Here is a 46,630-nt window from a genome sequence, read left to right on the forward strand (position 1 = left end):
CGGTCACCGAGATGGGCGCGGTCTCGGTGAACCACGCCGTGCTGGCGCGTGGCGGCCTGCGGATCACCGGCACCACCATCTCCCCGGACGGTCGGCTCGGCGCCGGCAAGGGGGTCCGCGCCACCCCGCTCACCGGGACCGACTGGGCCACCGGGCCGGTGGCGGAGCTGTTCGGTCGTCCGCTCGCCGAGGTGGTCGGCGACCAGCTCGCCGCCGACGACCCGCAGGACCCGGACCGGGCGGGAACCGCGCTGGTCGGCGGTGACCTGGTGGTGGTGGGTGCGGTCGGGGACCAGGTGCTGGCCCGTGAGCTGGCCCCCGGCACGGACGCCGGGCCGGACCGCGCGCCGGTGCCGGGCGGGCCGGTGATCCGGCTGGTGCCGGACAACTCCCACCCGATGCTGTCCCATGTGGCCAACCTGCGGCGGCTCGCCTCCTGGCCGGGTCTGCGGATCCGGGTGGTCGGCCGGCTGGACCCGCACCGCGCCGGCACGGTGCGCGCGCTGGCGGTCGGTCCGGTGCCCGGTGCGCGGACGACGCTGCGGTTGCCCGCCGACTGGCAGGGCCGGGCCGACCTCGGCTACGACGAGATCCAGGGCGGCCACCTCCCGCCGCGTGACCCGGCCGCGATGACCATCCCGGTCCTCGCCGTCGAGGCCGACGCGGTCGCGGAGTCCCCGTTGTGGCGGGTCCGCCGGTTGGTGGAGCTGGCCGTCTCCGGCGGTCGCCGGGCCGTCGCCGAGGCGGCGAGGGGCGGGGAGGCCGGGCCGGCGGGTCCGTTGCGGCGCGCCGGTTTCACCACCGCCGCCGCGGTGGCCGCCGCGCTCGCCGACGAGTCCGACCGCCGTGGGCGCGACGTGTTCGGCCGGCGCACCGACGCCGACCCGGACCGGTACGCCTGGGCGTGGCTGGCCGTGGCCGCTCATCTCGTCGCCGCCGAACGGGAGCTGATCCGGTCCTCCTGGACCGCCGTACCCGTCGGCTGACCGGCCCACCGGCCGGGGCGACCAGGCCCCGGCCCGGTGGCCGGCCCCGCACGGGGGGAAGGTAAGGCTTACCTGACCGAATCGTGGATTATTGCGGCTATTGGGGAAGATTCCCCGGGCGCGGTGGGGGTACTCGGAAGCTCACACGGATCGCCAGGGAGGTATGCGACATGACGGACATGTTGGAGATGCCGCGGGTGCACGAGTGCACGGTGACCGACTGCGGGTACAACCACGACGGGTGTCACGCGTTCGCCATCACGATCGACGACCAGAACGCGAACTGCGCCACCTTCATCGACACGTCGGTCAAGGGCGGGTTGGACAAGGTGATCGCCCAGGTGGGGGCGTGTCAGCGGGCCGACTGCCGGCACAACGCCGAGCTGGAGTGCCACGCGCCGTCGATCCGGGTCGGCCCCGGCCGCGACTCCGCCGACTGCCAGACGTACGAGCCGAGCTGAGCGTCGACGGTCCCGGGGCGGTCGTCCGCCCCGGGACCCGGTGGCGCCGGGTCAGCCGACCCGGCGCATGACGTACAGGTGGGTGGCCTGGCCGGGGGTGAACTGCCGGTCACCCAGGTTGCGGATCAGCAGGGTCTCCAGCCCCGCGCCCCGGGCCAGCTCCTCCAGCGTGAACGGGTCCACCGTGTAGTGCACGTGGTGCTGGTGCCAGAGCGGCTCGTCCGACCGGTACAGGGTGAGGAAGGTCCGGCTGCGGGAGAACGGCTCCTCGAACGCGTGCCGCCGCCGGTGCAGGCGCAGGCCGTCGCCGAGGTCCGTCTCGCTCGCGCCGACGTCGGCGTCGGTCCGCAGGAACCGGCGCGAGCAGTAGTCGAACAGCAGGTGACCGCCGGGGCGCAGCGCGTCGGCGACCCGGGCCAGGCAGTCCGCCAACCGGTCCGGCGGCAGGTAGTTGAGGCTGTCGAAGCCGGAGACGACCGCGTCGAAGGGCTCGTCGACGGTGAAGTCCGCCATGTCGGCGACGATCCGCCGCTCGGCCGGGACGCCACCCCGGGCCAGCATCTCCGCCGACCGGTCCAGCGAGGTCACCTCCGCCCCGGGCACCAGCTCGGTGAGCACGCCCGTGCCGATGCCGGTGCCCGCGCCCAGGTCCAGCACGCGCGGGCTGCTGGGGGCCAGCGTGGCCAGCTCCGCGCCGACACCGAGCCGCCAGACGGCGCGGGCGGCGGCGCCGGCGTACCGCTCGTAGACCTCGGCGAGGTCGTCGTAACCCGCCCCGCGCCGGGTGCGGACGGTCTGCGGCGCGCTCACCGGGCCTGCTCCGTCAGCGGGACGAACGACGAGATCAGCACGTACGTGGGCTCCTCCTGGAGCTCGTCGTAGCCGGCGTGCTCGATCAGCGCGAACTGGAACCCGGCGGGCGGGGCGTCGCCGCGCTGCCGCTCGCGCACCACCGCCCCGGTGAAGTCCCGCAGGACGGTGTACGCCGGGTGCGCCTCCACCACCTCGGCGGTGACGGTACCCCGCTCGGCGAGCTTGCGGCCGACTACGAGCAGCTCCGCGGCCACGTCGAACAGGGCCTTGGACCGACGTCGGGTGGGGAACCAGACCGTGTGCGCCCAGGTCCGGTGGACCGGCTCCATCACGAACCGCCACGGCGACACCGTGCCGTCGTGCTCCTCCACCCGGTAGATCAGCCCGTAGTCGAAACAGGCCGGGTGGGGGGCGAAGAAGCGCCAGTTGGGCAGGAAGATGCCGTTGCGGTCGAGCCGGCGGACCCGGTTGAACATCTCCGACGGGTGGGCCGCCGCGACGCTGGCCCAGAACCAACCGGCGAAGGCGCCGGCCGCCAGGACGGTCACCAGGCCCCGCCGGGCCGGTGCGGTGTGCTCTCCGGTCATCTGTCTCATCTCTTTCTGCGCCTCAGGCGGTGCGGATCGGCGGGCGGGGCGCGGTGACGAGCCGGGGGCCGCTGTCCGTCGGCTCCCCGGCCGCCACCGGCTCCCCGTCCGGCGTGGCCCGGCCCGGCCGGGCCGCCACCGCCGCGTCGACGAAGGCGGCGACGAGGTCCACCGCGCGGGCGGCGCCCTCCGCCGTCACGACGACGGAGTCGTGGCTGGTGTCGGCCACCACGTGCCGGTGCGACCAGGTCGCCGCCTGCGCCATCTCGTCGTGCAGACGGACCTGCACCGGGTCGAGCGTGGCGGTGCGCTCGGCGGTCAGCACCACCGCCGGTACGTCGATCGGGCGCAGGCGTGCGTCCGGGTGGCCGAAGAACGTCCGGACCGCCCGCCACTCCCGCCGGGCGGCGGCCCACATGCCCGGGTCGGCGTACTGGGCGTGGACCAGGTCCCGGACGTCGGCGGGCAGGTCGTCGACGAACTCCGGGCGCTCGGTCAGCACGCCGAGGCCGAGGCGCAGCGAGACCGCCACCTCGTCGAAGTGCCGGTCGTGGAAGAGCGCCCCGGAGTACTGCGCCGCCGACTGGAGCAGCTCGTCCGGGTGCGTGGCGTCGAGCAGCGCGACGCCACGCACCCGGTCCCCGAGGCGGTCGGTCAGGCGGGGCACCGCCCGCCAGGCCAGGTACCCGCCGAGCGAGTGCCCGAGCACCACCACCGGGCGGTCGCCGGCCTGGTCGGCGACCAGGTCGGTCAGGTCGCGCAGGGCCACGTCCAGGTGGTACTCGCCGGGCCAGCGGTACCGGCTGCTGCCGTAACCGGCCCGCTGGTAGGACAGCACCGCGAACCGTTCGCCGAGCCCCCGCTCCAGCCACACGTTCTGCTCGATCGTCGCGGCGAGACCGCCCTCGACGACGACCAGCGGGGCGCCCGGCGTGGTCCGGCCCGACCGGTGGAAGGTCAGCTCGTTGCCGGTGCTGGTGGTCAGCCGCTGCTCGCCCGGCCGGCCGGCGGTCACCAGCGCCCGCCGCCGCCGGTGCGCCCGGTACGCGCCGGCCGCCGCCGCCACCCCACCGGCGGCGAGCACCAGCGGGAAGAGGTCGTCGCGGCGTTCCGGCCCGCTGGCGGTGACCGCCCGCCGGGGGCCGGCCGTGTACAGCACCGACGGGTGCAGCGCCAGGAAGGCCGGCACGAACCGGTGCAGCCCCATCAGCCGCGCGTTGACCACGTGGAAGGCGGCGGCGGACCCGACGAACAGCGGCGCGGCCCGGCCCCGGCCCAGGTACGCCAGCGGGAACAGGCACTCCAGGGCGAGGACCGCCGCGCCGAGCACCCGCGCGGTGCGGGGGTACCGCCGCACCAGCCGGTACGCCTGCCGGTCGCCGTAGGTGTACGTGCGCAGCACCCCGGGCAGCGCCTCGCCGTTGCGCCACTGCGGGCCCAGCAGCTTGGCCCAGCCGGAGACCGCGTACGACAGGGTGCCCTGGGCGGCCACGTACCACAGCGCCGTGTCGACCAGCGCCGGTCGGTCCGGCACCGCGCGGGCCAGCGCGGCGGCGCTCTGCGCGACGAAGGTCGCCTGGTCGCTGCCGTCGCTGCCGTACGACTCGTGCGGGTAGAGCAGGGCGCTGGTGACGGCCAGCGTGGAGCCGGCGGCGAACCGGGTCCGGCGGCCGGTCGGGGCCAGCAGCAGCAGCGCGGCGCCGACCCGGAGCACGTGCAGGCCGGTGACGACCCGCCGGTCGGCGACCGCGCCGACGATCCGCCGGGCCACGCCCGAGCGGAAGGTGAACCGGGTGGCCTGGAGGGTGGCCCACTCGTTGGCCCGGCCGGGCAGTTCGCTGCGCGGCTCCATCAGGTACTCGACGCTGGAGAGAAGCTGTCCCACCGCGGCGATCCGCTCGGTGGTGAGCAGGGTCTGCTCACGGGTCGGACGGATCGTGGGCAGGCGGCGCAGCGCCCGCGCGACAAGTCCCATGCGACGGCTCCCAGGTGCGGCGGCCGGTGTCCGGCCGGGGGGCGGAGAGGGCCCGGGCCCGCCCGGTCGATGGGCGGGCCCGGGTGTGCGGCGACCGGGTGGTCACCGCACCGGCCGGTCAGGCCAGGTTGCTGGGGTCGGTGGCGTTCGGGTCGGGCTGCCGTACGCCGGTGACCTGCGCGACGACCTGGGTGGCCACGTTGACCGTCCCGGTGACGATCGCGGGCGTGACGATGGTCGGCAGCAGCATGACGGGGGACCCGTCCTTGCGGCCCAGCCACGTCGACCGCTCCGCCCGCACGGGCACGGTCTTCAGGTACCTGCTGGAGTTGACGCTGGCCAGAGGATCGGACATGGAGCCTCCTCGCTGTCGGTGCCGCCGGCGCCCGGGTGGCCCGGTCAGCCGGTGCCGAGTATCTCGGCGGGGGATAACGCCAGCGGTGACGGTCGTTAACGGCTCCACCGGCTCTGGCTGCTCCCCGGCTCGGCACGGGCCGGTCCGGTGTGCTGCGGCCCGGGTGGGCCCTCGGCGTCGGCGGCGACGTCGCGGACCAGCCGCAGCGGCTCGGCCGGGGCCAGCGGCGGGACCGGGATGACGATGGCGTTGTGCAGGCCGGCCCCCCAGTCCGGCCGGCGGCGCGACAGCGGCTCGCGGGCGGTCACCACGGTCAGCAGCGGTAGCGCGGCGGGCGTCGCCGTGACGGCGGTGACCGCGTCGAGCACCTCGTTCGGCGCGTCGTGCAGGTCGTCGAGGACGATCACCACCGTGGCCCCGCCGAGCAGGTCCCGGACCACCTGCCGCCAGCCGGCCGCCGGCGCCGCGCCGTGCGGTGTGACGGTCCGCAGGGCCGCCACGACGTGCCGCAGGCCCTGCCGTACCGCCGGGCCGCCCCGTCGTCCGGGCGGTGCCGGTGCGGCGTCGGGGCCGGGCGGCCCCGGCAGCCGTTCCAGCCGTACCGGGGGGTCGCCGCCGTCGGCCACCCGGGCGACGTACCCGGTGAGGGCGGGCAGCCGCGCCAGGGCGGCGGCGACCGTCGCCAGGGCGAGCCGGGTCTTGCCGGTCCCGGCCGGGCCGACCAGGGTGACCAGGTGCGGCCGGCGGGACGTGGGCACGCGGTCCAGGATCGCCGCGAGCAGGGCGAGTTCGGCCTGCCGGCCGACGAGGGGGCGGGCCCGGCGCCGGTGCGGGTCGTGGGGCAGCAGCCGCGCCGCCCGGGCGGTCCAGGCCCGGTCCGCCGCCGTCTGGTCGGGACCGTCCACCCCGGCGGTGTCCGGCAGGTACCGGATCAGCCGTCGGCTCGCCCGTCGGGTGGTGTCGTCCACCCGGACCATGCCGTCGGGCGTGGCCGCGAGCAGGTCCATGCCGGCATCGATGACCTGGCCGACCAGCCGGGGACGGGTCGGCTCGGGCGCGGGTGCCTCCCGGACCAGGACCGGGCCGGTGACCACCGCGGCGGCGAAACCGGGGCGGCCGGCCACCGCGGCGCGCACCGCCAGCGCGGCGTACACCGCGAATCCGGCGGTGTCGCCGCGACCGGAGACCAGGCCGAAGGAGGCCACCACCGTCGACCCCAGCACGTACTCGATCCGCCCGCCCAGGTTGCGCAGGTTCGCGTGCACGACCGGCAGCGTGTGCGCCGGCCGGGCCTCGTCGCCGGTCGGCATCCGCAGGCACAGCAGGGTCACCCGGCGCAGCCGACCGGACGGCCCGGCCGGCCGGACGGGGGACACCGTGACGGGGCCGCCGACCGGGCCGGCTGCGCCGGGCGGCGGCCCGTCGTCGACGCGCGGCGGCAGGTCCGCGCGCTGCTCCAGGATCGACCGGTACAGCTCGTCGAGCTCCAGGGTGGACTCCCGGCCGGTGTGCCGGACCAGCGCGGTGCGGGCGTCGTGGTACGCGGTGATCGCGTGCGCCTGCTGGTTGGCCCGGTACAGCGCCGTCATGTGCTGGCGGTACAGCCGTTCCCGCCCGGGGTGGGCGCGGACCAGCCCCGCCAGTTCGGCGACGAGCGCGCGGTGCCGGCCGAGGGCGAGGTCCGCGTCGATACGCTCCTCGATGGTGCGCAGCCGCAGCTCCTCCAGCTCGGCGACCTCCGGCCAGTCGGCGTAGCTGTCGAGCAGGTCCGCCAGGGCCGGGCCCCGCCACAGCCGGGAGGCCGCGGCCAGCAGCGTCGCCGCCTCCGGCGCCTCACCCGCGCCGAGCTTGAGTTGGGCCCGGGGCAGCAGCCGGCGCAGCGCCGCCACGTCCACCGTGTCCCGGTCGGCCTGGAGGCGGTAGCCCTGGTCGACCGTGGCCAGCCGGACCGGACCACCGGCGGGCAGGAGCTTGCGGAGCGCGGAGACGCAGTTGCGCAGCGCCGCCAGGGCGGTGGGCGGGTGCTCCGGGCCCCAGATCCGCTCCAGCAGGACGCCGAGGGCCAGCGGCCGGCCGGCGTGCAGCGCGAGGAGCGCGAGCAGGGCGCGCCGCCGACGACCGGGCAACTCCACCGGTGTGCCGTGGACGCGGACCTCGACCGGGCCGAGCAGCCGCAGTTCCACGGTGGGAGGTCGTGCCGGCATGGCCATCCTTCTGTCCCCCTCCAGTCATCCGCGACGCCGCCCGCTGTTCGACCCGGTGTGGCGGGCCGGTGAGCGGGTCGGGCGGGTCGGTACGGACGGCGGGTGGGAGGTGGGTGTGACGGGCGACGTCGACCGTCCGACGCGGGCCCGTCGGTGGGGAGGGTGCGGCAGGTCCGTCGTCCGCTCCCGGGCGGTGGGCCGGGCCGGGCGGAGACCGGTGCCGCAGCGGGCCGCCGACGGCCGGGCGCGGTCGGGAACGGTGCGTGGCCGACACCCCTCGTCGCGTTGCCCACGAGCCCCCCGGACAGCCGTCAGCGCCCCCGTGATACCCCTTGGCGCATCCTTGCCCGGGTAGCTAACACCGGCTCACTTAACGGCTAACGTCGGCTCTGCCGCCCGGCCGTCGGGCCGGCCCCGCCGACCATCGCGGGCGCGCGACCCTTCCACAGTGCGACCGGGGCGTGACAGGCTGTCCACCGGGATGCGTCGATCGGGCGTCGGAACCGGGGCGGTACGGGACGTACCGCCGGGCCGGTCCGCAGCCGCGAGGGGGAGTCCGAGGTGGACGTCGTACGACCGCCGGTCGGGGCCGGGGAGCCCGCCGTCTTCGTCGCCGTGCTCCGGCCGCTGGAGGTGCTGGTGGGCGGTCGGCCGGTCAAGGTTCCCGGCCGGACACGGCGGGCGCTGCTCACCGCGCTCGCCCTGCACCCGAACCGGCCGGTCGCCACCGCCGACCTGGTCGACCGGATCTGGACCGGCCGGCCGCCGCGCCGGGCCGGGCTGACCCTGCGCAACCTGGCCTCCGGGCTGCGGGCCCGCCTGCCGGACGGCCCCGGCTGGCGCCTGGTGGTGACCGACGCGTACGCCGAACTGGCGGTCGCGCCGGACGCGGTCGACCTGCTCGTGGCCCGGCGGCTCGCCGCGCACGGCCGGGCGGCGGCGCGGGCCGGGCGGCCGGCCGAGGCGGCGGTGCTGATGCGTCGGGCCCTGGGGCTGTGGCAGGGCCGGCCGGCGGCCGACCCGGCCTGGCCGGAGTTCGCGGCCCTGGTCGAGGAGCGGCTGACGCTGCTGGAGGACCGGCTGGACGCCGACCGGGCGGCGGGCCGTCTCGACGAGGTGATCGACGAGGCGATGGGGCTCGTCGTCGCCGAACCGCTCCGGGAACGCCTGCACCTCATCCTCATGCAGGCGCTGCGGGACGCCGGCCGGCCCGGTGAGGCGCGGGCCGTCTACGACCAGTTGCGCGGCACCCTGGCCGACAGTTGGGGTATCGACCCGGGGCCCGAGTTGCAGGCGCTGTGGCGCTCGCTGGCGGACCCGGTGGTGGGCCGGCCGGCCGACCCCGGCCCGCAGGACGCGAGCGTGCTCATGTTCCGGCTGCGGGGCTTCGCCGAGGTCGCCGCCGGCCCGGAGGAGGAGGCCGCACTGCGTGACGGCTGGGTCGGCGGGATCAGCCGGCACGTCGAGCACGCCGCGGGGCGGCTGGCGCTCGTCCTGGGTGGCACCGTGGTGGCGCTCTTCCCCGACGATCCCGGGGGCCGGCGGGCCCAGCACGCCGCGACCGCGGTCCGCCAGGCGGCGGGTGCGGCCGGCCCGGACCCGGCGTTCCGCGCCGCCGGCCGGGTGACCTGCTGCGCTGCGGTGGTCTCCGGTCCGGCCCCGACCAGCGAACTGCTCGGTGGGGACGCCCCGACCCTGGTCGGAGTCGCCCTCGACCGCTGCGCGGCCGTGCTCGCGGCGGCCCGGCCGGGCGAGATCGTCGTGGTCGGCACCCGCTGACCCGCCCGCTGCCCGCCGCCACCGGCGGGCGTCGTGCCGGCGGGTCGCCGGGCAGGAGGACGCCCGGCCGGAGGAGCGGGCGTCGACAGGACTTGCCGAAAACGTTTTCGGACGTCATTGTCGGAGGCCAGGACCAGCGACCCCGTCGAGGTCCGGACCCGGACCACCGGCTCCACGGTGCACGGTCACCGTCGTCGCGGAGCCCTCCTGGCGCGAGGAGGCCACAGGGTGTGAGCGAGCAGGACGGCCGGGCGTCGACCGGTGCACCAGCAGGGGACCAGGCCGCCCCGGCCCGCGCCGACCCGCCGACCGGCCGTCCCGGCCGGTCGGTCATGCGTGACGTCGCCGAACTCGCCGGGGTGTCGGCGCAGACCGTGTCCCGGGTGATCAACGACCACCCGCACGTCGCGGACGACACCCGGGCGCGGGTGCTGGCCGCGATGCGGCAGCTGGACTACCACCGCAACCCCGCGGCGCGCGCCCTGGTCACCCGCCGGTCCGGCACCCTCGGCATCGTCGGCTACGAGAGCCCGCTGTACGGGCCCACCTCCATGCTGTACGCCATCGAGGGCGCGGCCCGGGCCGCCGGCTACTTCGTCAGCGTCGCCAGCGTCCGTCACCTGGACCGCCGGTCCGTGCTCGAGGCGGTCGACTGGCTGAGCCGGCAGTCGGTCGAGGGGATCATCGCCATCGCCCCCAAACCCGCGATGGCCGACGCGCTGGCCGACCTGCCGGCCGGACCCGCCTGTGTGACCGTGGGCGGCGGACGCCACGCGGTCCCGAGCGCACGGATCGACAACGTCACCGGCGCCCTGCTCGCCACCCGGCACCTGCTCCGGCAGGGGCACCCCACCGTCCACCACGTGGCCGGGCCGACGCAGTGGCCGGAGGCGGGCGAGCGGCTGCGCGGCTGGCGGGAGGCGCTGCTGGCAGCCGGCGCGCCGGTGCCGGCGGTGGTGCCCGGCGACTGGGACGCCCGGACCGGGTACGAGCGGGGCCGGTGGCTGGCCCGTGACCCGGCGGTCACGGCCGTCTTCTGCGCCAGCGACCAGCTCGCCCTCGGTCTCCTGCGCGCGATGCACGAGGCCGGCCGGCGGGTCCCGGACGACGTCAGCGTGGTGGGGTTCGACGGTACCCCCGACGCCGCGCACTTCCTGCCCCCCTTGACGTCGGTGCGGCAGGACTTCGCCGAGCTCGGCCGGCGCAGTCTGCGGCTGTTGCTGGAGCGGATCGACCCTTGCGCGGAGACCGCGACCCCCCGGCACGACCTGCTGGTGCCCGATCTCGTGGTCCGGCACAGCACGGCGGCGCCCTCACGCGGCGGTGACCGCCCGGGACGGGACCTGGCGTGGTCGGCCCGCACGTCGAGTGTGCCGCAGGTCATCGGCGGGCCGGGCCGGGCTCGACGCTCCCCGGCCTGAGCCGTCCACGTCGCCCCCGACCCGGCTGTCCGTGTGGTCCCGGCCCGGCCGTCCGCGTCGGAGCCGGCCGGGCGCGGTGCCTCACGAGTCCCGGGGCGGGCTGCCGGCGAGGGTGGAGACCCGGGTCTCCGCCCGGCCCTCCGCCCGGGCCTGGGCGAGCAGCCGCGCGAGTCGCCGCCGGCGTCGCCGGACGACGCTGCGGTAGGCGAGGACGAGCCCGGCCAGGCCGACCGCGAGGGCCAGTTGGGGCCAGGGCAGCGCCCAGACCGTGACGGTGGCCGTCGTCGGCCGCAGGTCGGCGCCGGCCGGAGCGTCGCCGTCGACGGCCGGGGAGACGTCGACGGCCGTCCGCAGTGGACCCACCGCCCAGACTCCGGGGACCCGGACGTCGACGGCCCGGCTGCCGCGCGGCAGCGTCTGGTCGACGTCGGCGACGCCGTCCCGCCGGGCCAGCCCGAACGGACCCGAGACGGTCACCCGCCCGCGCCCGGTCGCGGCCACCGTGCCGTCGTTCGTGGCCGTGTACCGCACGCGCATCGTCCCGGCCGCGAACGGGTTCCACGAGGGCCGGTACGTGGCGTCCGGGTCGCCGACCGCCAGGCTCGCGGTGATCGCGCCGCTGGCGCGCAGCATGACCCGGAAGCCGACCCGGCTCTCGACGGCGACCGTACCGCCGCTGCTGGTGACCGTCGCCGCGATGCCCGCCGGGTGGTCCCCGGGGGTGGCGTCCGGGGGCACGGTGATGGTGAACGGCACCACCAGCGTCTGCCGGGCCCCGACGGTGACCGTCTCCCGTACCTTGATCCAGGTGCCGCCGGCCACCGACGGCTGGTGGGACGGAAGCATGGTGAAGCGTCCCTTGTCGGTGAGGTAGCCGTCGGCCGCCTTCAGGGCGAAGACCACGGCGGCGTCGCTGAAGTTGCGTACGGCCAGGTGCTCGGTCACGACCTGCCCCGGGTCGAGGGTGCGCTCGATCCACCGGCGGCCGTCCGGGCCGTCGCGGTCGGCCGGTTGGACCGCCCAGGTGAGCGTCGGTTCCGCCAGGGCGGCGGTGGGCGCGCTCGGCACGGTGGCGAGCAGCACGGCCAGCACGGCGAGCAGCCGCGGCAGGGTTCGGATCATGGCGATGTCCTTTTGCGGGGTGGGAGCGGGGTGGGGGCCGCCGGGGCCGACCCCCACGGCGTGCGTCACTCGAACAGGGACAGGGTCAGGGTCGAGGTGTACGAGCCGGCGGCGACGTCCGCCGGGGTCCGCAGGTACAGGCCGGCGTCGACGGAGTACGAGTCGGTGGCGACCGCCGTGGAGTCGAACGTCGAGACCAGCAGCTCCTGGTCGACCAGGCCCACGTTGTTGCCGGGCTGGGTGGGCTCGTCGAGGACGGTCACCACCTCCTCGCCCTCGGTGACCAGGCCGGTGCTGCCGCCGTCGACCAGCCGGGGCCGCCAGCCGAGGTGGCCGGCGGTGATCGGTGCCTGGCCGGCGGCGCCGACGAAGCTGGTCGCGCTGCCGAGCACGGCCCAGGCCGCCCCCTCGGGCACCTCGTCGGCGGCGCGGGTGTCGGTGATGGTGACCGTCGGCAGGGTGCCGACGAACTGGCGGACCAGCAGGGTCGAGCCGTCCTCGGCGAGCGCGACGGAGTCGCCGGCGATGGACAGGGCGAGCACGCCCGGCTCCCTGATCTCCTCGATGTCGACCGTCACCCGCACGTTGGTGCCGCCGCCGGGGTCGGCCACGGCGGGCGACGGCAGGGCCAGCGCCGAGGCGAGCAGGGCGCCGACGGCCAGCAGGCGGGAGGTGGTGCGGATGGTCATGTGCGGCTCCGGTGGGTGTCGTCGGGTCAGCCGGCGCAGGTGAGGCCGGGATGGTGCGCGGGGTGGGCGGTGGTCACGTCCCGGCCGGCCACGGTGGCGGCGGGGTCAGCCGCAGTCGAGCGCGCCGAACGGTGCCGCGACCCGCGCGGTCACCGGCTCGCCGTCGACGTCTCCGGTGACCGTCACCGTCGCGGTCCCCGCCGGCACCGCCGTGGCGCGGGTGGTGAACGCCTGGTACGCGGCCTGGCCCGGGGCGACGCCGGTCACCGTGCGGGAGCCGTACGGCGTGCTCAGCCCGACGGTCAGCGGCCCGTCGTCGGCGTTGCGGGCGGTGACCGCGACGTACGCGGTCGGGCCGACGCACCGGGGGTGGGCCTGGACCTCGACGTCGAAGGTCGGGGTCTGCGGGACGTCGCCCACGGTGAGGGTCAGCGTGGTCCGGGTGGCGCCGGCCTCGCTGACGTAGTCGGGCAGGACCAGATCACCGATGACGGTGTGCCGGCCCGGGGTTCGGACGAGGTCCTCGTCGAAGTCCCAGTCGACCCCGATGGCCTGGTTGTCCCGGGACCCGTCGTTGTAGGAGACCGCCACCTTGTCGGGCAGGTACGGCAGCTCACCCACCTCGACACGCTGCTCGAACGTCTCGGCGCCCTGGATCGAGATGCCACCGGTCGACACCTCGGGCCGCACGTAGATCCGGGCCTCGGCGATCAGGCCGTACGCGTCGTTCGTGCCGTGGACCACGAACGGGTCGACGTTCGGCTCCGCGACCATGTCCGGCGTGATCTGCTGCCAGGTGAACGCGACGGTGCCCCGCGCGCCGCTGGCGTAGACCGCGTCGAGCGCGCGCGGCAGGGTGGGCACCTGACCCACGGCGGTGCGGATGAGCACCGGCGAGCGCACCGAGTCGACGGTCTCGCCGTTGGCCCGCCAGCGCAGCACGCCGGTACCCGCACCGGTGCCCTGCACGCCCCAGATGCGCACGCGCAGGTGGCTGGTGGTGACCGGCTCGAACCCGAAGCGGTTGTAGGCGTTGGTGGCCAGCCCGTCGGCGTACGTCGAGCCGTCGGTCAGCGTGACCGGCCGCCAGGTGGTGCCGTCCGCCGAGGTCTCGATGACGTACGTGGTGGCGGTGGGCCGGCGGGTGCCGCCGTTGTCGTCGTACCAGTAGATGTCGGTCGACGACAGCCGCACCGGCGCGGTCCACCGGTACTGGAGCCACGCCTCGCGCTCGGTGCTGGTGCCGTTCTGCGGCAGGTTCCAGGTGCCCCAGCCGTTCCCGGAGCCCGGGTTCGAGGTGCTCGGGGTGCTGGGGTCGGTGACCCGCTGGTGGTTCTCCCACGACGTGGTGCCGCTGGTGGTGACCGTCGCGGAGGAGCCGAACTCGGCCACGACGTCCCGCGCGGTGAGGGTCACCGCCACGGTCGCCGTGGCACGCTTCTCGCCGTCGTCGGCGACGAACCGGAACACGTAGTCGCCGGCGACCGTGCCGGTCACCCGGGTCGTCAGGGCCGTCGGGTCGGCGACGATGACGCCCGCGCCCGGTGGCGTCGAGACGGTCTCCCAGCCGACGGTCAGCTCGTTGTCGTAGGGGATGCCGTCGTCGGTGGCGGTGGCGACCAGCCGGGTGGACAGGTTGCCGTCCGCCGAGCCGTCGCGCGCGGCGGTGACGACGGGCGCCTCGTTGGCCACGGGCGGGGCGTCCCGCCCGGAGGCGAACACCTGGATCTCGCTGATCGCGGTGAACAGGGTCGGGCTGTTGGTGAACGCGATCCGCAGCTTGTCCGACGTCACGGGCTCGAAGAGCGCCTCGTTGAACTTCGCCGCCGGGACGGTCGGGTCCTTGGACTGGCCCGGTACCGCCTTCCAGCCGCCGTCGCCGTCGGGCACCTGGACCCACCAGCGCGCGGGCTCGCGGTAGCCGCCGGCCTGGCGGTCGCTGACGAAGTACACCTTGACGTTGTCGAAGGACCGGGCCGAGCCCAGGTCCAGCTCGACGTGACCGGCGCGGTCGGTCGTGCCGTGGTTGCCCCAGTACGGCTCGTTGGCGGTGCCGCCGTCGGTCACGGCCGCCAGCGACACCGGCCGTTCGGTCTGGCTGATCGCCCCGGGGGTGTGGTTCATCGAGGTGCTGCTCCAGCCGGGCGTGTGGAACTGCCGCCACGGCGTGGGCCGGGCGGCCTGCTGGGTGTACGACGAGCTGAGCTGCGCGCCGGTCGCCAGGTTCGGCGCGTCCTCGGTGAGGTCGATCCCGGCCGTCCTGAGGTACTCGACGACGCGGTCGTCGGAGATCGGGGTCTGCACCGCGCTCGGGAAGTCCGCCCCGGTGGTCGCGGTGAAGGTGACGGTCAGGCCCTCGGCGGCCCGTACCTGGTTGGTGTTCGGGTCGTAGGTGAGCGGGCCGAGCTTGTCGGTGCTGACCTTCTTCTCCCCGTTGAGGAACAGGCTGTAGCCCGCGCCCAGGCCGTACCGGCTGCCGTCGGGGTCCCAGACGATGGTGACGTCCTGCCCGTGGTACCGCAGGTTGTTGACCATGAAGTGGTCGTAGCCGAACGCGATCGGCCACAGCTCGATCGTGTCGTCGGAACGCGGCTGGAGACCCGCCATGTCCTCGACGAAGATGTAGTTCATGTTGCCGAGCATGATGTGGTTCGGGTTGTTGCGGTTGTAGGTCCTCGTGGTCGGGTTCCAGTTGGAGTAGTACTCCGCCTGGTTCGGGGCCCGCAGGTCACCGCCCGGGTAGATGCTCCAGGCCATCCAGTCCAGCAGCCGCTTGGCGTACGCCGGGTCGAGGTACTTCTGTTCCGGGTCGTAGTGGCGCAGCGCCGAGCGGACGCCCCGGTACTGCACGGTGAAGTTGATGTTGGAGAAGTTGTTGGAGCCGCCGATCCCGTAGGCCGCCCGGTCGTACTGGTTGGCCGTGTAGAACGGGAAGATCGGGAAGTTGTCGCCGTAGGTCAGGAAGCGGAACCCGTCGACGTACTCCTGCCACTGGTCGGTGGGGATGAGGTTCTGGGCGTAGATGTCGTACAGGTTCGACTCCTTGGCCGGGATCAGGTGCCGGGCCGAGGCGGGCAGCGGGTTGGCCCGCCCGTTCGAGCTGGCCGCGCTGGTGGCCCCGTGCGACGTGCCGGCCAGGAACATCCGCAGGTCGGGGCTCCACAGCCGGCCGAGGATCGCGGCCCGGATCTCGTCGGCGGTGGCCGCCATCTCGTCGACCTTGGCCTGGTCTGCGCCGGAGACCTGGTAGAGCTGCCGGGCGGCGTCGAAGGCGCCCCACACGTACGCCGACTCGGGCCGTTCGATGGTCCGCGCGCCGGGCGCCCCGGCGTTGGCCTTCGGGAAGCCGAAGGTGATGGCGTCGGAGTCGTTGCCCGGCATGTAGTTGGTGTCGTAGGCGATCAGCTTGTCGTCGTTGCCGTCGTAGTGTTCGAGCTGGCCGATCCCGTCGCCCTCGAAGTACGTGGCGAACCGGCGGGCGATCTCCCGGCCGCCGCCGTGCACCTGGTACGCCTCCAGCCCGGCGGTGCCGAGGTACTGCGAGTAGTGGTTGTTCCAGCTCGTGTGCCCCGGGCTGTTCAGGAAGGCCGACGAGCCGGACAGCTCGCCGATGTTGAGAATCTGCCCGTACGGCAGGTAGGGGGTGCGCAGCCACTTGGTGTCCTGCAGGTGCATCGGCTGGGTCAGCGCGACGGCGTTCTGGTAGAGGTGGATCCCCTCGATCGTCGTCGGGTACTGGTAGACGTGGCCGGGCGCGTTGGCGTCGAGCGTGTTGTACCGCTCGCCCCACCAGCGGTACACGATGGCCTTCTCCAGCGCCGGGTCGGGGACGTCGATGTAGGGGACGTCCTGGGCCCAGCGGCGGTTGAACTCGGTGATGCCGGTCCGCACCGCCTCGGCCGGCGACCTCCCGGCGTACTCCCGGAAGCTCTCCACGGTCTGCGGCAGGGTGGCCGAGGAGACGGCGCCGACGACCGACAGCGCCACCGAGCCGCCGCCGGGCACGGTGATCTCCCGGTCGAGGGTGGTGCCGGTGCGGGTGAAGCCGGCGCCGGTGAGGTCGACCGTGACGGTGTCCCACGGCGTGTCGACGGTGCCGTTGTTGGCGCCGCTGGTGACGGTGCGGGTGCCGGTCAGCGCGGCCGTCCCCGGCCCGGCCCGGGTGGCCAGCGGCGACGCGGCGCGGACGGTGAGGGTCGTCGCCGACCCGCCGGGGTTGGTGAAGGTGACGGCGGTGACCGCGACGTTGTCGTGGGTGATGAACTTGGTCAGGTCGGCGGTGACCCCGGTGGCGCCGATCGTGTACCGGCTCCGGGCGTGGCTCGGCGCGTTGAACCGGTGCGCGGGGACCTCGGTGACGGTCTGCCCGGGGACCGTGACGGTGTACAGGTTGCCCAGGTTGTTGGGGCCGCCGACGTGCGCGTTGCCGGCGAAGCCCATGGTGGTGAAGGTGGCGTTGCTCGCGCCCCGCATGTACAGCGAGCGACCCCGGGTCATCAGCACCGCCGACCCGAGGGTGCCGGGCACGCCCAGCACCCGGTCGAGGTAGTAGTCCGTGCCGCCGGCGGCCAGGTCGGCGTCGAAGATGGACTGGTGCATGTTGCCCGCGGTGAACGGCACGCCGGGTTCGAGCTGCGCGACGACGTCGCCGACGGTGCTGTAGACCGGGTCCCCGATGTCCATGGCGTGGCTCTGGCCGTTGGTGTGGACCCCGACGTCACCCTCGTTGCCCGGCAGGACCGGGCTGGCGGCGTGGGCCGGTGACGGTACGCCGACCGCTCCGCCCGCCACCAGCGCGGCCAGGGCGACCCACAGGGGTGCCCTCCTCACGCGTCTACGGCTCATGGTCCCTCCTTGTGGTGGTGGTGCCGGGGTGGGTGTGGGGTCACCGGCCGGGCACCTCGGGGGTGGTGACTCGCGCGGCCCGGGCCGGGCCGAGCTGCCCGTTCCCATCTGTGAGCGTTAACATGTGGCGGTGCCGTCCGCCCCTCCGGCCGGCGGCGGTCAGTCGGTCGTCGGCAGCCAGACCCGCATCGTCGAGGGCCCCCGGTTGGCCCACGCGTGGTACGCCACCAGCGCCACCTCGTCGAGGTCGGCGTCCACCGGGTCCGGCGGGGCCGGGGTGCCCCGGTAGGGCCACTCGTCCTCGCGGGGCCGGATCCGCCGGCAGCGCACGGTCACCCGGCCGTCGACCACGCGGGGCGGCTGGCGGGTGTCGACGCGGAGGTCGTCGACGCTCCCGCCGCCCGCGACGTCCACCGACTCCAGGGCGAGCACGACCGGGCCGCGCTCGACCGCGACGCAGCCCCGGACCGCGTCGATGCGCGGATCCGGGTACGTGAACCGGGGCGTCATCGGCAGGCGCAGGACGACCTCGTCCCCCCGTCGCCAGACCCGTCGCTCGGTGACCGTCCCGGGCCCGACCGGCCGGGTACCGGCGTCGACGGTCACCGTCGCGCCCCGGGTGGCCCACCCCGGAACCCGTACCGACAGCGACCAGGGCCGGTCGTCGTCGCTGTCGACCCGCACCCGGACCACCCCGTCGTGCGGGTACCCGGTCAGCACCGTCACCCGCAGGTCGGGCCCGTCGGCGAGCCGGTGCGCGATGGTGCCGGGCAGGTACTGGTGCACCTGGAGACCCTCGTCGTCGGCCGTGGCCACGTACGCCGCCAGGCTGGCCAGGGTCCGGGCGACGTTGGTCGGGCAGCAGGACACCTCGAACCAGGGCGCCCGCAGCGACGCCGCCGCCCGCAGACTGGGCCGGTCGGCGTCGGGCACGCTGCCGATCTCCCGCCGGTGCAGGGTGTTGGTGTAGAAGAAGGCCCGTCCGTCCGTCGACGACGAGGTCGCCACCACGTTGAACAGGGTGCGCTCGATGAGGTCCGCGTAGCGGACGTCCCCGTCGGCGAGCAGCAGCCGCCACGCGAGCATCACCGAGCCGATCCCGGCACAGGTCTCGGAGTAGGCCCGGTCGGCCGGCAGCACCCAGTCGTCGCCGAACGCCTCGTCCTGGTGGCGGGAGCCCTGCCCACCGGTGACGTACGTGCGGCGGGCCACCGTGGCGCGCCACTGGGTGCGCACCGCCTCCAGCAGCGCGGCGTCCTTCAGTTCGACGGCGACGTCGACGGCCCCGGCGGCGAGGTAGTTCGCCCGCACGGCGTGGCCCCGCAGCACGGTGGCCGCCCGGACGGGACGCTCGTCCTGGAAGTACTGCCGGCCGAACTCCACGTCGCCGAGCAGGCCGTGGCCCCGACGGTCGACGAAGAGCGCGGCCTGCGCCAGGTACCGGTCGTCCCCGGTCACCCGGGCGAACTCCACCAGCGCGGTCTCGATCTCCGGGTGCCCGCACAGCCCGGTCACGCCGTCGGGCCCGAACGTCTCGCACACGTTGTCGGCGGCCCGGCGGGCCACCTCGACCAGCCCGTCGTCCGCGCCCGGCCGGGTCCGGGCCCGGGCCACCGCGGCCTGGAGCAGGTGGCCGACGCAGTACAGCTCGTGGCCCCATTCCAGGTCGGACCAGCGGGGCGCCTGCCCCCGGCCACCGAACCGGGTGTTGAGGTACCCGTCGGGCTCCTGCGCCGCGGCCACCCGGCGCACGACGGACCGGAACCGGGACTCCAGCCCCGGATCACCGCCCCGGCCGATCTCCCACGCCACCGCCTCCAGGAACTTGTACACCTCGGAGTCGGCGAACTCCCGTCCCCGGCGCTCGCCGGCGAGGTCGCCCCGCGCGGCCAGGTCGAAGTTGCGGATCCAGCCCTCCCGCTCGAGCCAGTGCTCGATGTGCGGGAGGCTCGCCACGGCGTTGACCGACTGGCGCTCGGCCCAGAAGCCGCCGGTGATCCGGACGTCGCCCAGCCCGACCGGCCGCAGCCGCCCCCGGATCGGCAGGACCGGCGTGGCCGTGGGTGCGATGCCGCTCATGGTCATCCTTTCAGCGCGCCGGACATGAATCCGCGCATGTAGTGGCGTTGCAGGAGCAGGAACAGCACGATGCACGGCAGGGCGAGCACGACGACGCCGGCCTCGGTCGCCCCGTAGTCGACGACCCCCTGCACCTGGCCGCGCAGGTTGGACACGGCGAGCGGCAGCGTCATCCGCTCGGTGTCGTTGATGAGGATCAGCGGCGCCATGAAGTCGTTCCACGCGGCGAGGAAGGCGAACAGCCCGACGGTGATCAGGCCCGGCTTCACCGCCGGCAGCAGCACCCGCCACAGCGCGGTGAACGACGAACACCCGTCGACCATCGCGGCCTCGTCGAGTTCCCTCGGCACCGCCTCGAAGGAGATCCGCATCAGGAAGGTGGCGAAGGGAAGCTGGAACATCGTCAGCACGAGGGCCACCCCGACCAGGGAGTTCTGCAACCCGACCTCGGTGAGCAGCACGTAGAGCGGGATCAGCAGCGTCGCGTACGGGACCATGAGGATGGCGAGCGTGAGCATGAACAGGACGTTGCGGCCCGGGAAGCGGAACCGCGCGAACGCGTAGCCCCCGAGGAACGAGATCAGCAGGGTCAGCGTCACCGTCAGCAGCGACACGAACGCCGAGTTCGCGAGGTAGCGCCACACGCCGGCCTGGTAGCTGGCCAGGGTCGCGTAGTTGCCGAACCCCCAGCCGTCCACCTGGTTCGTGCCGGCCTGCGGGGAGACCGAGGCGACCGCCGTCCACAGCAGCGGGGCCAGGAAGATCAACCCCACCGACCCGGTCAGCACCCAGTACGGCGTCCGCAGCGCGATGCCGGCGACGGTGACCCCGCGTGACCGGCGCGGGCGGGACGGGGCGGCGTCGGACGGCGGAGGGGCCGCGCTGCCCGGGGTGGCGGTGGAACGGGACACGACGGACATCGCCTCAGCTCTCCTCGGACCGGAAGGCGCGCAGTTGCAGTGCGTTGACGAGGACCAGGGCGACCAGCACGATCACCGACAGGGCCGCCGCCACGCCGAGGTCGTTCTGGCCCTGGAACGCCACCAGGTAGATGAGCTGGACGACGGTGACCGTGCTGTTGTCCGGGCCGCCCTTGGTGAGGATGTAGAACTGCTCGAAGGCGAGCAGGGAGCCGGTCACGCAGAGCACGGTGGTCAGGGCCAGCGTCGGGCGCAGCAGCGGCAGGGTGACCTTCCGGAAGGTCTGCCACCGGGTGGCGCCGTCGGTGCGGGCGGCCTCGTAGACGTCGGCCGGGATCCCCTGCAGGCCGACGAGCATGAGCACCATGTAGAAGCCGGCGTAGCGCCACACGATGAGGAAGGTCGTCGAGACCAGCGCCGCGGTGGGGGAGTCGAGGAAGGTGAGACCCAGGCGCTCCATCACCGGCGCCAGCGGGCTCGCGTACGGGGAGTAGAGGACGTAGAACAGCAGGGAGGCCGACGCCAGGCCGAGCGCGCTGGGGATCAGGAAGGACGCCCGGAGCAGGGTGTTCCACCGGCTCGACTCCTGCACGAGCAGCGCCAGCCCCAACCCGAGCGCCAGCAGCAGGACCGTGGCGAGCACCGTGTACTTGACGGTGAACACCACCGAGTCGGTGAAGAAGCGGTGGTCGACCGCCTTCACGAAGTTGTCGGGGGCGTTGACGCCCTGGTCGCCGGCGAGCAGCGGCCACCGGGACACCGCCATCTTGAGCACGAGCAGCAGCGGGAGCGCGAACAGCGCCACCACGAACACCGCCGTGGGTGTCGCGTAGAGCCAGCCCAGCAGGGCGCGACGGCCACGGGGTCGGGCCCGGCCCCGCATCGCCGCCCGCAAGGGGTGAGACGGCGCTCTGACGTCCATGGGAACCTCTCGTCGGGTCGGCGGGTGGCGGGTGGCGTACCGGTTCCGGTGGCGGGCGTGTGTCGGCTCGGCGGACCCGGGGGTCGGCACCCGCCCGCGACGCGGCGGCTACTGCCGGAGGACGCCGGTGATCTCGGCGTTGTCCTTGCCGAGGTCGCCGTTGCCGGTCAGCACCTGGTTGCGTACGAGAGTCAGCCACGGGCTGCCCGGCGCGTTGAACGCCTGTTGGAAGTTCACCGCGACGGGGGTGTCGCCCTGGCCGGCCACCTCGTTGATGGTCACCAGGCGCGGGTCCTGGGCCGCGTACCTGTTGTTCGCCAGGTCGGAGCGCGACACCACGTCCTTGTTCTTCGCCAGCACCTCCACCTGGGCCTGCTCGGACATCATCCAGCTCAGGAAGTTCCAGGCCTGCGCGGACTTCTTCGAGTCCTTCGACACCCCGATGCCGTCGCCACCGACGAAGGTGGAGGCACCGCCGTCGGGGCCGGGGATGCCGGCGACCCCGACGTCGAACGGCGTGGAGGAGAGCAGCGTCGCCGGGTAGAACATCAGGCCGACCTTGCCCTCGGTGAAGGCGGCGGTCCAGGTCGGACCCGTCTCGCCCGCCGAGGCGGGCAGGACGGCGCCGGACTGCCACAGGTCCCGCCAGGTGCGGTAGACCCGCTGCGCGGTCTCGTCGGCGAGCTTGGCCTCGGTGCCGTCCTCGCTGAGCACCGCGCCGCCGCCGGCCCAGATGGTGGGGAACCAGGTGAAGACGAGGCAGCCGCCGCAGTTCAGGCCGGCCGCCGTGCCGTAGACACCGGCCTTCTTCGTGGCCTGGATCGCCTTGGCGGCGGCGGCGTACTCGCCGAGCGTCGCCGGCGCCCGCTCCGGGTCCAGGCCGGCGTCCCGGAAGAGCTGCTTGTTCCAGAACAGCATGGACAGGTCCAGCACGAAGGGCAGCACGTGCGGCTTGCCGTCCATCGTGCCGGCCGACAGGTGTCCCTTGTTGATGGAGTCCTTGAAGCTGAGGCCGTCGACGTTCGTACTGAGATCCTGGAACAGCCCCTGCCGTACCCAGTTCGGCACGTAGACGATGTCGGCGGCGAAGAGGTCCGGCAGGCCGCCCGACCCGGCCGCCGCACCGACCTTCGCGACGTAGTCGTCGTTGGGCACGACGGTGAGCTTGACCGTGTTCTGGTGGCTGGCGTTGTAGGCGTCGACGAGGAGCTTGGCCTGCTTCTCCAGCGGCGCGCGGGTCCACATGGTGAGTTCGCTGCCGTCGTCGACCCCCTCGGGCCCCGCCTCGGCCACCCCCGGGCCGCCCGGGTCGTCGCCGGTGCACGCCGTCACGCCCAGGGTCAGGACCGCCGCCAGGGCTCCGGCCAGCGAACGCAGGGCGGTACGTCTACCCAGGGTTCTCCTCATGCTGCTCTCCTAGGGGTTCGTCGGGGGGACGGAGCCGCGGCGCGGTCCCGGTTGACCGAGGGCGTGTCCGGCGGTGGGGCGTGGTGCCGAGCGGGGCGATCGCGTCGGCGCTGGTGCGTGCCGGTGGTCGTACCAGCGGGCCGAGCGGAGGTCGGCTGACCGAGCGGATGGCGGCTGATCGGTGGCGGCGCTGAGCGTGGTCGAGTCGACGTCCACCGTGGTGGCGGTCGGCCGGGGCGAAGCGGCCAGCCGGGCGGACGGTGTGCGGTGTGGATCCGGCGGCGCCTCGCCGGTGGGTGGCCGACGCGGTGCGGTGCGCGGGTAGCGGCGGGGAAAGGGGAGATAGCGCGGCTGTGAACGAGGTCACGATCGATGTTAGCGCTAACGAGAGCGACGTCAAGAGCGCAAAAAGACAATGTTTCTGGTAGGTTGCGGGCGGCGTTCCCGCCGGTGCCTCACCGCCGCCGGGCCGCCGTGCTGGCGCGGACCACCAACTCCGGGGGGATGACGGCCGACGCGCCGCGCGCCGCACCGCCCTCGACCTCGCCCAGCAGGATCTCGATGCTCTGCCGCCCGACCTCGCGGAACGGCTGGCTCACGGTGGTCAGCGGCGGGGTCACGTACGCCGCCTCGGGGAAGTCGTCGAAACCCACCACGCTGACGTCCTCCGGCACCCGCACCCCCGCCTCCAGCAGGGCCCGCAGCACGCCCAGGGCCATCGAGTCGTTCGCCGCGAAGACGGCGGTGACCCGGGGGTCGCGGGCGAGCTTGCGGCCGGCGGCGTAGCCGGACGCGGCGCTCCAGTCGCCGGCGAGTTCCCGGGGCACCGGCCGGCCGTTCGCCTCCAGGGCGGTCATCCAGCCCTCGACCCGCCCGTTCGCCTCGCTCCAGTCGGCGGGCCCCCGGACGTGGTGGACCGTCTCGTGGCCCAGGGACAGCAGGTGCTCGGTGGCCAGCCGGGCGCCCAGCACCTGGTCGACCGAGACGCTCGTGACGGTCGGCAGCGCGTTCTCCACCGCGACGACCGCGAGGGTGGTGGGCAGCGCCCGGACGAACGCCATCGCCTCCACGGCCTGCGGTGCGATCAGGACCAGCCCCTCCACCGACTGGTGGACCAGGCGCTGGACGGCCTGCGTCGCGGCGTCGGCCGTCAGGCGGCGCAGGCTCGCCACGCTAACGGCGTATCCCGCCTCCTCGGTGGCGTGCACGATGCCGTTGAGCATCGACGCCGGCCCGTGGTGCGTGGTGTCGAAGCAGACCACGCCGAGCGTCTGGGACCGCCGGGTGACCAGGCTCCGGGCGGCGCTGTTGCGGCGGTAGCCGAGCTGCTCGATGGCCAGCAGGACCCGCTCCCGGGTCTCCGGGCGCACCGAGTCGGGCTCGTTGAGGACGCGGGACACGGTCATGTGCGACACGCCGGCCAGGCGGGCGACGTCCCCCATGACCGGCAGCCGCCAGTTCTTCGCCACGCTCACGTCGCCCATGCTTCCCCTCGTCCCGCGCGGACCGAGGCCCGCGTCCCTCCCGCGTCGCCGCCGTGGCCGGCGTTGGGGCTGCCTCTGATAGCGCTAACATACCATCCCGGCGTTGCCATTTTCCGGCCGTGTTCGATAAGCGTCATTCAGTTAGTCGGACGGTCAGGTGGGTGTCGGATTCCGGCAATATTCGCGACGATCCCGGCCGGTCGGCATTGACGACTGTCCGGGCCTGCGGGGCTCGGCGGCGTGGTCGTCGCGCCGGGGTCCCCGGCCCCGGTCCGCGCCGTCGGCGGAGGTCTCGTCCCGCCCGTGTCCGGGCGGTCCCACGTGGGTCCCGACCTGGTCGGACGGGCCCGGGGCATCGAGGTTCGTCAGGTTGTCCCTTGACCGTCCGAAGGGGCGCCAAATACGGTGTGATAGTGCAATGGCATACCGAAAGAGGTTGCTGTGTGTGATGACTCCGCGCTCGGACGGACGTTCCACAACGGCCGGTTCGGCACCCGACCCCTGCTCGCCGCCCTCGGCGTCGGCGCCCTGGTCGTCTCCGGCGGTCTGCTTCCCGCCCCGGCGGCACGTGCCGCCGGGGCGGTCGGTGCCACCGTGACGATGCCGGGCGACGTCAATGTCGCCAGCCCCGGATTCCTCCCCGTCGCCGTCCTGACCGACGACCGGGTCGACGCCGCCCGGATCGACCCGGCCTCCGTCGTGCTCGGCGACGGCGCGGGACCGGGCGTCGGCGTCGCCCGGGACGGCGCGCGTCCACTGGCGGTCACCACCGACGTCGACCGGGACGGCCGGGACGATCTCGTCCTGCACTTCGACAAGGACGGGCTGAAACGGGCCGGCGCGCTGACCCCGGCGACGACCACCCTCACCCTCTCCGGGGAACTGCCCGACGGAGGCAGCATCCGGGGGATGAGCACGATCTCACCCGAGCTCCGGATCGAGGTGAAGTTCCGGGAATCCTGGAAGGTACGCGGGGCCAACGACGCCCTGCGGTCCCACGGTCGCCCGGACACCCTGCACCGGGTCCGCGCGGTGCTGGAGACGTACCGGTCGACCGACGTCACGCCGCTGGTGACGAGCCTGTCCGCCGACGAGCTGACGGGGCTGTCCGCCGAGGCGGCGGCGCGTTCCGGCGCGCCCGCCCCCGACCTGGCCTCGTGGTACCAGCTCACCCTGCCGGCCGACCTGGACCCGGACGCGGTGGTCCGGGAGCTGCTGGCGCTGCCCGAGGTCGAGTACGCCTACGTCGCCGCGGATCCGGCCCCGCCACCGTCGACGACGCCCGACTTCACCCCCATGCAGGGCTACCTCCGTCCCGCCGCGCAGGGCATCGACGCGGACTTCGCGCACGCGGACCCGCGTACCCGGGGACAGGGCATCCGGATCGTCGACCTGGAGTACGACTGGAACCCGTTCCACGAGGACCTCCACCTCGACTGGTCGCCGACCTCGGCGGCGACGCGTTCCCCCGGGTCACCACGTTCGCCGACGAACACGGCACCGCCGTCTTCGGTCAACTGGTCGCCCGGGACAACGGCTACGGGGTGACCGGCGGGGTGCCGGACGCCACGATGTACGGCATCTCGCCGGTGCGGCGGGTCAGCCCCACCCGCACCACGTGGTCCCCGGCGGAGGCGATGGTCTACGCGTCGCGGTTCCTCGACCCCGGCGACGCGCTGCTCATCGAGCAGCAGACCGTCGGCCCGAACGGGGGCACCCGGTACGTGCCGATCGAGTGGATGCAGTCGGCGTTCGAGGCGACCGTGCTGTTGACGCAGCTCGGGGTGACCGTGGTGGCCACGGGTGGCAACGGGGGCGAGAACCTGGACGGCCCGGAGTTCCTGGGCCGCTTCGACCGTACCGTCCGCGACTCGGGCGCCATCATCGTCGGCGCGGGCAGCAGCACCACCCGGGAACGGCTGGGCTTCTCCGTGCACGGATCGCGGGTCGACCTGCAGGGGTGGGGCCAGAACATCACCACCACCGGCAGCAACGGCAACCTCCAGGGCGGCACCGACCCGGCCAACCTCGACGTCCGGTACACCCGGTCGTTCGGTGGCACCTCCGGCGCCGGGCCGATCGTCACCAGCGCGGTCGTCGCCGTCCAGTCCTACCTCAAGGCCACCGGCCAGGGGGTCTGGAGCGCGGCGCGGATCGCCGACCTGCTCAAGGGGACCGGGACGCCGCAGGGCGGCGACGCCAGTCAGCACATCGGCCCGCTGCCCGACCTCCGGGCCGCCCTGCGGCGGATCGAGGTCGACGCCCCGTCGTCGGCCGTCGCGCTGACCCAGGTCCCGCCGAGGACGGGCGACCGGTACGTCAACCCGACCGTCACCCTCTCCGCCGACGACGGGTGGGGATCGGGCGTCGACCGGATCGAGTACCGGCACAACGGTGGCCCGTGGCGGACCTACGACGGGCCGTTCCGGGTGCTGCGTCCGGGGCAGCACCAGATCAGCCACCGCGCGGTCGACCGGAACGGGACGGTGGAGCCGGCGAAGACGGTCACCTTCCGCAACCTCGGCCCGCCCCGGTCGTCGTCGGGGGACTGACCGGCGGCTCCGGTCGCGCGGCGCGTCGGGACCCCGCGCCGCGCGACCGTTGCCTGTCGGCGGTGCCGGCCGGAGTCGCTCGTGGCGGGGGCGCGCTGACCGTGGCGGCCGGCGGTGACCTGCGGTGACCGTCCTGGTCGGGGGGTCACGATTGAAAAACGAGGTTGCAATTGCACATTGCACCAGCCGTTCTTGCTGGTTAGTGTGCCTGGCAAAGCTCTCCGCAGAGGTCGACGCACCTCGGCGGGGAGCGACGACCGACCCGTTCGCCACGCCTGTCGTCCGCCCGGATCCCGACGGCCCGCCGGCCACCCCGGCGCGGACGCGCGTGACTCCACAGCGGACGGCCGGGCGGGCGCAGCGGTTCGCGTGACGGACAGCCAGGGAGGACGACATGCGTGTGTACGGCAGGTTCGGGCGGATAATCGCCCTGTCGGCCACTGCGGGGCTGCTCGCCGCGGCCGCCGGCTGCAGTGGCAGCGACTCGACCGAGGACGGTGACCGCAAGACCTTCGTCTTCGGCGCCTCAGACGACCCCAAGACACTGGACCCGGCGTACGTCTCCGACGGGGAGTCGTTCCGCGTCATCTTCCAGGTCTACGAGACCCTCGTGGCGCTGAAGCCGGGAACGACCGAGGTCGTCCCGTCGCTGGCCACCGACTGGACGGTCAGCGACGACGGACTGACCTACACGTTCAACCTGGCCAAGGGCGTCACGTTCCACGACGGAGAGGCCTTCAACGCCACCGCGGTCTGTTACAACTTCGACCGCTGGTACAACTTCAAGGGCGCGCAGCAGAACGGCGACATCTCGTACTACTGGCAGACCATCTTCGGCGGCTTCGCCACGCGCGACAGCGACTCCGCGCCGGAGAGCAGCCGCTACGCCTCCTGCGAGGCCACCGAGGACTCGGTGGCCACGCTGCGCCTGACGCAGCCGTCGTCCGCGCTGCTGTCCGGCCTGGTGCTGCCCGCCTTCTCCATCGCCAGCCCCAAGGCGATCGAGGAGGGCGGGACCGACATCACCGTCACCGGCGATTCGATCGCCTACAGCGGTGGCTTCGGCACCAAGGTCGTGGCCGGTACCGGCCCGTTCAAGTTCGTGAGCTGGGACCGGGGCGAGCGACTGATCCTGGACGCCAACGAGAACTACCGCGAGGGCCGGCCCCAGCTCGACCAGGTCATCTTCCGACCGATCGCCGACGCGACGGCGCGCATGCAGGCGTTGCAGGCCGGTGAGATCGACGCCTACGAGGGTGTCGCGGCGGCCGACATCGAGGCCGTGAAGAACGTCGGCCAGGTGGTCGAGCGACCGGCCTTCAACGTCGGGTACGTCGGCATGAACCAGAAGGTGCCGCTGCTGCAGAACCGCAAGATCCGCGAGGCGATCGCGTACGCCCTCAACCGCGAGGGCCTGCTCAAGGCGGCGTACCCGGAGGGCGCCGAGGTGGCCAACCAGTTCCTGCCGCCGTCGCAGTGGGGCTACAACTCCGCCATCACGGGCTACTCCTACGACCCGGAGCGGGCCAGGCAGCTCGTCGCCGAGTCGGGGGAGACGAACCTGACGGTGGAGTTCTGGTACCCCGCCAACGTGTCGCGGCCGTACATGCCCAACCCGCAGGCGGTGTACGAGTCGTTCGCGGCGGACCTGGAGAAGGTCGGGTTCACCGTCGTCCCGAAGACCGTTCCGTGGACGCCGGACTACCTGCAGAGCATCCAGGCCGACGGCAAGGGCCAGCTCTTCCTGCTGGGCTGGAGCGGTGACTACGCCGACCCGGACAACTTCGTCGGCACCTTCTTCCGGGAGACCACCGCCCAGTTCAACCTGACCGACCCCGGCATCCAGGGGCTGCTCAACCGGGCCCTGGCCGAGACCGACCAGGCCACCCGGCAGAAGCAGTACGAGGAGGTCAACCAACTGATCTTCGACTACATCCCCGGCGTGCCGTTCGTCCACAACCGGCCGCTACTGGCCCTGGGCAAGAACGTGGTCGGCTACCAGCCGTCCCCGGTCAGCCTCGAATACTTCAAGATCGTCAACATCGAAGGCTGACGTCTCGTGCTTCGCTTTGTCTTTCGGCGGCTGCTCCAGTTGATCCCGATCCTGCTGGGCCTGTCGATCCTCCTGTTCGCCTGGGTCCGGGCGCTGCCCGGCGGCCCCGCCCAGGCCCTGCTCGGGGAACGGGCGACACCGGAGGCCGTCGAACAGATCGAGGCGCAGCTCGGCCTGGACCGCCCGCTCTGGGAACAGTACGTCCAGTTCCTCGGGCGGGCGGTCCGGTTGGACTTCGGCGCGTCCCTGCAGACCGGCCAGCCGGTCATCGAGGAGATGGCCCGCCGGTTCCCCGCCACCATCGAGCTGGCCATCGCCGCCCTGCTCATCGCCGTCACGGTGGGCATCCCGCTGGGCTACCTGGCCGCCCGCCGGTACGGCACCTGGCTGGACAGCGTCCTGGTGTCGGCCTCCCTGCTCGGGGTGACCGTGCCGATCTTCTTCCTGGCCTACCTGCTCAAGCTCGTCTTCGCCGTCCAGCTCGGCTGGCTGCCGACGGCGGGCCGGTCGGACCCCCGGGCCCGCGCCGAACACCCGACCGGCTTCTACGTCCTGGACGGCATCGTCACCGGCGACCCGGCCGCCAGTTGGGACGCGCTGACCCACCTGATCCTGCCCGCGGTCGCGCTGGCCTCCATCCCGCTCGCCGTGATCGTCCGGATGACCCGCGCCTCGGTGCTCACCGTCCTGCACGAGGACCACGTGCGCACCGCCGAGGCGAAGGGCCTGCTGGCCGGCACGATCGTCCGCCACCACGTGCTGCGCAACGCGATGCTGCCGGTGACCACCGTCATCGGCCTGCAGATGGGCGTACTGCTCGCCGGGGCCGTGCTCACCGAGACGGTGTTCGCCTTCTCCGGCGTGGGGAAGTTCATGGCCGACGGCATCGTCCAGCGCGACTTCCCGACCATTCAAGGGTTCATCCTGGTGATCGCCGTGAGTTACGTCCTCGTCAACATGATCGTCGACATCGTCTACGGGCTGCTCGACCCCCGGGTGAGGGTGTCATGAGCCGGCGGCACCGCTGCCCGGACCCGGGGCCGTGGCCCGGCGGAGGGACGGCATGAGCACCCCCGAACAGGTCGCCGCCACCCGTCCCACCGGCGGCGACGAGGCGATCGGCAGCCCCCGGCCGACCCGGGGCCTGCGCAGCGACGCCCTGCGCCGGCTGCGGCGCAACCCGATGGCCGTCGTCGGGTTCACGCTGATCCTGATCTTCGTCGGGGTCGCCGTCTTCGCGCCGTGGATCGCGCCGTACTCGCCGAAGGACAACTCCTGGCTGTCCGAGGTCCGGCCCGGCGCCTACCCCGGCCCCTCCGCCGAGCACTGGCTGGGCATCGACCCGCTGGGCCGGGACGTCTTCTCCCGCCTCGTGTACGGCGCCCGGCAGTCGCTGCTGATCGGCGTGGTGTCGCTGGCCGTCGGCGCCACCGTCGGGGTGGGGATCGGGCTGCTCGCGGGCGCCTTCGGCGGCTGGGTCGACACCGTCGTCATGCGCCTGGTCGACATCATGCTCTCCGTGCCGGGCCTGCTCTTCGCCATCGCGATCGCCGCGATGCTGGGGCAGAGCCTCACCTCGGTGATGATCGCCATCGCGGTGGTCAACATCCCGATCTTCGCCCGCCTGCTCCGGGGGGAGATGCTCGGGCAACGCGCCGCCGACTACGTGCTGGCGGCCCGCTCGCTCGGCATCTCCCGGGCCGGGATCGTCTTCCGCCACGTGCTGCCGAACTCGTTCACCCCGGTGATCGTCCAGGGCACCCTGACCCTTGCGCTGGCCATCGTCGAGGCCGCCGGCCTGGCCTTCCTCGGCCTGAGCGGCAGCGACCCGTCGGCGCCGGAATGGGGACGCATGCTGACCGACGCCCAGGTCGCGTTGACCTCCGCCCCGCAACTGGCGCTCTACCCGGGGCTGGCGATCGTCCTCGCCGCGCTCGGCTTCACCCTCCTCGGTGAGTCGCTGCGCGAAGCACTCGACCCCAAGCTACGGCGGTGAACGGATGAGCTTCCTGCGCGTACGGGACCTCACGGTCACCTTCACCCGGCCCGGACAGGCCCCGGTACGGGCCGTCGACGGCGTGACCTTCGACGTCGGGTCGGGGCAGTCGGTGGGGATCGTCGGCGAGTCCGGCTCCGGCAAGTCGGTCACCTCGCTGGCCGTCATGCGGCTGCTGCCCGCCCGCAACGTCCAGGTCACCGGCAGCATCGAACTCGGCGACCAGGACCTGCTGGCGCTCTCCGCCCGGCAGATGCGCGACGTCCGGGGCCGGGACGTCGCCATGATTTTCCAGGACCCGATGACCTCCCTCAACCCGGTGCTCACCGTGGGCCGGCAACTCGTCGAGGTGATCGTCCGCCACGACGGCAGGTCCGTCGCCGAGGCCCGCAGGGACGCCCAGGCCCTGCTGGAGCGGGTCGGCATCCCCGACCCGGCGCGGCGGCTGCGCGAGTACCCCCACCAGCTCTCCGGCGGGATGCGCCAGCGGGTGATGATCGCCATCGCGGTCGCCTGCCGGCCCCGGCTGCTCATCGCCGACGAACCCACCACGGCCCTCGACGTCACCATCCAGGCGCAGATCCTCGACCTGCTGCGCGACCTCGTCGAGGAGAGCGGCTCCGCGCTGGTGATGATCACCCACGACCTGGGGGTCGTGGCGGGGCTGTGCGAGCGGGTGCACGTCATGTACTCCGGGCGGATCGTGGAGTCCGCCCCGGCGACCGGTCTGTTCGCGCGCCCCGCGCACCCGTACACCGACGGTCTGCTGCGCTCGATCCCGCGCATCGACGACGAGGAGCGCGGCATGCTGCACACCATCCGTGGCTCGGTGCGCGACGTGGTGGCCTGGGAGCACGGCTGCGCCTTCCAGCCCCGCTGCGACCACGCGGTCGAGTCCTGTCTGGGCGGACCGCCGCCGGTACACGACCTCACCGGCGCGCCCGGCCACCGGGTCCGCTGTCCGCGTCCGGTGCACCCGGCGACACCCGCCACCGGCACCGGCCGCAGCGAGGGGAGCGCGTGATGAGTCTGCTGCAGGTACGCGATCTCAAGGTCCACTTTCCGATCCGCAGCGGCACGCTCTTCACCCGCCAGCACGGCTCGGTGAAGGCGGTCGACGGGGTGGACCTGGACGTGCCGGCGGGGACCACCTTCGGCCTGGTCGGCGAGTCCGGCTGCGGCAAGTCCACGCTGGCGCGCGCCATCATGCGGCTGGTCGAGCCGACCGCCGGCAGCATCACCCTCGACGGCCGGGACCTGCTCGGGCTCAGCGAACGCCGGCTGCGCCCGGTGCGCCGGGACTTCCAGATGGTCTTCCAGGATCCGATGGCGAGCCTGGACCCCCGGCAGAACGTGGAGTCCCTGCTCACCGAGCCCCTGCGCGCCCACCGGATCCCCGGCGGGTCGGTGGAGCACGCCCGGCGGATCCGCACGCTGCTGGAGGTGGTGGGCCTGCCGGCGACGGCCCTGGAACGCTATCCCCACGAGTTCTCCGGTGGGCAGCGCCAGCGCATCGGCATCGCGCGGGCGCTGGTGCTGAACCCCAAGCTGGTCGTCGCCGACGAGCCGGTGTCCGCGCTGGACGTCTCGGTCCAGGCGCAGGTGATCAACCTGCTCAAGGAACTCCAGGAGACGTTCTCCCTGACGTACCTGGTCATCGCGCACGACCTCGCGGTGGTCCGGCACATCAGCGACACCGTGGCGGTCATGTACCTGGGACAGATCATCGAGCAGGCGCCCGCCACCGCGCTCTACCGGGCGCCGACCCACCCGTACACGAAGGCGCTCATGGGGGCCGTGCCGGTGCCGGACCCGGCCGTCGAGGCGTCCCGTACCCGGATCCTGCTCCGGGGCGACCTGCCCTCACCGGCCAACCCACCGAGCGGCTGCCGCTTCCACACCCGCTGCCCGTGGCGGCAGGCCACCCGCTGCGCCGACGAGCGGCCGGCGCTGCGCACGCTCGCCCCCGGGCACCAGGTCGCCTGCCACTTCGCGGAGGAGATCGCGGCCGGCCGGATCCCGCCGTCCACCACCGCCGTGTCGTCCGCCGCCGCCGCGCCGGCCGCCGCGTCGTCCGCCGCCGAACCGCCGTCCTGACCGGTCGGGCGACGCCGCCGGACCGGTTGACCGGCCCGGCGGCGTCGCCGCGGTGACCGGGGCGGCCCATCGGGGCCGCGCCGGCCCGGGTCCTAGGCCGGTTCGCCGTCCGGGTGCCCGTCGTCGGGCGGCGTCGCCAGGTCGCCGAGGGAGGTGGGCGCGGCGATCGGCCGTTCCGCGAAGGCCCGCAGGTCCGGCTCGGTGACGGCCCGGCCGGCGTGCCGGGCGGTCAGGCAGGCGGTGGCGAAGCCGCACACCCGGCCCTGGCACCAGCCCATGCCGGGTCGGGCGAGCAGCTTGACCACCCGGGCCTCGGTCGCCCCGAGTTCGGTGACGGCGTGCCGGATCCGGCCCGCGCTCACCTCCTCGCACCGGCAGACCAGGGTGTCGTCCGCGCACCCGGCCAGCAGGGCCGACGGGACCGGGTAGACCTGGTGCATGGCGGTGGCGAAGCCGCGCAACGCGGTGCGCCGGCGACGGGTCGACCGGTCGTCCGGCACGTCCTCGGCGCCCAGCGACCGGGCCGCCGCGCGACCGGCGATCCGGCCCTCGACCGTGGCGAGGTCGGCACCCCCGACGCCGGTGGCCTCGCCGGCCGCCCAGACCCCGGCGACGCTGGTGGCCTGGTCGTCGTCGACGGCCAGCACCAGGCTCTGGTCGACGTCGACCCGGGTCGCGCAGCCGAGCTGCAACGCCAGTTCCAGTTGCGGGGTGAACCCCCAGCCGACGGCGAGCACGTCGCAGGCGATCCGCCGCTCGGAGCCGGCCCGGACCCGGCCCGCCCGGTCCAGCCGGCCGACGACCACGCCGGTGAGCTGGTCGGTGCCGAGGGCCCGCAGCACGGCGTGCCGGTGCCGGACGGGGACCCGGTGCCGCAGCAACCGTCCGGCGTACCCGCCCGCCTCGCCGAGCTTGCCGACCGCGCCGAGCAGCGCGCCCGGATGCCGGGCGAAGCCGACCGGGCTGTTCGCCTCGACGACCGCCGCCACCCGGGCGCCGTACCGGGCCAGGCCGTCGGCCACCGGCAGCAGGAATGGTCCGGTACCGGCGACGACCACGGTCCGGCCGGCCACCACGAGGTTCCCCTTGAGCAGTGCCTGCGCCCCGCCGGCGGTGATCACCCCGGGCAGGTCCCAGCCGGGGAACGGGAGCTGCCGGTCGTACGCGCCGGTGGCGAGGACGAGCCGCCGGGCGTGCACGGTGACCGGGTCGGGGGTGCCCCGCTGCCGGGGTTCGGCGCCCCGCAGGCAGTGCACCGACCAGTGGTCGCCGGCTGCGACGACGGACCAGACGTGGTGCCCGGCCAGCCGGCGTACCCGGCCGGTGCCGGCCAGGTCGGTGAGCCGGGCGTCGGTGGTGGCGAAGCGGCGCCACCCGTGGTGCAGGGTGGTCGGCCGGAACGGGCCGGCACCGGGGTCGGGGGAACGCCAGTACTGCCCGCCGGGGCGGACCCCGGCGTCGACGATCGCCACGCTCACCCCCGCCTCGGCGGCGGCCAGGGCGGCGGCCAGCCCGGCCGGTCCGGCGCCGACGACCGCGAGGTCCACCCGCTGCCCGGTCACCGTCCCGTCCCCTGCTGGCTGCGGATCTCGTCGCCGGGCGCGGCGGGCACGAGACAGGCCCGCACCGAGGGTTGGCCGTTCACCGTGACCAGGCAGTCGAAGCAGATCCCGATGCCGCAGAACAGGCCACGGGGCCGTCCGTCGTGGCGGGTGTCGCGCCAGGACCGGATCCCGGCGGCGGTGAGCGCCGCGCCGACGGTCCAGCCGTCCCGGCAGGGTAGCGGCGTGCCGTCGAAGAGGATCTCGAACTCGCAGGGGTGGGTCACCGGGGCACCTCCGGGCCGAAGCGGTCGGGGCGGAACGGGTCGAGGTCGAGTGCAGGGGGCTGGCCGGTCAGGCCCTGGGTGACCAGCAGCGCGGTGCCCAGGGACAGGCCGATGCCGGCGCCCTCGTGGCCGCAGGCATGGTGCAGGCCCGGCGCGCGGGGGTCCGGGCCGATCACCGGCAGGTGGTCGGGGCAGTACGGCCGGAACCCCCGGTACGCGCGGATCACCGCGACGTCGCGCAGGACCGGGAAGAGCCGGACCGCGCCGGCGGCGAGGCGGCGCAGCGCGGGGGTCGAGACCGTCCGGTCGAACCCGACACGTTCCCGGCTGGCGCCGATGAGGATCGTGCCGGCGCGGGTCCCCTCGACCACCGTCGAGGTCTGCAGGGCGGCCGAGTCGCTGGCCACGTCGGCGACGTAGTCGGCGAGGTAGACCTTGTGCCGGACGAGCGGCGGGAGCGGCTCGGTGACGAGGATGTAGCCGCGCCGGGGGGCCACCGGGACCGTGACGCCGGCCAGGGCGGCGACCTGTCCGGCCCAGGTGCCGGCGGCGTTGAGCACGGCGCCGGCGGGCAGGTCGCGCCGGGGTGTGCGGACGCCGGTGACCCGTTCGCCGGCGCGCAGGAACCCGGTGACCGGCTCGTGGGTGAGCACGGTGGCGCCGGCCCGGCGGGCCAGCCGGAGCAGGTGCGCGGCGGCGAGCATGGGCTGGACCTGCATGTCCTGGGGGTACCGGTAACCGCCGGCGAGGTCGTGGGTGAGGTGCGGCTCGACGTCCCGCAGCCCGTCGGTGGGCACGGCGACCGCCTCGATCCCGGGTGCGCGCTGGGTGGCCACGAGCCGGGCGAGACCGTCCAGGGTGGCCTGGTCGGTGGCGACCACCAGGCCGCCCTTGGTCTCCAGCTCCACCGCCCGGCCGAACGTCGTGTCGTCCAGCGGCAGGTCGGCCAGGTCCCGCCACTGCCGGTTGGACAGCACCGCGAGATCGAGCTCTGGACCGGGCTCCTTGTCGGAGACGAGAATGTTGCCCTCACCCGCCCCGGTCGTTCCGCCGGCGATCGGTCCGCTGTCGACGACGGTCACCGACAGGCCGGCCCGGGTGGCGTGGTAGGCGCAGGCGGCCCCGACGATCCCGGCGCCGACGACGACGAGGTCGGGGGTGGGGGAGGTGCGGGGGGACAGGGGCAGGTCAGGCATGGCGCGACCCGGGTCGGTATGTCGCGGGGGCGTCTGGGTCTGCCGCGAAGGGGGTGTCGGGCATGAGCACCTCGGGGCGTTGCGGGCTGGAAGCCGTTGCTTGCGCTGTTGTAGTGTGACATTGTACGCCCTCGCGGCCCGACGACCACCGTGGCGACCACGACCCGCGTCCACGGTGGGTGGCTTCGACCGGACCCATTGCGACCGTAGGATAAGGAGCGATCGATGCGCGCGCGATTGAGGCCATGGCACGGCGTGCTGGTGGCGACGACGGTGCCACTGGACGACCGCCTGGCGGTCGACCTCGACCGGTACGCCGAGCACGTCCGGTGGCTGGCCGCCGAGGGGTGCGACGGGGTGGTCCCGAACGGCTCCCTCGGGGAGTACCAGACCCTCACCGAGACCGAACGCAGCGCGGTGGTCCGCGCCGCGGTCGACGCCGCCCCGGACGGCTTCACCGTGATGCCCGGCATCGCCGCGTACGGCGCGCGGGAGGCGCGGCGCTGGGCCGAGGACGCCGCCGAGGCCGGCTGCGCGGCGGTGATGCTGCTGCCGCCGAACGCGTACCGTGCCGACGAGCGGGCCGTGCTGGAGCACTACCGGGAGGTCGCGAAGGTCGGGGTGCCGGTGGTGGCGTACAACAACCCGATCGACACCAAGGTCGACCTGACCCCGGCCCTGCTCGCCCGCCTGCACGGCGAGGGGCTCATCGTCGGCGTCAAGGAGTTCACCGGCGACGTCCGGCGCAGCTACGAGATCGCCGAGGCGGCACCCGGCCTCGACGTGCTCGCCGGCTCCGACGACGTCACGCTGGAGCTGGCCATCGCCGGGGCGCCGGGCTGGATCGCGGGGTACGTCAACGCGCTGCCGCGCTCCTGCGTGCGGTTGTTCCACGCCTCGGCCGACGGCGACCTGGCCACCGCGCTGCCGCTGTACCGGGAGCTGCACCCGTTGCTGCGGTGGGACTCCAAGACCGAGTTCGTCCAGGCCATCAAGCTCTCCATGGATATCGTCGGCCGGTACGGCGGGCCGTGCCGGCCGCCCCGGGTGCCGCTCACCGAGGCGCAGGCACAGGTGGTCCGGGAAGCGACGGAGAAGGCGGTCGCGGCCGGCGGCCGGTGACGGAAAGGGCGGTGGTTCGTGCGCAGCAACCGGGTCTTCCACGCGGTCGACTCACACACCGAGGGCATGCCGACCCGGGTGGTCACCGGCGGCGTGGGTGTCGTCCCCGGCGATTCGATGGCCGCACGCCGTCGGTACTTCATGGAGCACCTCGACCACATCCGCCACCTGCTGATGCGTGAGCCGCGCGGGCACGCCGCGATGAGCGGCGCGATCCTGCAACCGCCGACCCGGGCGGACGCCGACTGGGGCGTGCTCTTCATCGAGGTGAGCGGGGTCCTGCCGATGTGTGGACACGGCACCATCGGGGTCGCCACGGTCCTCGTGGAGACCGGCATGGTCACCGTCACCGAGCCGGTGACGGTGATCCGGCTCGACACCCCCGCCGGCCTGGTGGTGGTGGAGGTGGCGGTGCGTGACGGGCACGCCGAGTCGGTGACGCTGCGCAACGTGCCGGCCTTCGTGCAGGAGCTGGACGCGACGGTGGAGGTGCCCGGCCTGGGCCCGGTCACCCTCGACCTCGCCTTCGGCGGCAACTTCTACGCCATCCTCGGCCTCGACCAGCTCGGCATCGCCTTCACCCCCGGCGACGCCCGCGTGCGGCAGCGGATGCTCGACGCCGGGCTGGCCATCATGGACGCGGTGACCGCGCAGCTACGCCCGACGCATCCCGAGGACCCCGGGATCTCCGGCTGCCACCACGTCTACCTCGCGGCGCCGGGCTCGGACGCCCGGCACTCCCGGCACGCCATGGCCATCCACCCGGGCTGGTTCGACCGGTCGCCCTGTGGCACCGGGACCTCCGCCCGAATGGCCCAGCTGCACGCCCGGGGCGAGTTGGCGTTGCACGCCGACTTCGTCAACGAGTCGATCATCGGCAGCCGGTTCGTCGGCCGGCTGCTCGACCGCACCACCGTCGGCGACCGGCCGGCCGTGGTCCCGGCGGTCACGGGCCGGGCCTGGATCACCGGCACCGCGCAGTACCTCCTCGACCCGACCGATCCGTTCCCCACCGGTTTCCTGCTCTGACCAGCGCTGGAGTCTCGCATGTCCGTCGTGTTGTCCGTTTCCCCCCAGAGCCCGGACGAGGTCGTCGTGTCGGTCCCGGCCGCCAGCGCCGCCGACGTCGGGAAGGCCGCCGAGGCCGCCCGGGCGGCGCAACCCGGCTGGGCCGCGGCCCCGCCCGCGCACCGGTCGGCGGCGTTGCACGCGGCGGCCGACGCGGTGGCGGCCGACGCGGCCGACCTGGTCGCGTTGACCGTGCGGGAGGTGGGCAAACCGGTCACCGAGGCGCGCGGCGAGGTGGCCCGGGCGGTGGCCCTGCTGCGGTACTACGCCCAGCAGGTCTACGACCCCACCGGCGCGGTGCACGAGCCGAGCGGCGGCCCGGGGCTGGCGTACACCCGGCGTCGCCCGCGCGGGGTCGCCGGACTGGTCACCCCGTGGAACTTCCCGCTGGCCATCCCCCTGTGGAAGGCCGCGCCCGCGCTGGCCTTCGGCAACGCCGTGCTGCTCAAGCCGGCGCCGCAGGCGACGGCGTGCGCGCTGCGGCTGGCCGAGCTGGTCACGCCGCACCTGCCCGAGGGGCTCCTGACGGTGCTGCCCGGCGACGCCGAGGCGGGCCAGGCGGTCGTCGCGGCGAGCGACGCGGTCTCGTTCACCGGCTCCGCCGCGGTGGGCGCGGTCGTCGGGTCGCGCGCGGTGGCCCGGGGCGTGCCGGTGCAGTGCGAGATGGGCGGCCAGAACCCGACGGTGGTCCTGCCGGACGCCGACGTCGAGTCCGCCGCCCGGCAGATCGCCTACGCGGCGTTCGGGTACGCGGGGCAGAAGTGCACCGCCACCAAGCGGATCATCCTGGTCGGCGACCCGACCGGCTTCACCGACGCCCTCGTCGCCGCCGTCACGGCGCTGGCCTGCGGCGACCCCGCCGCCCCGGACACCACCGTCGGCCCGGTCATCGACGAGGCCGCGCGGGCGCGGGTCCTGGCGGCGGCGGACAGCGGGGTGGCCGCCGGCGGCCGGCTGCTCACCGGCGGCCGGGCCGCCGACGGGCCGGGCTGGTTCGTCGCCCCCACCGTGCTGACCGACCTGCCGGCGGACCACCTGCTCCAGCAGGAGGAGGTCTTCGGGCCGATCTGCGCGCTGAGCCGGGTCGACACCCTCGACGCGGCGCTGGACGCCGCGAACGCGGTGCGGTACGGGCTCTCCGCCGCCGTCTTCACCGCCGACCTGGACGCCGCGCTGCGCTTCGCCGACGGCTCGGCGGCCGGTCAGGTCAAGGTGAACGCCCCGACCGCGGGCGTGGACTTCTACCTGCCGTTCGGCGGCGAGCGCGACTCCAGCTTCGGCGGGCGCGAGCAGGGCAAGGCGGCGCAGGACTTCTACACCTCCCTGCGGACCGTGACCGTCGCGCCCGCCGGCCGGTGACCCCGGATCACGCCGGTGGCCGGCCGGGTGCCGCCCGCCGGGAACGACCGCCCCGCGTAGTATGCCCGGCTAGGGAGGGTGGGGCGTGATGACTGACTCGTTGGAACTGCCGGCGCTGGGGGCGCGACGGAGCGTACGCGGGGAGGTCGCGAACGCGCTCCGGGCGGCGCTCGTGGCCGGCCAGATGCGCCCCGGCGAGGTCTACTCCGCACCGACCCTCGCCGCCCGGTTCGGCGTCTCCGCCACGCCGGTCCGCGAGGCGATGCTCGACCTGGTGAAGGAGGGCCTCGTCGAGACGGTACGCAACAAGGGCTTCCGGGTCACCGAGCTGTCCGAGCAGGAGCTCGACAACCTCACCGAGATCCGGCGGCTCCTGGAGGTGCCCACCACCGTCCAGGTGATCGACGTCATCACCGCCGAGGACCTGGCCCGGCTGCGGCCGATGGCCCAGCGGATCGTCGACGTCGCCGAGGCCAGGGACCTGATCGCCTACATCGAGCACGACCGGCAGTTCCACCTGGAGCTGCTCGCCCTGATCGGCAACAGCCACCTGGTCTCGCTGGTCGGCGAGCTGCGGGCGCGCTCCCGACTGTTCGGGCTCACCCGCCTCGCCGAGGCCGGGGAGCTGATGCCCTCCGCGCGGGAGCACATCGAGATGCTCGACCTCATCGAGGCGGGGGACCGGTCCGGCCTGGAACGGCTGATGCGGGCGCACATCGGGCACGTGCGGGGCCGGTGGGCGGGCCGGGCGGAACACCCCGAGCCGTGAGCGCCGCGCTGACCGGGCCACCGGAGCTCACCATCGTCAACGCGGTGATCTTCGACGGGGTCTCCGCCACGCTGACCGAGGGTCGGATCGACGTCGTCGACGGGATCGTCACGGAGATCGGCGGCGCCGGCCGGCCGGCCGGGCAGGTGCTCGACGCCCGGGGCGGCACCGTCGTCCCCGGTCTCATCGACGCGCACTTCCACGCGTACGGGACGGAACTCGACCTGCTCGCGCTGGAGGCCACCCCGCTGAGCTACCTCGCCCTGGCCGGCGCGGGACGGCTGGCGGCGGCCCTGCGGCGGGGGTTCACCACGGTACGGGACGTCGCCGGTGGTGACCCGGGGCTGGCGAAGGCGATCGCCCGTGGGCTGATCCCGGCCCCGCGCTACCTCTACACCGGAGCCGCCCTGTCCCAGACCGGCGGGCACGGCGATCCCCGGCCCGGGGACGTCGACCTGTGTGCCTGCGGCGCGTACACGGGCGAGGTGGTGGACGGGGTCGACGCGCTGCGTCGCGCGGTCCGGGAGCGGTTCCGCCGGGGCGCCCACGCCATCAAGATCATGGCCTCCGGCGGGGTCATCTCCCACTCCGACCCGATCCGGATCCCGCAGTACTCGCCGGAGGAGATCCGGGCGGTCAGCGACGAGGCCACCCGGCGGGGCAGCTACGTCGCCGCGCACGCGTACTCGCCCGCCGCGATCGCCCACGCCGTCGGCAACGGGGTACGCACCGTCGAGCACGGCAACCTGCTCGACGCGCCCACCGCGCGGCTCATGGCCGCGCACGACGCCTTCCTGGTGCCCACCCTCGCGGCGTACGACGCCATGGAGCGCCGGGGTGCGGAGTTCGGGCTGACCCCGGTCGGCCGGGAGAAGAACCGTGAGGTGCTCGACGCCGGCCGGGTGGCCATCGAGATCGCCCGGGCGGCCGGGGTGCGCATCGGCTTCGGCACCGACCTGATGGGCCCGCTCGAGGACGAGCAGTTGACCGGGCTGCGGTTGCAGGTGGAGGTCGAGGGGGTGCTCGCCGCGTTGCGCTCCGCCACCTCCGTCAACGCCGAGATCATCGGCCGGCCGGACCTCGGCCGGGTCGCGGTCGGCGCCGTCGCCGACCTGGTGGTCCTGGCCGGCGACCCGTTCGAGGACCCGGCGGTGCTCTGGGCCGGGCCCGACCGGCGCACGGTGATCCAGGGCGGTCGCCCGGTCTGAGCGTCCCAGGATCGGCCCACCGCCCTGGCCGCGCGACCAGGGCGGTGGGCCGGGTGTCAGCGTGCCTGGCAGGTGAGGGCGGGCGGGTTGTTGGTCGCCCCGGCGGTGGCGAGGAAGCCGAAGCTGGTCGTCGCGCCGGCGGCGAGGGTGCCGTTCCATTCCGCGTTGGTGGCGGTCACGGTCGGGCCGGTGCCGGTGACCGTGGCACCCCAGTGCTGGGTGAGCGTCTGGCCGTTGGCGAACGTCCAGGTGACGGTCCACCCGGCCACCGGCGCGCTGCCGGCCCGGACGGTGACCTCACCCTGGAAGCCGCCCTGCCACTGCCCGGTCACCGCGTAGCTGGCCGTGCAGCCGCCCGGGCCCGGGGTCGGCGGCGCGGTGGTCGGCGGCGTGGTGGTCGGCGGCCCGCTGGTCGGTGGGGCGGTGGTCGGCGGGGTGGTGGGGGTGGGCGTCGGGTTCGGCCCGGTGCCCCCGCTGATCGCCATCTGGGCGTCGGTGAAGGTCGGGTGGGGCGGGTTGATGTCGGTCTCCCCGGGCCCGCCGTCGCAGCGCCGGTCCGGGTTGAAGATCAGGTACGTGCCGGCGCTGCACGCCGTGGCCGGCTCGGCGTCGCCGCCGATCACCACGCTCCCGCCGAGGTTGGCGCCGCCCTGCACGAGGGCGTTGTTCCTGACGACCGCGTTGCCGCCGACGGTGGCCCCGCTGTTGATCCAGGCGAGGTCCTCGACCCGGGCGGTGCCGGTGACGGTGCTGGTGCCGTAGACGGCGGCCCGGGGGCCGACGTAGGCGGTGGCCGCGACGGTGGCCCGGTTGTCGACCCATCCGCCGCCGTTGCTGTGCCACCGGCCGCCGCCCGGGGCGGCGGGGCGGACGTACCCGGGCTCGAAGCCGGAGGGCACCGCCCCGGAGAGCCGGAACTGGTACGGGTACCGGTGGTTGCGGGGGTAGCCCTCCAGGAAGGCGTACTTGTGGACGGTGTCGGGGGTGCCGGTGACCACCAGGTACACCTCCCGCTCACCGGGCTGGGTCTGGAAGCTCACCTCGGCGTCGCTGGCCACGGTCAGCGGCCCGTACCGGGGGGTGCCGTTGCGGACCGCGACGAAGCCGAAGGTCCAGCCCGAGCCGGCCGCCGGGTTGACGTGGCCCCGGAACCGCATCCGGATCAGCCCGCCGTCCTGGCTCGGCACCAGCTTGATCTTGTTGTACCCGTAGTCGGAGGGGGCGAGGGCGTCGGAGATCCGGAAGTGCCCGGCGGCGGCGTTCACCGCCTCGGCGGGTACCCCGTTGTAGGCGGTGATGAAGGGGTACAGCCGGTTGATGAACGGCATGACGTCGGCCCGGTTGGCGTAGTCCCAGGTCACGTTCCGCTGGGCGTACTCGCCGACCCGGCGGTTGAGCTCGGTCTGGCTGATCCCGGCGATCCGCCGGTAGGTCTCCAGCGGATGTTCGGTGGTGCGGGCCTCGTTCCAGATCCGGTTGAACATCGCCAGGCCGTCGCGCTCCTTGATGTACTGCAACAGCATCCAGGCGCCGTAGTGGTGGCGGCTGCTGCTGTACGCCAGGTTCTCGGTGCGGATGAACCGGGTGAGGTCGCCCGCGGCGGCCCCGGGGTACACCTGCATCGCCATGAACTCGGCGCTGGCCTCCCAGAAGGTGCCCGCCGAGGGATGGGTGAAGCCGTACCCGGAGCGGCCCAGGAAGGTGTAGTTCTGGAACACGTGGGCCAGTTCGTGGGCCAGCCCCCAGGAGCCGGGCTGGGCCGCCGCCGGCGCGATGTTGATCACCCCGACCCGGCCGTCGGTGGAGCCGCCGGTCGCCCAGGCGTCCAGCGGCGCGTTCGACCAGGTACGGGTGATGATCACGATGATCTTGTGCTGGGCGAGCAGCCCGGTCTCCGGAGTGAACCGCATGTCGTTGACGTAGAAGGAGTAGAGGCGTTCGAGCTGGTCGAGGATGTTCGCGGGGTCGAACCGGTACTCTCCCGGCGCGGTGCGCGGGTCGGTGCCGGACCGGTCACCCCACAGCAGGATGAAGTTGGCCGACTCCCGGGTGCGTTCCTGCACCCAGGGGACCTCCCCGGTCTGGGTCCAGCGCGCCGGGATCCACACCGTCTTGGCCGCGGCCGAGGCCGGCGGCAGGTCCGGCAACCCCAGCGGCACCGACACCACCAGCGCGGCGGCGACCGCGAGCAGCAGGCGGGGCCAGTGGGGGATTCTCCACCGTCGTTTCGTCATGGCGTCTCACGTCACCTTCCAGGCGGTCGATCGGGGTCCGAGGGGTGCCGTCGGGGCCGGGAGCGGCGTCGTCACCGGGCGGGGGTGACCCCTGAGCCGGGCGGCGACCCGCGTCCACGGCGCGGCACCGGACCCGGTCGGGCCGGGACGGACCCGACCGGGTACGGGAGCGGGCTCAGTAGCCGTAGCGGCTCTTCAGGTGTCGCCACCAGTCGCGGAACATCCAGGTGTCGAACTCGGTGATCGCGCTGGCGCTGCCGGCCTTCATGATGAACCCGCCGACGCCGCTGGGTGTCCAGTCGTAGAAGTCGTCGAGCCCGAAGGTGTGCCCGATCTCGTGCAGCAGGATGGTCATGTTCGCGGCGTTGATGTTGTTCATGAAGTACTCGCGGCCCATCCGCTGGCCCCAGTCGCCCCCGGCGCCGCCGCCGAACCCGTCGGTCAGCCACAGTGACTGGTCGTAGTGCCGGGCGACCCCGCCCGGGCAGTTCGGGTACTGGCCGTTCTGGTTGAAGAACCGGCCGCAGGGCTCGGAGCACTGCGGGGCGTTCTCCCGGATGTTGTTGACGTAGATGTCCACGGAGGTGTCCGACCACTGCAACTGGGCGCGGTCGCGGACCGCCCACCCGACGACCCGGATCGGCACCTCGGAGTACGGCCAGGCGTTGTGCCCGACCATCACGTCCATCCACTTCTTGTACTGCCGGGCCAACGCCGCGTGGATCTGGTCCCGCTGGGCCGCCGTCACCGACGCCGAGGAGTCCCACCGTACGCAGAAGTTCAGGTACCCACGGTTGGCCATCACCTGGTCCCACCCGTAGTTACGGAAGCCGTACAGGTTCCCGTTGTTGTACGTCTGCTCCTGGTGCTGCCACACCTGGTTCAACGGCGTCACCAGGTTCGCCGGCGGATTCCACGCACTGGTCGTCGGCGGGGTCGTCGGCGGCGTGGTGGGTGGGGTCGTCGGCGGGGTGGTGGGCGGGGTGGTCGGGGCGACCCCACCGGTGCAGGTGGTGCCGTTCACCGCGAACGAGGCCGGCACCGGGTTCGACCCGGCCCAGGAGGCGGTGAACCCGAACGACGCGCTGCCCCCGGTGGCCAGGGCGCCGTTGTGCCCCACGTTCACCGCGGTCACCTGCGACCCGGACTGCGTGACGGTCGCGTTCCACGCCTGGCCCACCTGCTGACCCGCCGCGTACGACCAGGTCAGCCGCCACCCGGTGAGCGGATCACCCAGGTTCGTCACCGTCACGTCCGCGCCGAACCCGCCCTGCCACTGGTTCGTCACCCGGTAGTCCACCCGGCACCCCGGGGCAGCGGCCTGCGCCCCCGCCGCCACCAGAACCGCTGCCGCCGCGCCGGTGACGACAGCCGTCACGGCCACCAGCAGCCGTGCCCTCCTCCGATAGGGAGATCCCATCTCGTCCCTTCCGTCAGGCCCGACGGCCGCCGGCACGACCATCGAACAGACTTTGAATGTTGTCTATGCAAATTAAGGCCGACCCGGTGATTGCGCAAGATGGGCGAGCGGCGGGTTTCCACTGTTCAGGAGTGGGGCGGTGGCGATTCGCATACACAGCGTGAAACTTTGTCGTAATGAGCTGGACGGCTTGCCGAAAACGTTTTCGGCCGGCACAGTGGAGACCCGGGGTGTCGGCCGAGCCCCGGTGGCTCCGCCTCGTCCCTCACACGTCGAGCGGCAACCCGTCGCGGTGCAGCCGGAAGCCGTCGAGGCCGGCGGGGTCGACCGCCAGGCGCAGGTCGGGAAGCTGGTCCGCGATGCGCTCGAACATGATCCGGCTCTCCAGCCGGGCGAGGTGGGCCCCGAGGCAGAAGTGGATGCCGTACCCGAAGGCGAGGTGCCGGCGGACGTCGGTGCGGTGGATGTCGTACACGTGCGGGCGGTCGAAGACCGCCGGGTCGCGGTTGGCGCCCCAGAGCGACAGTCCGACGCGGTCGAAGGCGGGGATCCGCCCGCCGGCCAGCTCGACGTCCTCAAAGGCGTACCGCGGTGGCACGATCTCGACCGGCCCCCGGAACCGCAGGGTCTCCTCGACCACCGCCGCCGCCAGCGCCGGCCGGTCCCGCAGCGCCCGCCACTGCTCGGGGTGGGTGAGCAGGAGTCGGATGCCGTTGACGATCAGGTCGACGGTGGTCTCCTGGCCGGCGATGAGCAGCAGTTGCACCAGCGCCACCAGGTCGTCGCGGTCGAGCCGGTCGGCTCCGTCCCGGTCGGCCGCCAGTCGCGACACCAGGTCGTCGGCGGGGTCCACCCGGCGTCGGGCCACCAGGTCGTCGAGGTAGGCCGCGAACGCCACGGTGGCCGCCGGGCCGTCGGCGCTGGCCGACACGATCGCGGCCGACCAGGCGCGAAACTGCGGCCGGTCCGGCTCCGGGATGCCGACCAGTTCGGCGATGACGTTGACCGGCACCGGGTCGGCGAGGTCGGTGACCGCGTCGACGCGGCCCTGCCGACGGGCCCGCGCGACCAGCCGGTCGGCGAGGTCGCCGATCCACCGCTCCAGCCGCGCCATGGCCCGTGCCGTGAAGTCGCCGCTGACCAGCCCGCGCAGGCGGGTGTGCTCGGGTGGGTCCAGGGTGATGAGCTGCCGGGCCTCGATCCGCGCCGCCTCCGGCAGGTCGCGGTGCTCGGGCGCCGGGTGGCCGGGCCGGTGCCGGTGGACCTCGTGCCCGATCGCCGGGTGGTGCAGCCCGGCCAGCACGTCGGCGTGCCCGGCGATCACCCAGAACCGGTTGCCCGCCGGGTCGATCTGCAGCACCGGCCCGCCGCTGTCGCGGACCCGGTCGTAGAACCCGTGCGGGTCGTGGCGGACCGCCGGGTCCCACAACTCCGACACGCCGACAACGGCGGCCACGGTGCCTCCTTGGGCGAGAGAGGTCCACGCCTGTCCTCGGCCGGCGCGCGCGTCCCGGCGAGCGCGGGGCACCTGGTCGCCGCGTCGGGAGTCCGGCGGTGGCGCGGGCGGTGAACGTCCGGCCGATCAGCAGGTGAGCGCTAACATATATATGTCTCCGAGGGGTGTCAACGGGTAAAATTTTACTCGCCGGTAGGTATTGACGGTCCCGAGCGTGAGCGCT

Annotated in this window: 35 protein-coding genes; 16 read left to right on the top strand and 19 right to left on the bottom strand. The window is 73.9% G+C overall.

The window, feature by feature from the left end; genetic code table 11:
* Both AWW66_RS34405 and AWW66_RS14800 read left to right on the top strand, forming a co-directional pair.
* Window positions 1–986, top strand: a 986-nt coding sequence (locus tag AWW66_RS34405; protein WP_211271949.1) for a hypothetical protein, incomplete at its 5' end; no start/stop codon positions are given.
* A 170-nt stretch (window positions 987–1,156) separates the two neighbouring features.
* Complete coding sequence (locus AWW66_RS14800) at window positions 1,157–1,447, top strand: DUF1540 domain-containing protein (protein ID WP_067365833.1); 291 nt, start codon at window positions 1,157–1,159, stop codon at window positions 1,445–1,447.
* Window positions 1,448–1,498: 51 nt separating this feature from the next.
* On the opposite strand, the gene AWW66_RS34410 is transcribed toward AWW66_RS14800, so the two are convergent.
* The 5 genes from AWW66_RS34410 to AWW66_RS14825 form a co-directional block, all read right to left on the bottom strand.
* Entirely contained in the window at window positions 1,499–2,257 is a 759-nt protein-coding gene (locus AWW66_RS34410) for a class I SAM-dependent methyltransferase (RefSeq protein ID WP_067365836.1), read from the bottom strand.
* On the bottom strand, window positions 2,254–2,847 hold the full coding sequence (locus tag AWW66_RS34415; protein WP_067365838.1) for a hypothetical protein: 594 nt from the start codon (window positions 2,845–2,847) through the stop codon (window positions 2,254–2,256). Before AWW66_RS34415 ends, AWW66_RS34410 begins: the two co-directional genes overlap by 4 nt.
* A gap of 22 nt (window positions 2,848–2,869) precedes the next feature.
* Window positions 2,870–4,822, bottom strand: coding sequence for an alpha/beta fold hydrolase (locus AWW66_RS14815; protein ID WP_067365839.1), 1,953 nt, complete (start codon window positions 4,820–4,822; stop codon window positions 2,870–2,872).
* Between the two features lie 118 nt (window positions 4,823–4,940).
* The gene (locus AWW66_RS14820) at window positions 4,941–5,177 is read right to left on the bottom strand and encodes a hypothetical protein (protein ID WP_067365840.1); all 237 of its coding nucleotides are present in this window, start codon (window positions 5,175–5,177) and stop codon (window positions 4,941–4,943) included.
* Between the two features lie 95 nt (window positions 5,178–5,272).
* Entirely contained in the window at window positions 5,273–7,381 is a 2,109-nt protein-coding gene (locus AWW66_RS14825; RefSeq protein WP_169807112.1) for an AfsR/SARP family transcriptional regulator, read from the bottom strand.
* A 561-nt stretch (window positions 7,382–7,942) separates the two neighbouring features.
* On the opposite strand from AWW66_RS14825, the gene AWW66_RS14830 reads away from it, so the two are divergent.
* Both AWW66_RS14830 and AWW66_RS14835 read left to right on the top strand, forming a co-directional pair.
* Window positions 7,943–9,160, top strand: a complete 1,218-nt coding sequence (locus tag AWW66_RS14830; protein ID WP_067365843.1) for an AfsR/SARP family transcriptional regulator — start codon at window positions 7,943–7,945, stop codon at window positions 9,158–9,160.
* A 332-nt stretch (window positions 9,161–9,492) separates the two neighbouring features.
* Entirely contained in the window at window positions 9,493–10,581 is a 1,089-nt protein-coding gene (locus AWW66_RS14835; protein WP_083978504.1) for a LacI family DNA-binding transcriptional regulator, read from the top strand.
* A gap of 81 nt (window positions 10,582–10,662) precedes the next feature.
* Here AWW66_RS14835 and AWW66_RS14840 read toward each other — a convergent pair whose 3' ends face one another.
* The 8 genes from AWW66_RS14840 to AWW66_RS14875 all read right to left on the bottom strand — a co-directional run bounded on the left by AWW66_RS14840 (window position 10,663) and on the right by AWW66_RS14875 (window position 24,049).
* Window positions 10,663–11,703, bottom strand: a complete 1,041-nt coding sequence (locus AWW66_RS14840) for a hypothetical protein (RefSeq protein ID WP_067365846.1) — start codon at window positions 11,701–11,703, stop codon at window positions 10,663–10,665.
* A gap of 65 nt (window positions 11,704–11,768) precedes the next feature.
* Window positions 11,769–12,392 (bottom strand): hypothetical protein, encoded by a 624-nt coding sequence (locus tag AWW66_RS14845; RefSeq protein WP_067365847.1) that lies wholly within the window; start codon window positions 12,390–12,392, stop codon window positions 11,769–11,771.
* Between the two features lie 105 nt (window positions 12,393–12,497).
* A complete protein-coding gene (locus tag AWW66_RS35985) occupies window positions 12,498–17,237 on the bottom strand; it encodes an Ig-like domain-containing protein (RefSeq protein WP_169807113.1) in 4,740 nt (1,579 codons plus the stop codon).
* A gap of 159 nt (window positions 17,238–17,396) precedes the next feature.
* Window positions 17,397–19,316, bottom strand: coding sequence for a glycoside hydrolase family 127 protein (locus AWW66_RS14855; RefSeq protein ID WP_067365848.1), 1,920 nt, complete (start codon window positions 19,314–19,316; stop codon window positions 17,397–17,399).
* 2 nt (window positions 19,317–19,318) lie between these two features.
* A complete protein-coding gene (locus AWW66_RS14860; RefSeq protein ID WP_083978499.1) occupies window positions 19,319–20,236 on the bottom strand; it encodes a carbohydrate ABC transporter permease in 918 nt (305 codons plus the stop codon).
* A gap of 4 nt (window positions 20,237–20,240) precedes the next feature.
* Window positions 20,241–21,158, bottom strand: coding sequence for a carbohydrate ABC transporter permease (locus tag AWW66_RS14865; RefSeq protein ID WP_067365854.1), 918 nt, complete (start codon window positions 21,156–21,158; stop codon window positions 20,241–20,243).
* 108 nt (window positions 21,159–21,266) lie between these two features.
* A complete protein-coding gene (locus AWW66_RS14870; RefSeq protein ID WP_067365857.1) occupies window positions 21,267–22,565 on the bottom strand; it encodes an ABC transporter substrate-binding protein in 1,299 nt (432 codons plus the stop codon).
* Window positions 22,566–23,020: 455 nt separating this feature from the next.
* Entirely contained in the window at window positions 23,021–24,049 is a 1,029-nt protein-coding gene (locus AWW66_RS14875; RefSeq protein WP_067365860.1) for a LacI family DNA-binding transcriptional regulator, read from the bottom strand.
* A gap of 441 nt (window positions 24,050–24,490) precedes the next feature.
* Between AWW66_RS14875 and AWW66_RS35325 the strand changes: the two genes are divergently transcribed.
* From AWW66_RS35325 to AWW66_RS14910, 7 genes are all read left to right on the top strand, one after another.
* Window positions 24,491–25,597 (top strand): hypothetical protein, encoded by a 1,107-nt coding sequence (locus tag AWW66_RS35325; protein ID WP_067365863.1) that lies wholly within the window; start codon window positions 24,491–24,493, stop codon window positions 25,595–25,597.
* Window positions 25,567–26,601, top strand: a complete 1,035-nt coding sequence (locus tag AWW66_RS32730) for an OmpL47-type beta-barrel domain-containing protein (protein WP_342671922.1) — start codon at window positions 25,567–25,569, stop codon at window positions 26,599–26,601. The genes AWW66_RS35325 and AWW66_RS32730 overlap by 31 nt, the downstream gene beginning before the upstream one ends.
* A gap of 394 nt (window positions 26,602–26,995) precedes the next feature.
* The gene (locus AWW66_RS14890; protein WP_067365869.1) at window positions 26,996–28,654 is read left to right on the top strand and encodes an ABC transporter substrate-binding protein; all 1,659 of its coding nucleotides are present in this window, start codon (window positions 26,996–26,998) and stop codon (window positions 28,652–28,654) included.
* 6 nt (window positions 28,655–28,660) lie between these two features.
* On the top strand, window positions 28,661–29,665 hold the full coding sequence (locus AWW66_RS14895; RefSeq protein ID WP_067365872.1) for an ABC transporter permease: 1,005 nt from the start codon (window positions 28,661–28,663) through the stop codon (window positions 29,663–29,665).
* A gap of 52 nt (window positions 29,666–29,717) precedes the next feature.
* Window positions 29,718–30,650 (top strand): ABC transporter permease, encoded by a 933-nt coding sequence (locus AWW66_RS14900; protein ID WP_067365875.1) that lies wholly within the window; start codon window positions 29,718–29,720, stop codon window positions 30,648–30,650.
* Window positions 30,651–30,654: 4 nt separating this feature from the next.
* Entirely contained in the window at window positions 30,655–31,674 is a 1,020-nt protein-coding gene (locus AWW66_RS14905) for an ABC transporter ATP-binding protein (RefSeq protein ID WP_067365880.1), read from the top strand.
* Entirely contained in the window at window positions 31,674–32,747 is a 1,074-nt protein-coding gene (locus tag AWW66_RS14910) for an ABC transporter ATP-binding protein (RefSeq protein ID WP_067365883.1), read from the top strand. The genes AWW66_RS14905 and AWW66_RS14910 overlap by 1 nt, the downstream gene beginning before the upstream one ends.
* Before the next feature lie 92 nt (window positions 32,748–32,839).
* Here the strand turns inward: AWW66_RS14910 and AWW66_RS14915 are convergent, their stop codons facing one another.
* The 3 genes from AWW66_RS14915 to AWW66_RS14925 are packed head-to-tail and all read right to left on the bottom strand — an operon-like array spanning window position 32,840 to window position 35,771.
* Window positions 32,840–34,309: an FAD/NAD(P)-dependent oxidoreductase gene (locus AWW66_RS14915; protein ID WP_067365884.1), complete on the bottom strand. Its 1,470-nt coding sequence runs from the start codon at window positions 34,307–34,309 to the stop codon at window positions 32,840–32,842.
* The gene (locus AWW66_RS34855; RefSeq protein ID WP_245648312.1) at window positions 34,306–34,575 is read right to left on the bottom strand and encodes a (2Fe-2S)-binding protein; all 270 of its coding nucleotides are present in this window, start codon (window positions 34,573–34,575) and stop codon (window positions 34,306–34,308) included. Before AWW66_RS34855 ends, AWW66_RS14915 begins: the two co-directional genes overlap by 4 nt.
* A complete protein-coding gene (locus tag AWW66_RS14925) occupies window positions 34,572–35,771 on the bottom strand; it encodes an NAD(P)/FAD-dependent oxidoreductase (RefSeq protein WP_157527468.1) in 1,200 nt (399 codons plus the stop codon). The genes AWW66_RS34855 and AWW66_RS14925 overlap by 4 nt, the downstream gene beginning before the upstream one ends.
* Window positions 35,772–35,996: 225 nt before the next feature.
* On the opposite strand from AWW66_RS14925, the gene AWW66_RS14930 reads away from it, so the two are divergent.
* The 5 genes from AWW66_RS14930 to AWW66_RS14950 all read left to right on the top strand — a co-directional run bounded on the left by AWW66_RS14930 (window position 35,997) and on the right by AWW66_RS14950 (window position 41,297).
* Window positions 35,997–36,893, top strand: coding sequence for a dihydrodipicolinate synthase family protein (locus AWW66_RS14930; RefSeq protein WP_067365886.1), 897 nt, complete (start codon window positions 35,997–35,999; stop codon window positions 36,891–36,893).
* An 18-nt stretch (window positions 36,894–36,911) separates the two neighbouring features.
* Window positions 36,912–37,922, top strand: coding sequence for a proline racemase family protein (locus AWW66_RS14935; RefSeq protein WP_067365888.1), 1,011 nt, complete (start codon window positions 36,912–36,914; stop codon window positions 37,920–37,922).
* An 18-nt stretch (window positions 37,923–37,940) separates the two neighbouring features.
* Window positions 37,941–39,320 (top strand): aldehyde dehydrogenase family protein, encoded by a 1,380-nt coding sequence (locus AWW66_RS14940; protein ID WP_083978501.1) that lies wholly within the window; start codon window positions 37,941–37,943, stop codon window positions 39,318–39,320.
* An 88-nt stretch (window positions 39,321–39,408) separates the two neighbouring features.
* Window positions 39,409–40,089: a GntR family transcriptional regulator gene (locus AWW66_RS14945; protein WP_067365893.1), complete on the top strand. Its 681-nt coding sequence runs from the start codon at window positions 39,409–39,411 to the stop codon at window positions 40,087–40,089.
* Window positions 40,086–41,297: a metal-dependent hydrolase family protein gene (locus tag AWW66_RS14950; RefSeq protein ID WP_245648323.1), complete on the top strand. Its 1,212-nt coding sequence runs from the start codon at window positions 40,086–40,088 to the stop codon at window positions 41,295–41,297. Before AWW66_RS14945 ends, AWW66_RS14950 begins: the two co-directional genes overlap by 4 nt.
* Window positions 41,298–41,353: 56 nt before the next feature.
* On the opposite strand, the gene AWW66_RS35330 is transcribed toward AWW66_RS14950, so the two are convergent.
* The 3 genes from AWW66_RS35330 to AWW66_RS14965 form a co-directional block, all read right to left on the bottom strand.
* The gene (locus AWW66_RS35330; RefSeq protein ID WP_067365896.1) at window positions 41,354–43,531 is read right to left on the bottom strand and encodes a DUF6055 domain-containing protein; all 2,178 of its coding nucleotides are present in this window, start codon (window positions 43,529–43,531) and stop codon (window positions 41,354–41,356) included.
* A 175-nt stretch (window positions 43,532–43,706) separates the two neighbouring features.
* Window positions 43,707–44,909: a cellulose-binding domain-containing protein gene (locus AWW66_RS14960; RefSeq protein ID WP_425413274.1), complete on the bottom strand. Its 1,203-nt coding sequence runs from the start codon at window positions 44,907–44,909 to the stop codon at window positions 43,707–43,709.
* Between the two features lie 307 nt (window positions 44,910–45,216).
* The gene (locus AWW66_RS14965; protein WP_083978502.1) at window positions 45,217–46,407 is read right to left on the bottom strand and encodes a cytochrome P450; all 1,191 of its coding nucleotides are present in this window, start codon (window positions 46,405–46,407) and stop codon (window positions 45,217–45,219) included.
* Window positions 46,408–46,630 lie beyond the last annotated feature (223 nt).

It is taken from the genome of Micromonospora rosaria, from assembly GCF_001567585.1.
GTDB classification, from domain to species: Bacteria; Actinomycetota; Actinomycetes; order Mycobacteriales; family Micromonosporaceae; genus Micromonospora; species Micromonospora rosaria.

Bases quoted from the DNA above. Each gene is read 5' to 3' on its own strand.
- AWW66_RS14800 (WP_067365833.1), top strand. From the start codon at position 1,157: ATGACGGACATGTTGGAGATGCCGCGGGTGCACGAGTGCACGGTGACC.
- AWW66_RS34415 (WP_067365838.1), bottom strand. From the start codon at position 2,847: ATGACCGGAGAGCACACCGCACCGGCCCGGCGGGGCCTGGTGACCGTC.
- AWW66_RS14815 (WP_067365839.1), bottom strand. From the start codon at position 4,822: ATGGGACTTGTCGCGCGGGCGCTGCGCCGCCTGCCCACGATCCGTCCG.
- AWW66_RS14820 (WP_067365840.1), bottom strand. From the start codon at position 5,177: ATGTCCGATCCTCTGGCCAGCGTCAACTCCAGCAGGTACCTGAAGACC.
- AWW66_RS14825 (WP_169807112.1), bottom strand. From the start codon at position 7,381: ATGCCGGCACGACCTCCCACCGTGGAACTGCGGCTGCTCGGCCCGGTC.
- AWW66_RS14835 (WP_083978504.1), top strand. From the start codon at position 9,493: ATGCGTGACGTCGCCGAACTCGCCGGGGTGTCGGCGCAGACCGTGTCC.
- AWW66_RS14840 (WP_067365846.1), bottom strand. From the start codon at position 11,703: ATGATCCGAACCCTGCCGCGGCTGCTCGCCGTGCTGGCCGTGCTGCTC.
- AWW66_RS14845 (WP_067365847.1), bottom strand. From the start codon at position 12,392: ATGACCATCCGCACCACCTCCCGCCTGCTGGCCGTCGGCGCCCTGCTC.
- AWW66_RS35985 (WP_169807113.1), bottom strand. From the start codon at position 17,237: ATGAGCCGTAGACGCGTGAGGAGGGCACCCCTGTGGGTCGCCCTGGCC.
- AWW66_RS14855 (WP_067365848.1), bottom strand. From the start codon at position 19,316: ATGAGCGGCATCGCACCCACGGCCACGCCGGTCCTGCCGATCCGGGGG.
- AWW66_RS14860 (WP_083978499.1), bottom strand. From the start codon at position 20,236: ATGTCCGTCGTGTCCCGTTCCACCGCCACCCCGGGCAGCGCGGCCCCT.
- AWW66_RS14865 (WP_067365854.1), bottom strand. From the start codon at position 21,158: ATGGACGTCAGAGCGCCGTCTCACCCCTTGCGGGCGGCGATGCGGGGC.
- AWW66_RS14870 (WP_067365857.1), bottom strand. From the start codon at position 22,565: ATGAGGAGAACCCTGGGTAGACGTACCGCCCTGCGTTCGCTGGCCGGA.
- AWW66_RS14875 (WP_067365860.1), bottom strand. From the start codon at position 24,049: ATGGGCGACGTGAGCGTGGCGAAGAACTGGCGGCTGCCGGTCATGGGG.
- AWW66_RS14890 (WP_067365869.1), top strand. From the start codon at position 26,996: ATGCGTGTGTACGGCAGGTTCGGGCGGATAATCGCCCTGTCGGCCACT.
- AWW66_RS14900 (WP_067365875.1), top strand. From the start codon at position 29,718: ATGAGCACCCCCGAACAGGTCGCCGCCACCCGTCCCACCGGCGGCGAC.
- AWW66_RS14905 (WP_067365880.1), top strand. From the start codon at position 30,655: ATGAGCTTCCTGCGCGTACGGGACCTCACGGTCACCTTCACCCGGCCC.
- AWW66_RS14910 (WP_067365883.1), top strand. From the start codon at position 31,674: ATGAGTCTGCTGCAGGTACGCGATCTCAAGGTCCACTTTCCGATCCGC.
- AWW66_RS14925 (WP_157527468.1), bottom strand. From the start codon at position 35,771: ATGCCTGACCTGCCCCTGTCCCCCCGCACCTCCCCCACCCCCGACCTC.
- AWW66_RS14930 (WP_067365886.1), top strand. From the start codon at position 35,997: ATGCGCGCGCGATTGAGGCCATGGCACGGCGTGCTGGTGGCGACGACG.
- AWW66_RS14940 (WP_083978501.1), top strand. From the start codon at position 37,941: ATGTCCGTCGTGTTGTCCGTTTCCCCCCAGAGCCCGGACGAGGTCGTC.
- AWW66_RS14945 (WP_067365893.1), top strand. From the start codon at position 39,409: ATGACTGACTCGTTGGAACTGCCGGCGCTGGGGGCGCGACGGAGCGTA.
- AWW66_RS35330 (WP_067365896.1), bottom strand. From the start codon at position 43,531: ATGACGAAACGACGGTGGAGAATCCCCCACTGGCCCCGCCTGCTGCTC.